This window comes from Pandoraea sp. E26 (assembly GCF_000681415.1).
In the GTDB taxonomy this organism is placed as follows: Bacteria; Pseudomonadota; Gammaproteobacteria; order Burkholderiales; family Burkholderiaceae; genus Pandoraea; species Pandoraea pnomenusa.
The window spans coordinates 1-57671 of the sequence record NZ_AYXJ01000007.1; the positions used below are offsets into that span (position 1 = coordinate 1).

At 66.5% G+C, this 57671-nt stretch carries 47 protein-coding genes, 1 other RNA gene and 1 riboswitch (1 of these 49 running past the window's edge); of the genes, 25 read left to right on the forward strand and 23 right to left on the reverse strand.

The annotated features are described in order from the left end of the window. Positions 1-209: 209 nt before the first annotated feature. Positions 210-1991, forward strand: a complete 1782-nt coding sequence (locus tag W930_RS0104020) for an acyl-CoA dehydrogenase (RefSeq protein ID WP_023873463.1) — start codon at positions 210-212, stop codon at positions 1989-1991. Between the two features lie 107 nt (positions 1992-2098). Here the strand turns inward: W930_RS0104020 and ssrS are convergent. The 3 genes from ssrS to W930_RS0104030 all read right to left on the reverse strand — a co-directional run bounded on the left by ssrS (position 2099) and on the right by W930_RS0104030 (position 2934). Then, positions 2099-2280, reverse strand: a non-coding RNA gene (gene ssrS, locus W930_RS29460) — 6S RNA. A 34-nt stretch (positions 2281-2314) separates the two neighbouring features. Then, positions 2315-2626 carry a cell division protein ZapA gene (locus W930_RS0104025; protein ID WP_023597133.1) on the reverse strand — a complete coding sequence of 104 codons (312 nt, stop codon included), beginning with the start codon at positions 2624-2626 and terminating at the stop codon, positions 2315-2317. After that, positions 2623-2934, reverse strand: a complete 312-nt coding sequence (locus W930_RS0104030; protein ID WP_023597132.1) for a hypothetical protein — start codon at positions 2932-2934, stop codon at positions 2623-2625. Before W930_RS0104030 ends, W930_RS0104025 begins: the two co-directional genes overlap by 4 nt. A gap of 89 nt (positions 2935-3023) precedes the next feature. After that, positions 3024-3276, forward strand: a riboswitch (cobalamin riboswitch). A gap of 150 nt (positions 3277-3426) precedes the next feature. Between W930_RS0104030 and W930_RS0104035 the strand changes: the two genes are divergently transcribed. From W930_RS0104035 to W930_RS0104065, 7 genes are all read left to right on the forward strand, one after another. After that, a complete protein-coding gene (locus W930_RS0104035) occupies positions 3427-5427 on the forward strand; it encodes a TonB-dependent siderophore receptor (protein ID WP_023873464.1) in 2001 nt (666 codons plus the stop codon). A 36-nt stretch (positions 5428-5463) separates the two neighbouring features. Beyond that, positions 5464-6459 (forward strand): iron ABC transporter permease, encoded by a 996-nt coding sequence (locus W930_RS0104040; RefSeq protein WP_023597131.1) that lies wholly within the window; start codon positions 5464-5466, stop codon positions 6457-6459. Next, positions 6456-7280, forward strand: coding sequence for an ABC transporter ATP-binding protein (locus W930_RS0104045; RefSeq protein ID WP_023597130.1), 825 nt, complete (start codon positions 6456-6458; stop codon positions 7278-7280). The genes W930_RS0104040 and W930_RS0104045 overlap by 4 nt, the downstream gene beginning before the upstream one ends. Positions 7281-7405: 125 nt before the next feature. Continuing rightward, positions 7406-8059, forward strand: a complete 654-nt coding sequence (gene cobO, locus W930_RS0104050; protein WP_024788730.1) for a cob(I)yrinic acid a,c-diamide adenosyltransferase — start codon at positions 7406-7408, stop codon at positions 8057-8059. A 33-nt stretch (positions 8060-8092) separates the two neighbouring features. After that, positions 8093-9175 carry a nicotinate-nucleotide--dimethylbenzimidazole phosphoribosyltransferase gene (gene cobT, locus W930_RS0104055; protein ID WP_023873467.1) on the forward strand — a complete coding sequence of 361 codons (1083 nt, stop codon included), beginning with the start codon at positions 8093-8095 and terminating at the stop codon, positions 9173-9175. Then, positions 9172-10086, forward strand: coding sequence for an adenosylcobinamide-GDP ribazoletransferase (locus tag W930_RS0104060; protein ID WP_023873468.1), 915 nt, complete (start codon positions 9172-9174; stop codon positions 10084-10086). The genes cobT and W930_RS0104060 overlap by 4 nt, the downstream gene beginning before the upstream one ends. Next, positions 10077-10676 carry a histidine phosphatase family protein gene (locus W930_RS0104065; protein ID WP_023873469.1) on the forward strand — a complete coding sequence of 200 codons (600 nt, stop codon included), beginning with the start codon at positions 10077-10079 and terminating at the stop codon, positions 10674-10676. The genes W930_RS0104060 and W930_RS0104065 overlap by 10 nt, the downstream gene beginning before the upstream one ends. A gap of 38 nt (positions 10677-10714) precedes the next feature. Here the strand turns inward: W930_RS0104065 and W930_RS0104070 are convergent, their stop codons facing one another. Next, a complete protein-coding gene (locus tag W930_RS0104070; RefSeq protein WP_023873470.1) occupies positions 10715-11626 on the reverse strand; it encodes a cobalamin-binding protein in 912 nt (303 codons plus the stop codon). Positions 11627-11993: 367 nt separating this feature from the next. Between W930_RS0104070 and W930_RS30380 the strand changes: the two genes are divergently transcribed. Further along, positions 11994-12167: a hypothetical protein gene (locus W930_RS30380; RefSeq protein ID WP_155252880.1), complete on the forward strand. Its 174-nt coding sequence runs from the start codon at positions 11994-11996 to the stop codon at positions 12165-12167. Between the two features lie 204 nt (positions 12168-12371). Here the strand turns inward: W930_RS30380 and W930_RS0104080 are convergent, their stop codons facing one another. The 4 genes from W930_RS0104080 to cobU form a co-directional block, all read right to left on the reverse strand. After that, positions 12372-12584 (reverse strand): hypothetical protein, encoded by a 213-nt coding sequence (locus W930_RS0104080; RefSeq protein WP_023597123.1) that lies wholly within the window; start codon positions 12582-12584, stop codon positions 12372-12374. Between the two features lie 241 nt (positions 12585-12825). Next, positions 12826-13884 (reverse strand): threonine-phosphate decarboxylase CobD, encoded by a 1059-nt coding sequence (gene cobD, locus W930_RS0104085; RefSeq protein WP_023873471.1) that lies wholly within the window; start codon positions 13882-13884, stop codon positions 12826-12828. 25 nt (positions 13885-13909) lie between these two features. Further along, positions 13910-14890, reverse strand: coding sequence for an adenosylcobinamide-phosphate synthase CbiB (gene cbiB / locus W930_RS0104090; protein WP_023873473.1), 981 nt, complete (start codon positions 14888-14890; stop codon positions 13910-13912). Between the two features lie 6 nt (positions 14891-14896). Then, positions 14897-15448: a bifunctional adenosylcobinamide kinase/adenosylcobinamide-phosphate guanylyltransferase gene (cobU, locus tag W930_RS0104095; protein WP_023873474.1), complete on the reverse strand. Its 552-nt coding sequence runs from the start codon at positions 15446-15448 to the stop codon at positions 14897-14899. Positions 15449-15488: 40 nt separating this feature from the next. Between cobU and W930_RS0104100 the strand changes: the two genes are divergently transcribed. After that, the gene (locus W930_RS0104100; protein WP_023873475.1) at positions 15489-17015 is read left to right on the forward strand and encodes a cobyric acid synthase; all 1527 of its coding nucleotides are present in this window, start codon (positions 15489-15491) and stop codon (positions 17013-17015) included. A 121-nt stretch (positions 17016-17136) separates the two neighbouring features. After that, positions 17137-17760, forward strand: coding sequence for a ParA family protein (locus tag W930_RS0104105; RefSeq protein ID WP_024788573.1), 624 nt, complete (start codon positions 17137-17139; stop codon positions 17758-17760). A gap of 68 nt (positions 17761-17828) precedes the next feature. Here the strand turns inward: W930_RS0104105 and panD are convergent, their stop codons facing one another. The 4 genes from panD to W930_RS0104125 form a co-directional block, all read right to left on the reverse strand. Further along, positions 17829-18257 carry an aspartate 1-decarboxylase gene (gene panD, locus W930_RS0104110; protein ID WP_023597118.1) on the reverse strand — a complete coding sequence of 143 codons (429 nt, stop codon included), beginning with the start codon at positions 18255-18257 and terminating at the stop codon, positions 17829-17831. A gap of 140 nt (positions 18258-18397) precedes the next feature. After that, a complete protein-coding gene (gene panC, locus W930_RS0104115) occupies positions 18398-19234 on the reverse strand; it encodes a pantoate--beta-alanine ligase (RefSeq protein WP_023597117.1) in 837 nt (278 codons plus the stop codon). Between the two features lie 28 nt (positions 19235-19262). After that, positions 19263-20123 (reverse strand): ScpA family protein, encoded by an 861-nt coding sequence (locus tag W930_RS0104120; RefSeq protein WP_028730802.1) that lies wholly within the window; start codon positions 20121-20123, stop codon positions 19263-19265. Between the two features lie 204 nt (positions 20124-20327). Next, positions 20328-20510, reverse strand: coding sequence for a DUF3460 family protein (locus W930_RS0104125; protein ID WP_023597115.1), 183 nt, complete (start codon positions 20508-20510; stop codon positions 20328-20330). Between the two features lie 375 nt (positions 20511-20885). Between W930_RS0104125 and W930_RS0104130 the strand changes: the two genes are divergently transcribed. From W930_RS0104130 to bamE, 3 genes are all read left to right on the forward strand, one after another. Next, positions 20886-22610 (forward strand): autotransporter assembly complex family protein, encoded by a 1725-nt coding sequence (locus tag W930_RS0104130; RefSeq protein WP_023873476.1) that lies wholly within the window; start codon positions 20886-20888, stop codon positions 22608-22610. Continuing rightward, positions 22610-26866, forward strand: a complete 4257-nt coding sequence (locus W930_RS0104135; protein WP_023873477.1) for a translocation/assembly module TamB domain-containing protein — start codon at positions 22610-22612, stop codon at positions 26864-26866. Before W930_RS0104130 ends, W930_RS0104135 begins: the two co-directional genes overlap by 1 nt. A gap of 92 nt (positions 26867-26958) precedes the next feature. Further along, positions 26959-27495, forward strand: coding sequence for an outer membrane protein assembly factor BamE (gene bamE / locus W930_RS0104140; protein ID WP_023597112.1), 537 nt, complete (start codon positions 26959-26961; stop codon positions 27493-27495). Between the two features lie 43 nt (positions 27496-27538). Here the strand turns inward: bamE and W930_RS0104145 are convergent, their stop codons facing one another. Beyond that, a complete protein-coding gene (locus W930_RS0104145) occupies positions 27539-27814 on the reverse strand; it encodes a DUF6356 family protein (RefSeq protein ID WP_023597111.1) in 276 nt (91 codons plus the stop codon). A gap of 117 nt (positions 27815-27931) precedes the next feature. On the opposite strand from W930_RS0104145, the gene W930_RS0104150 reads away from it, so the two are divergent. Then, positions 27932-28393: an Lrp/AsnC family transcriptional regulator gene (locus W930_RS0104150; RefSeq protein ID WP_023597110.1), complete on the forward strand. Its 462-nt coding sequence runs from the start codon at positions 27932-27934 to the stop codon at positions 28391-28393. Positions 28394-28521: 128 nt separating this feature from the next. On the opposite strand, the gene metG is transcribed toward W930_RS0104150, so the two are convergent. Continuing rightward, positions 28522-30624, reverse strand: coding sequence for a methionine--tRNA ligase (gene metG, locus W930_RS0104155; protein ID WP_023597109.1), 2103 nt, complete (start codon positions 30622-30624; stop codon positions 28522-28524). A gap of 425 nt (positions 30625-31049) precedes the next feature. Further along, positions 31050-31709 (reverse strand): OmpA family protein, encoded by a 660-nt coding sequence (locus tag W930_RS0104160; RefSeq protein WP_023597108.1) that lies wholly within the window; start codon positions 31707-31709, stop codon positions 31050-31052. A 230-nt stretch (positions 31710-31939) separates the two neighbouring features. Here W930_RS0104160 and apbC point away from each other — a divergent pair, with 230 nt between their 5' ends. The 4 genes from apbC (at position 31940) to gltS (ending at position 37791) form a co-directional block, all read left to right on the forward strand. Then, positions 31940-33067 (forward strand): iron-sulfur cluster carrier protein ApbC, encoded by a 1128-nt coding sequence (apbC, locus tag W930_RS0104165; protein WP_072619085.1) that lies wholly within the window; start codon positions 31940-31942, stop codon positions 33065-33067. A 133-nt stretch (positions 33068-33200) separates the two neighbouring features. Next, positions 33201-33770 carry a dCTP deaminase gene (dcd, locus tag W930_RS0104170; protein WP_023597106.1) on the forward strand — a complete coding sequence of 190 codons (570 nt, stop codon included), beginning with the start codon at positions 33201-33203 and terminating at the stop codon, positions 33768-33770. 101 nt (positions 33771-33871) lie between these two features. Further along, a complete protein-coding gene (locus W930_RS0104175; RefSeq protein WP_023597105.1) occupies positions 33872-36157 on the forward strand; it encodes an arginine/lysine/ornithine decarboxylase in 2286 nt (761 codons plus the stop codon). 407 nt (positions 36158-36564) lie between these two features. Beyond that, positions 36565-37791: a sodium/glutamate symporter gene (gene gltS / locus W930_RS0104180; protein ID WP_024788570.1), complete on the forward strand. Its 1227-nt coding sequence runs from the start codon at positions 36565-36567 to the stop codon at positions 37789-37791. A gap of 203 nt (positions 37792-37994) precedes the next feature. Here the strand turns inward: gltS and argH are convergent, their stop codons facing one another. From argH to ppc, 3 genes are all read right to left on the reverse strand, one after another. Continuing rightward, complete coding sequence (argH, locus tag W930_RS0104185; protein WP_023597104.1) at positions 37995-39392, reverse strand: argininosuccinate lyase; 1398 nt, start codon at positions 39390-39392, stop codon at positions 37995-37997. A 141-nt stretch (positions 39393-39533) separates the two neighbouring features. Further along, positions 39534-40301: a gamma subclass chorismate mutase AroQ gene (aroQ, locus tag W930_RS29015; protein WP_051399242.1), complete on the reverse strand. Its 768-nt coding sequence runs from the start codon at positions 40299-40301 to the stop codon at positions 39534-39536. Between the two features lie 278 nt (positions 40302-40579). Continuing rightward, positions 40580-43534, reverse strand: coding sequence for a phosphoenolpyruvate carboxylase (ppc, locus tag W930_RS0104195; protein ID WP_024788569.1), 2955 nt, complete (start codon positions 43532-43534; stop codon positions 40580-40582). 79 nt (positions 43535-43613) lie between these two features. Here ppc and hemC point away from each other — a divergent pair, with 79 nt between their 5' ends. The 4 genes from hemC to W930_RS0104210 are packed head-to-tail and all read left to right on the forward strand — an operon-like array spanning position 43614 to position 47877. Next, on the forward strand, positions 43614-44582 hold the full coding sequence (gene hemC, locus W930_RS0104200; protein WP_023597101.1) for a hydroxymethylbilane synthase: 969 nt from the start codon (positions 43614-43616) through the stop codon (positions 44580-44582). Positions 44583-44626: 44 nt separating this feature from the next. After that, the gene (locus W930_RS29020) at positions 44627-45544 is read left to right on the forward strand and encodes a uroporphyrinogen-III synthase (RefSeq protein ID WP_048806554.1); all 918 of its coding nucleotides are present in this window, start codon (positions 44627-44629) and stop codon (positions 45542-45544) included. Continuing rightward, positions 45531-46694, forward strand: coding sequence for a uroporphyrinogen-III C-methyltransferase (locus W930_RS29025; RefSeq protein ID WP_048806555.1), 1164 nt, complete (start codon positions 45531-45533; stop codon positions 46692-46694). Before W930_RS29020 ends, W930_RS29025 begins: the two co-directional genes overlap by 14 nt. A gap of 10 nt (positions 46695-46704) precedes the next feature. Next, complete coding sequence (locus W930_RS0104210; RefSeq protein ID WP_023597100.1) at positions 46705-47877, forward strand: heme biosynthesis protein HemY; 1173 nt, start codon at positions 46705-46707, stop codon at positions 47875-47877. A gap of 90 nt (positions 47878-47967) precedes the next feature. Here W930_RS0104210 and W930_RS0104215 read toward each other — a convergent pair whose 3' ends face one another. The 5 genes from W930_RS0104215 to W930_RS0104235 form a co-directional block, all read right to left on the reverse strand. Beyond that, the gene (locus W930_RS0104215) at positions 47968-49311 is read right to left on the reverse strand and encodes a hypothetical protein (protein ID WP_145929435.1); all 1344 of its coding nucleotides are present in this window, start codon (positions 49309-49311) and stop codon (positions 47968-47970) included. A 253-nt stretch (positions 49312-49564) separates the two neighbouring features. Next, positions 49565-51073, reverse strand: a complete 1509-nt coding sequence (locus tag W930_RS26000; RefSeq protein ID WP_023597098.1) for an MDR family MFS transporter — start codon at positions 51071-51073, stop codon at positions 49565-49567. A 145-nt stretch (positions 51074-51218) separates the two neighbouring features. After that, the gene (locus W930_RS0104225; protein WP_023597097.1) at positions 51219-52535 is read right to left on the reverse strand and encodes an MFS transporter; all 1317 of its coding nucleotides are present in this window, start codon (positions 52533-52535) and stop codon (positions 51219-51221) included. A 129-nt stretch (positions 52536-52664) separates the two neighbouring features. Next, positions 52665-53423: an SDR family oxidoreductase gene (locus W930_RS0104230; protein ID WP_023873483.1), complete on the reverse strand. Its 759-nt coding sequence runs from the start codon at positions 53421-53423 to the stop codon at positions 52665-52667. 150 nt (positions 53424-53573) lie between these two features. Then, positions 53574-55049: an aldehyde dehydrogenase family protein gene (locus tag W930_RS0104235; protein WP_023873484.1), complete on the reverse strand. Its 1476-nt coding sequence runs from the start codon at positions 55047-55049 to the stop codon at positions 53574-53576. A gap of 278 nt (positions 55050-55327) precedes the next feature. On the opposite strand from W930_RS0104235, the gene W930_RS0104240 reads away from it, so the two are divergent. Together W930_RS0104240 and W930_RS0104245 are read left to right on the forward strand one after the other, a co-directional pair. Then, the gene (locus W930_RS0104240; protein ID WP_024788568.1) at positions 55328-56764 is read left to right on the forward strand and encodes an FAD-binding oxidoreductase; all 1437 of its coding nucleotides are present in this window, start codon (positions 55328-55330) and stop codon (positions 56762-56764) included. A 217-nt stretch (positions 56765-56981) separates the two neighbouring features. After that, positions 56982-57671, forward strand: partial view of an ABC transporter substrate-binding protein gene (locus W930_RS0104245; protein WP_048806858.1) — the 5' portion only. Its footprint extends 354 nt past the window's final position; the window shows 690 of its 1044 coding nt (coding positions 1-690); its start codon is at positions 56982-56984; its stop codon lies beyond the right edge, outside the window.

Here is a 57671-nt window from a genome sequence, read left to right on the forward strand (position 1 = left end):
CTGTAAGCCGGTGAGGACAGTGAAGTCGTGACGTTGCGGGGCTGGCCTCGGCATGAGCAATCGAGCCGGAGCCGGCCCCGCAACCGATCCGCATGAGGAGGCGTGGCGGTCACGCCGGAGCGTCTTCATGCGAATCGGTCAAACAGAACAACAAGAATCCCGGCATTCGCCACCATCCGCAGGCAATCGGAATCCCTTGGAGGAACGACATGAGTTATCAGGCCCCGATCAAGGACATGCAGTTCGTCATGAACGAACTGGCGGACCTGACGAGCATCTCGCAGCTGCCCGGTTATGAAGACGCTTCGCCCGAACTCGCGCAAGCCGTGCTCGAAGAGGCGGCGCGCTTCAATCAGGAAGTGCTCGCGCCACTGAACGTCATCGGCGACCAGCAGCCGAGCACGTGGAAGGACGGCGTGGTCACGACCACGCCCGGCTTCAAGGACGCCTTCCGTCAGTTCTCCGAAGCGGGATGGCAAGGCGTGGCGCACCCGCAGGCGTTTGGCGGCCAGGGCTTGCCCAAGCTCGTGGCCACGCCATGCACCGAGATGCTCAACGCCGCGAACCTGTCGTTCGCGCTGTGCCCGCTCCTGACCGACGGCGCCGTCGAGGCGCTGCTCACCGCCGGCAGCGATGCGCAGCGCGCGCGCTACGTCCCGAAGCTGCTCTCGGGCGAGTGGACCGGTACGATGAACCTCACGGAGCCGCAGGCCGGGTCCGATCTCGCGCTGGTGCGCACGCGCGCCGAACGCGAAGCCGACGGCAGCTATCGCCTCTTCGGCACGAAGATCTTCATCACGTTCGGCGAGCATGACATGGCCGAGAACATCGTCCACCTCGTGCTGGCGCGCACGCCGGATGCGCCGCCGGGCGTGAAGGGCATTTCGCTGTTCATCGTGCCGAAGTTCCATGTCGACGCGGAGGGCAAGCTCGGTGCGCGTAACGACGTGTACTGCGTGTCCATCGAACACAAGCTCGGTATCAAGGCGAGTCCGACCGCCGTCCTGCAGTTCGGCGACAATGGTGGCGCGACCGGCTACCTCGTTGGCGAAGAGAATCGCGGCCTCGAATACATGTTCATCATGATGAACGCCGCGCGCTTCGCCGTCGGCATGCAGGGCGTGGCGGTTGCCGAGCGTGCATATCAACATGCCGTGGCCTACGCCCGTGATCGTCTGCAAAGCCGCCCGGTGGACGGCTCGTCGCGCGAGGCGGTAGCGATCATTCAGCACCCCGATGTCAAGCGCATGCTGATGACGATGCGCGCGCTCACCGAAGGCGCACGCGCGCTGGCCTACGTGGCGGCGGCGCAGGCCGATATCGGGCATCACGCGGCCGACGCGCAAGTGCGCCAACGCGCGCAGGCGGTCTACGAATTCCTCGTGCCGATCGTGAAGGGCTGGAGCACCGAGATGTCGCTGGAGGTCACGAGCCTCGGTGTGCAGGTGCATGGCGGCATGGGCTTCATCGAAGAGACCGGTGCGGCACAGTATTATCGCGACGCGCGCATTCTGCCGATCTACGAAGGCACGACGGCGATTCAGGCAAACGATCTCATTGGTCGCAAGACCTTGCGCGATCGTGGCGCGGTGGCGAATGCGTTGTGCGAGCAGATCATGGCGACCGAGAACGCGTTGCGTGCGGCGGGCGGTGTGGGAGAGGCGGTGGCCGAACGCCTGGCCAAGGGGCGCGAAGCGCTGTCGATGGTGGTGGACTACGTGCTTGCCAACACGCAGGACAACCCCAATGCGGTATTCGCCGGCAGCGTGCCGTATCTGAAGCTCGCAGGGATCGTGTTGGGCGGCTGGCAGATGGGCCGTGCGCTGCTCGCCGCGCAGAAGCTGCGCGATCAGGACCCGTCGTTCTACGACGCGAAGATCGGGACCGCGCGGTTCTTCGCGGACCACGTGCTTACGCAGGCACCGGGTCTGGCGCAGTCGATCACGCAAGGGGCGGATTCGGCACTGTCGCTCGACGAAGCGCAGTTCTGATGGATGGCAGGGCCGGCGCCTTGCCGGCCCGTATGCCCCCGACGCCACGAGGATGGCCGTTGCGACGTCGAAAAAAAAAACGGCACTGCGTACGCAGTGCCGTGTATTGGGTCCCCGCCTCAGCCGCTAAGCCGGCATCCTGAACCGTGAGGTTCAAGGTGGTCGCGGTTAGTAGCGCTTTGGGTTCATCAGACAGAGTGACGCTCACGCCAGCACTACAAACTTCCGCAACCTGCAACAGATCATTGGTTCAAGGAATCTATGACTTTCGCGAACCAGGCAGGGAAAACTAACCTTTCGAATCGAACGGTGGTGGGTGACTTTCAGCTTTGATACTGATCGATCACTGCACTCAGTCGTTCGTTCATGCGTTGCATTCTACTCTGAATTTCTTCGGCGGGGAATGCTTGTCCGGCAGCAATACTTTTCTCCAGCGCAAGCAATTCGGATGCCAGGCTCAACGCTGCCATGACGGCAATGCGGTCCGTGCCGCGCACGCTGCTTTGCGCACGAACCTTGCTCATTTCGGCATCCACGCGCGACACCGAGGCCAGCAGATCGGCTTCGTGTTCCGGCGGGCAGGCGAGCCGGTAGGACTGTTCCAGGATATTGACTTCGAGCTGCTTGATCGTCATGCGTTTTCTCCACCGGGGGTGCCGAGCAGATCCATCTGACCCTCAGCGGGGTTTTGCGTCGGGAGCTTTTCCAGGATGGCATTCAGGCGAACCTGTGCCTCGTCGATCTTCGCGGCGAGCTGATCGCGCTGCAACCGCAGGGCGTCACGCTCGGCGCGCAATTGCTCGAGGGCCGTGCGCGTGTCCTCGCATTCGACGCGCGCGCGATCGAGTTCGGCGAGCAGTGCCTGGTTGTGTTGATGGAAACGTTGGCTGATCACAACCAACTGTTCAATTTTGTCGGTGAGATTGTCGAGATCGGTGAGCATCGGGCTGCGTCCTCTTGATTGCCCTACATTCTAACGGAATCGGCGGCCAATGCCCGACGATCGAGCATTGACGCTCGTTCGAATGGCCCCTACACTTGCGGCACTTCGGTGCTCGCGCACGCCCCCCCGGCATGCGCAGTTAAACGGGAAACAGGGAGCCGCGTCCCCACACGGGCTGGCCAACCTGTGCTGCCCCCGCAACGGTAAGTCATTCTTTCGGCCCGAAAGGTTTCCGAAAACGCGCCTCGCCTATATCGCCACTGTGAGCTACCCGCTCGCGGGAAGGCCGGTCAGGCGCCATGATGACCAGCCCGGATACCGGCCGCAGTGAGTGGGGAAAAGCGCGCCGTCCGGCCTTGCCGTGGCGGCCTTCGTCGTTTTCATGTATCGATGCCCGGCATCCGTGACGTGTCACCGGCGCTCCCCTTGCGCCGGCGGCCCGCGGGGGAACGGGTCTAGGCAATAAGAAAACTACGGAAGTCACACCCGATCATGCGCACCCACGTTCGCGCGATGGCGCCGCACGCGCCTGCACTGGCGCGTCTCGCGCCGGCACCCGCCGTCCTCTCCATGCTTTCCCGACTGACCCCGCGATCAACCCTGCGCAAGCCCTCGCGGTTTCACGCCCCGAGTCGTTTCGCCCTTGCCGCCGCCCTGCTGGCGACCGGCGCGGCGGCGCAGGCGCAATCGTCCGCCTCGTCCGCCTCGTCCGCCTCGTCCGACGCCACACTCAACACCACCGTCGTGACCGCGTCGCGCAGCGAGCAGAAGCTCGCGGATACACTGGCCTCCACCTCGGTCATCACGCGCGCCCAGATCGAGGCCAGCCAGGCGCAGGACCTGCCTTCGTTGCTGCGCGGTCAGGCGGGCGTGGAAATCGTCCAGAACGGTGGCTTCGGCACGTCGGCAAGCCTCTTCATGCGTGGCGCGGCCTCGAACGCCTCGCTGGTGCTCATCGACGGCGTGCCGGTGAATTCGGCCACGACCGGCACGACCAACATCGCCCAGATTCCCGTGTCGCAAATCGATCATATCGAGATCGTGCGCGGCAATGTCTCGGCGCTGTACGGGTCGCAAGCGGTGGGCGGCGTGATCCAGATCTTCACGCGCCAGGGTGACGGCGGCCCGCCCAAGGCGCACGCCGAAGTCGGCTACGGCACGAACAACACCACGCAGGCCAACGCCGGCATCGCGGGGTCGTTCGAAGATGGCAAGACGCGCTTCTCGCTGGACGTCTCGCGCTTTCACACCAACGGCATCTCCGCGCAGGACCCGCGTTTCCTCCCGAAAGCCAACCCGAACCGCAACGGCGACGACAACACGAGCGTGAGTGCGTCGCTCTCGCGCAAGCTCGGCGACACGTGGGAGGTCGGCGCGCGCCTGTTCCAGAGCGACGGCAGCAGCAGCTACGACAACGCCTTCGGCAAGCCCACCGACCTGAACGACACCGATGCACGCGTGCGCCAGCTCTCCGCCTACGCGAAGGGCAACGTCACCGACAAGTGGAACACGCGCCTGAGCGTCACGCAGGGCGACGACTACAGCTACAACTACCTGAACGGCAAAGGCAACGGCAACTTCCACACGTCGACCAACCAGATCGACTGGGCCAACGAATATGTCTTCATGCCGGACCAGAAGCTGATCGGCGGCTACACGCGCCAGGAGCAGACGGTCGACGGCAGCACGGTCTACAACCGCAACAACCGCCACCTCGACTCCTTCTACGTGGGCTACGAAGGCGTCTTCGCGCGCAAGCACGAGGTGCAGGCCACCGTGCGTCGCGACATCTACTCCGATTTCGGCGGCGCGAACAGTTACTGGGTCGGCTACGGCTATCGCCTCACGCCGCAGTGGAAGCTGATGGCCAACGCATCGGACGGTTTCCGCGCACCGACTTTCAACGAACTGTTCTACCCCGGCTTCGGCAATCCGAACCTGCAACCCGAGCGCTCCATCTCGAAGGAACTCGCCGTGCAGTTCTACGACGAGCGTTTCGGTCTGGCCAAGCTGGCCCTGTTTCGCACCAACTACACGAACCTGATCCAGTCGCTCACCGTATCGCCCTACACGGCGGCGAACGTGGCGAACGCCCGTGTCGAGGGCCTGGAGCTGACCTATCAGGGCAAGATCCAGTGGACGGGCACGGACGTACGGGCCTCGTTCACCCGGCAGAACCCGACGGATCTCGATGCCAACAAGGTGCTCGCGCGCCGCGCGAAGCAATTCGCCTCGGTCGGTGTGACGCAGAAGTTCCTCGGCAAGTATTCGGTCGGTGGCGATGTGTTCTACAGCGGCGAGCGTTACGATACGGGCGGTCAGCATCTCGGCGCCTACACGCTCGTGAACTTGCAGGCACGCTACGATATCGACAAATCCTGGTACGTCTCGGCGCATCTGGACAACGTCTTCAACAAGAACTACCAGACGGTTTATGGCTACAACACCCTCGGGCGAGCAATCTACGTCTCGCTCGGCTGGAAGCAGTTCTGACGACGCCCTGACGGGCGTGGCGCGGCGCGGTACGGTATGACGCCGCGCCGCGCACTCGCCATCTGGACGGGACTGGCAGCGCTTGCGCTGACCATCCTGGTGGCGTCGCTCATGCTGGGGAGCGTGCCGGTCTCGCTGCGCGCGATCGGCACGCTCGCGCTCGGCCACGACGCCGGCCTCGCGGGCGACGTGGTGTGGCGCCTGCGCCTGCCGCGCGCGCTGGCGGCCTTCGCGTGCGGCGGCCTGCTCGCGGTGGCGGGCACGCTGATGCAAACCCTGTTGCGCAATCCGCTGGCCGATCCTTACGTGCTGGGCATCTCCGGCGGCGCGGGCGTTGCCGCGCTGGGCGCACTCGCGCTCATGCTGCCGTTCTTCTGGGTGCAGACGAGCGCCTTCCTCGGTGCGCTCGCCGCCATCGTCCTCGTGATGGCGCTTTCCCATCGCAGTTTTCTTCGTCCCGGCGATCAGGACACCAGCACCCGGTTGCTGCTCACCGGCGTGATGATGGCCGCCGGGTTCGGGGCACTCGCCACGCTTATCCTCACGCTCGCGCCGGATGCCAGCCTGCGCGGCATGCTGTTCTGGCTCACGGGCGATCTGAACGGTGTCGATCGTGCTGCTTTGCCGCTCGTCACGCTCGGCGCGACGCTGCTCATCGTGTGCCCGGTCGCTCATCGCCTGAACGTGCTGCTGCGCGGCGAGGACGTTGCGCAGGCCGTCGGTGTGGCGGTCGGCCCGCTGCGCGCGCGCGTGTACCTGGCGGCGTCGCTGGCCACGGCGGTTTCCGTGACCACGGGCGGCAGTATCGGCTTCGTTGGCCTGGTCGTGCCGCATATCCTGCGTCAGCGCTTCGGCAACGACCAGCGCATGCTGCTCCCGGCCGCGGCGCTCGCGGGCGGCGCGCTCCTCATGCTGGCGGACCTCATCGCCCGCACGGTACTCGCGCCGACGCAGTTGCCCGTGGGTGTCATCACCGCGATGATCGGCGTTCCGGTATTCCTCTGGTTGCTCTCGCGCCGGGTGATCCGATGAGTGCCCCGCTGCTGCAAACCCACGCCGTGACGTTGCGCGCCGGTCAACGCGTGCTCGTCGACTGGCTCGATCTCGTGGTCGCTCCCGGCGAGTGCTGGTGTCTGGCCGGCCCCAACGGCGCGGGCAAGACGACGTTGCTCGGCACGCTCGCTGGGCTGCGCGAACTCGACGACAGGGCGCAGCGCAACGCGTCGATCCACGCGGGCGGCCGCGTGGAGATCGGCGGCAGGCCGCTGGCGCAATGGCGTCCGGCGGCGCTGGCAAAGGTCCGGGCGCTCATGCCGCAGCTCACCCGGGACGCCTTCGGTGCGAGCGCATTGGAGGTGGTGCTCGCGGGGCGTCATCCGCACCTCGTACAGGGTCGCTGGGGGGCATGGGAGTCGGATGCCGACGTCGAAGCGGCCATGGCGGCGCTCGCCCAGGTCGGCATGGCGGGTTTCGCCGCGCGTGACGTGACCACGCTCTCCGGCGGAGAACGGCAGCGCGTGTCGCTCGCGGCGGTGTTGGCGCAGGCCACGCCGCTGCTGCTGCTCGACGAACCCGTCTCGCATCTCGATCTGCATCACCAGATCGATGCGCTGACGTGTCTGGCCCATCACGCCGCGCGAGACGACGCCGCGGTCGTCTTCTCGTGTCACGATCTGAACCTCGCGCGCCGCTTCGCCACGCATGCACTGCTGCTCGACGGCCGTGGCGGATGGCGGGCCGGCGCCGTGCGCGAAGTGCTCAGCGCCGAGCATTGCAGCGATGCGTTCGGGTACCCGCTGCGCCTCATTCGCGACGGCGACGACGAGGCGCTGATTCCCGTTCGCCGATCATGAACGTCCAGGTCCGCATTTTGATCCGTCCCTCGATGCGCGTGGCGACCGCTCTCGCCCGAGGCATACCTCCATCCCCGCACGCGCGCGATCCGCGCCGCGTGCCCACTTTTTGAAAGGTGCCGTCCATGACGCAAGAACCGATGTCTTCCGAACCGGATTCGACCGGCCCGGCCGACGAAGACGGACGCAATACCCGCCACCGAGATCGCATGGTGCGAAAGAAGGCGGTGATCGACGACAAGATTGCCAAGGCGCAGCGCGACTGCGGCGTGATTGTCGTCACCACCGGCAACGGCAAGGGCAAGTCGAGCTCGGGCTTCGGCATGGTGGTGCGCGCCATGGGGCACGGCATGAAGACGGGCGTCGTGCAGTTCATCAAGGGCGCGATCCCCACGGGTGAAGAAAAATTCCTTCGCCGCTTTCCCGAGGCCTGCGAGTTCCACGTGATGGGCGAGGGCTACACGTGGGACACGCAGGATCGCGAACGCGACATCGCCAAGGCGCAGGCCGCCTGGGCGCAGGCGCGACGCATGTTGCGCGACCCCGCGTTCGGGCTGGTGCTGTTCGACGAGCTGAACATCGCGCTCAAGCTCGGCTATCTCGACGTGGACGCCGTGATCGCCGATCTGAACGCGCGTCCCGAAATGCAGCACGTCGTGATCACTGGACGCGGCGCACCGCAGGCGCTCATCGACGCCGCGCACACGGTGACCGACATGACGCCGGTCAAGCATGCGTTTTCCGAAGGGATTCGCGCGCAGCCCGGCGTCGAAATGTAATCGTAGTCCTAACGTTTCAGGAAGTTTCTCCGTATGACTGCTTTCAGCCCGTTGCTCTCCGAACTGTTCGACATTGCCGCGCCTTCCGCGGCCATGGACGCTCGCCTGCGGCACGCCATCGACATCAAGACCAAACCGCCCGGCAGTCTCGGTGCCCTGGAGCGGGTGGCGCTGCAGGTCGGTCGCATTCAGCAGAGCGACACTCCCGCGCTCGCCCGCCCGGCCATGCTCGTGTTCGCGGGCGACCACGGCATCGTCGCGGCGGGCGTCAGTCCGTATCCGCAGGCGGTGACCGCGCAGATGGTGCTCAACTTCCTGCGCGGCGGGGCCGCCATCAACGTGTTCTGTCGGGCGCAGGGCATCGAACTGGAAGTGGTGAACGCCGGCGTGGCCGCCGATTTTCCGGCACACGCGTCGCTCGTCGACATTCCGGTGGCGCGTGGCACGCGGAACTTCCTCGACGCGCCGGCCATGACGCGCGAGCAACTGGAGACTGCGCTTGCCGCGGGGGCGGCCCGTGTTGTCGCGCACGCGTCGCGCGGCACGCGGATGATCGGCTTCGGCGAGATGGGGATCGGCAATACGTCGTCGGCGGCATGCCTGATGCAGCGGCTGACCGGTCTTCCACTCGCGGCGTGCGTTGGGCGCGGCACGGGCGTGGACGACGCGGGGCTCGTGCGTAAGACTTCCGTGCTCGAGCGCGCGCTCGCGGCGCATCCTTCGTCCGACCCGACCCCGGACCCGCTCGACACGCTCGCCACGTTCGGCGGTTTCGAGATCGCCATGATGACCGGCGCCTATCTCGCCGCGGCCAAGCTCGGGCTGGTGATCGTGGTCGACGGCTTCATCAGCACGTCGGCGTTGCTGGTCGCCGCACGCGTGTCGCCGGCCGTACTCGATTATTGCGTCTTCGCACACGCCTCGGACGAGACCGGCCACCGTGCCGTGCTCGACGCGCTCGGCGCGCAGCCCCTGTTGCAACTGGGCCTGCGCCTGGGCGAGGGGACGGGCGCGGCGCTGGCCATGCCGGTCATCCAGGCCGCCGCCGCATTCCTGCGCGAGATGGCCACGTTCGAGGGCGCGGGCGTCAGCGACCGGGAGGCCGGCGCGTCATGACGCCTTTGCCGTCCGATCCGCGGCACGACCACGAGCACGACCACGAGCACGGTCGGTGCAGCGACGACGGCGCCCCGCCGCCGGCCCTGACGGCTGCGGCGGCTTCGCCGCACGTGGACGTGCCTGGTAGCGGCGAAGTGTCGTTCGGCGGACTCAAGGGACAGTGCCGGCTGTTTCTCACCGCATTGGGTTTCTTCACCCGGTTGCCGATTCCACGGTGGGTCGGCTATTCGCCCGAGCAACTGAACGCCGCGACGCGCTATTTCCCGCTCGTGGGGGTGTTTGTCGGCGCGCTCGTCGCGGGGCTTACGGTGGCGATGGGCGCACTGTGGTCGCCGCATCTGGCGATCGCGCTGGGACTTGCCGTGAGCGTTCTGCTCACCGGCGCGTTTCATGAAGACGGCCTCGCGGATGCCGTCGACGCCTTCGGCGGCGCTTTCACGCGCGAGCGAGCGCTGGATATCATGCACGACTCGCGCATCGGCACCTATGGTGCGGTGGCGCTCTGGCTCGCGCTGGCGATCAAGTGGCAGGCGCTCGTCGACATTCAGGCCGCCACCGGATGGGGCGGCTTCGCCGTCGTATCGATCGGTGCGCATGCCGCAAGTCGCAGCATGGCGATCAGCTTGCTGCGTTCGCTCGACTATGTGCGTGCGCAGGGCAAGGCCAAGCCGATCGCGCAGCGCCTGAGTTTGGGCGCATTGACGTTCGGCGTGCTGTGCAGTGCACCGTGGTGGATCTGGCCGGATTGGCGTGCCGGTGTGAGCGGCGCTGCGGTACTGGTGGTGGTGCGTGCCGGCCTTGTCCGCTATTTGCGTCGCCGCCTCGGTGGCTACACCGGCGACACGCTCGGTTTCGCGCAACAGCTCGGCGAGCTGGCGTTGTACCTGACGGTGTGCGCATGGATCTGATCCTGATGCGGCATCCGCCGCCGGATGTCTCGCCGGCGTTGTGCTACGGCCGCACCGATCTTGCGCTCGATCGCACGCGCTTCGACACCACACTCGCCTCGATGCGCTCGCGGCTCGCGTCGCTGCTCGGCGTTCGCGCACCCGTGGCCTTGCACAGCAGTCCGCTGCAACGTGCGCGCCGCGCCGCCGATGCGCTTGCGCTGACGTTCGGACTGCCGGTGCGCGAAGACGCGCGTCTGGCCGAAATGGATTTCGGCGCCTGGGAGATGCAGCCCTGGGATGACATCGCGCGACACGATCTCGACGCATGGGCGCGCGACGTTGCCGGATTCAGGCCGCCCGGCGGCGAGTCGGCACGCGACGTCGTCTTGCGCATGGATGCCTGGATGCGCACGCTTGGCGACGCGGCGTGCGCGCCCGGCGATGTCCACGTGGTCGTGGCGCATGCCGGACCGATCCGGCTGCATACGGCCACGGCGCTGGGTTTGCCGATGACCGCATGTCTGTCATGGACGCTCGACTTCGGCGGCCTGTGCCATCTTCGACTGGCCGACGACGGCCAGGTGCGACTGGTGCGCTGGAACGGGTAACCCGGCGTATCCGTGTCGCCCACGCCCCTCGCCGTGGGCTACTTCGCCGACGGGGCGCGGCGTTCGCGGGCAATGTCGAGGTCTTCGCACATCGCGCGCGCGCCATCGAGAATGCGTGGGCCCGGGCGATTGATGAGGTCGCCGTCGATGCCGAACAGATTGTCGTGGGCGACGGCGGGCAACTGAGGCCATTTGCGCCAGCTGTCGAGCGTGGCGAGGGGCTTGTCCGACGCGGTGGCGCCCGGCGTGGCGGTGAACATGGCCTCGGGCTGCTTCGCGAGCACGGCCTCGACCGACACGCGAGGTACGAGCGGCGCCTCGTCGGCGAAGATGTTCACGCCACCGCACAGCCGGATGACGTCGCTCACCATGTGCGTGCCATTGAGCGTCATGAGCGGTTGCGTCCACACCTGATAGAACACCGACACCGGCGCGCGGGACGCGTACTGCTTGCGCAGTGCTTCGTAGCGCGTGCGGAACGCCTCCGCCGACGCCTGCGCTTTCGCGGGCGTTCCCATCAACGTGCCCAGCGTTTCGATGGCCGCGGGCAGATCGGTCAGATGCTTGGGTTCGGAATAGAACACCGGCAGCTTGAGTTGGCGCAGGGCTTCGACCTGGCGTTGCGAGTTGCCGTGCATCCACACCACGATCAGATCGGGCTTGAGCGCGAGGATGCGCTCGAGATCGAGCGCGCTGTTGTCGCCTACGCGCGGCAGGCGGCGGGCGGCCTCCGGAAAATCGGAATACTTCACGACGCCCACGACCTTGTCACCGGCCCCGGCCGCAAAGAGCAATTCGGTTGCGTGCGGCGAGAGACTCACCACGCGCCGGGCCGGCGCGGGCAGTGTGACCGTGGCGCCCGAGTCGTCCTTGACCGTTACGGCGGCGTGCGCGATGGAAGACGCGACAAGGAGGGCAAGACCGGTGGCCGCCACGGCGGCCCGCTTCAGGGGTGCCAACGTTGCGCGCCGAGGCGCGTGAGAGGCGAGCGGGGCAGAATGATCGAGTGACATCGGAGCAGGGGCGGACAACGGGGTGGCCGCCGCAGAGGGCAGGGAGTCCGCCGGCGCAAGGTCGCCGCGCCGACCGGTCCGCCATTTTCAATGCGTTCGGGCGTTCCGGCAAGGGCGGCGCGCACACGCGCGGCGATCTCCCGGCGAACCGATGCCGCGCCAATGCTGTCGAACTCCGCGTGACGTATTGGGCGGGGCCGCGTGCGCGAATGACGCGTTACCGGATTTGAGCGCGATGGCCCCGACAGGAACAGGAAATCGACCTCGTCGACGACGATGGACAATGCAATAAGGAGTGCAATTCGTGAAACGAAATTTCGGAAGGATGGGCTGGAAGAGCGCGTTGACGCTCGTATTGGCGACGATGCTCGGCGCGTGCGCCGCGCCTGGCGGCCCGGATGGCGCCAATGCATCCGCCGGATCGAGCAAGGTGAAGGCCTACGGTGTGATCGACGGCGGGGTGACGGTGGTCAAATGAGGCGCCGCTGATGCAGGCACAGGCGTGAGTGCAAACGCAAACGACCGCGCCCCCTGTCTCCGAAGAGGACAGGGGGCGCGGTCGTCAAACCGGTTTCGAAGGATGTCAGCGCGTTACTGGAGCCAAGCGTCGAAACCGGACGGCTCGGCGCACTGCATTACGGCTCGGCGGCCGTAACAGTGACGCACCGAGCCTTGCACGGCGTTAGTTCGACGCCGGTGCCGGTGCGGCCGCGCCTGCGTCGGACGCAGGTGCGCTCATGGCGCCGCCTGCATCGCTGGCCGGTGCGGCGGTGGCCGGTGCCGTTGCCGACGTGTCGGCGGCCGGTGCGGCCGATTGGTCTTCCTTCTTCGAGCAACCTGCCGTCACGACGGCCGCGGTCAGGAGCGTAGCAAGCAACAGAGGCAGTTTTTTCATTTGGTCGTCCTTTTATCTTGGGAAAGCCCTTGCGAAAGAACCTTCAGTCTAACGGCGCCCATGGGCGATGACTGTGTGCATTTGTTGCAGAAATGCTTCAATTTGTAACGAAACGGGCCGCAATTCCCTCCGGCACGCCGCTTGATCGACGGTTGCGCGGCGTGGCGCCCGACGCAAAGCATAACGAGAAAATTGGATGGCTGTGTCCCAAGGCAGTTCCCCAAACGTTCGCGGGAACGGATCAGGGGCGCGGGATCGAGGCAAGCGCCGTGCCCAATCGCTGCCACGCGGGCTCGCTGTCGGGAAGGCCAAGGCGCAGGCTCGGCAAGGTCCGCGTGCCGCCGTCGCCCAGCGTGACGGTGCGGGGGTCGAACAGGCGAGTCCAGACGCCTTGGCCGGCCAGTTCCGCATGCCACCGGGGCGCCAGCGCATGTGCGCTCCAGGCGAACAACGGCGTGCCGAGCGCCGGCCATCCCTGCGCCCGCAACAGGCTCAGCAACCGCTCGCCGTCGCGCAGCAACCGCTCTCGCGCCGCTGTCTGCCACGCCGTATCGCGCAGGGCGGTTCGCACAGCGAACCTTGCCGGTCCGCTGACCGTCCACGCGCCCAGCCGCTCGCCAAGCGGCTTCGCCAGAGATTCGGGACATAGCGCAAACCCGGCGCGAACACCCGCCAGCCCGAAGAACTTTCCCACCGAACGCAGCACCACCAGGCCGTCGCGCCCCACATGCGGCGCCATCGACATGGCCGGTGACACATCGGCGAAGGCCTCGTCCACGATGAGCAGGCCGCCGCGACGCGCCAACGCACCTTGCCATCGTGAGAGGGTCTCGGGTGCCACGCGGCGAGTGGTCGGATTATCGGGATTTACCCAAACCAGATAGTCGACGTCGGGCAATCCGGCTTCCGGGCCGAGCCACGGCACGCAGGTATGGCCGGCCATTGCAAAGGCAGGCGCGTACTCGCTGTAGGTCAGGGTGGCGACCGCCACCCGGCCCGGACGCAGCAGGGCGGGCAGCGCCCGGATCGCCGCTTGCGATCCGGCACAGGGCACGACGTTGCCGGCGGGCACCGCGTAATAGCGCGCCGCGACGTCGAGCAGATCGTCGAAGGCATCCGGCAGGTCGCGCCAGACGCTGGCCGGTGGCATCGGGACGGGATAGCCGACCGGGTTGATGCCGGTCGACAGATCGAGCCAGTCTTCACGAGGGCGTCGATACCGGGCTACGGCTTCGCCAAGATTCCCGCCATGGCGGGGGGCGTGTGAGGCAAGGCGTGTGTCGAATTCGTTGGCTGCCATGAATGCAAATGGAGTCGCCGCGCGCTCACACCAGGCTCACGGGCATGGTGTCGGCCTGCGATGCGGCGAAGAGGGCGAGTGCGCCGCTCACGAGCAGCCACATCCACATCGAGCGCGAGATGAGGCGCCAGGCGGCCTTGATATGTTGCGCGGAAGGCGCCATGCCGCAGCCCAGCGCCGGACGCGTTTCCCATTCGCCGTGATAGCGGGCCGGGCCGCCGAGTTGCACGCCCAGGCTCCCGGCGCCGGCGGCCATTACCGGTCCGGCGTTCGGGCTCGACCAGGCGCCGGCCTGCGTGCGCCAACAGGCGATGGCGCGCGACATGTCGCCGAAGATTGCGTAGCTTGCAGCCGTCAGACGGGCGGGAATCCAGTTCAGCACATCGTCGATGCGCGCGGCCGGGCGTCCGAAGTAGACGAACTGGTCGGTGCGATAGCCCCACATGGCGTCCAGCGTGTTCGCCAGCCGGAACAGCACTACGCCGGGGGCGCCTGCGATCGCGAACCAGAAAAGCGCACCGAAGATGGCGTCGTTGCCGTTCTCGAGCGTCGATTCAACAGCGGCGCGAGCGAGGTCGGACGCGCTGGCGTCTTCGGTGTCGCGCGAGACGATGCGCGCCGTGAGGGCGCGCGCCTGCGCGAGGTCGCCGTCGCGCAGCGCGCGGGCGATGGGCATCACGTGCTCGCGCAGGCTGCGCGCACCCAGCGCGGCGTACAGCGCCAGCGCTTGCCACAGCACGCCGCCCCAGCCGGGCAGGAACGTGAGCGCCCAGGCGATCAGCACGGGCAGCACGAGCATGAGCGACCAGGCCCACAGGCCGCGCGTCATGGCGCTCAGGGGTTTGTCACGGGTGGCGGGGTCGTTGAGCCATGCCTGCACGCCGTTAGCAACACGGCCAAAGCCCACGAGCGGATGCCACCGGCGCGGCTCGCCAAGCCAGGCATCGAGCAACACGCCGATCAGTGCGGCGAGCCAAAGCGATTCGGGAGCGAGGCCGGTGAGCATCGTCGATCATCCTTTGACGGCCATGGGCAGGCCGGCGACGATAAAACGCACTTGCGGGGCCAGCGCGGCCACGCGTTGGTTCAGACGTCCGAGTTCGTCGACATAGCGCCGCGTGAGCGATCCCATCGGGATCACGCCGAGTCCGATTTCGTTGCTCACGACGACGATCTTGCCCGGCAGTGACGCGAGCGTGTGCGCGAGCGAATCGAGTGTCTCGCGCCATTGCGCATCGCTGGCCGGACCGTCGGGATGATCGTCGGGCGGGCAGAGCCAGCCGGCAAGCCACAACGGCAGGCAATCGACGAGTACGCATTGTCCGTCTCGGGCCACGTCGCGCAGGGCGCCCGCCAGATCGCGGCCGACTTCGCGTGTGGGCCAATGCGAGGGGCGGCTGGCGCGGTGATGGGCGATACGCGCGCGCATCTCGGGCTCGTCGCTGTCGGCGGCGGTCGCGAGATAGATGACCGGCAGGCCGCTTTGTCCGGCCAGGCGCTCGGCGTACGCGCTCTTGCCGGAGCGCGCACCGCCCAGCACGAAAGTCAGGTCGAGGGCACTCATGGGCGATATTGTACGAGCGCCCGATGCGATAATTCGCGCCATGAGTGAAATCCCTGTCAATTTCCGCGCGCCTGCCGTCGGTCGCCGCGGCACCCTGATGATTCAGGGCACGTCGTCGGACGCGGGCAAGAGCACCCTGGTGGCCGGGCTGTGCCGCCTGCTGCATCGCGAGGGCGTGCGGGTCGCGCCGTTCAAGCCGCAGAACATGGCGCTCAACAGCGCGGTGACGGCCGACGGCGGCGAGATCGGACGCGCCCAGGCGCTTCAGGCGCAGGCTGCCGGCGTGGCGCCGCACACCGACTTCAATCCCGTGCTGCTCAAGCCGAGCAGCGATCGCGGTGCGCAGGTGATCATCGGCGGCAAGGTCGTGGCCGATCTCGATGCCCGCGCCTATCACGAGTACAAGCCACGGGCGATGGCGGCCGTGCTCGCCGCCTACGAGCGCCTGCGCCACGGCTACGACGCCGTGCTCGTCGAAGGCGCGGGAAGTCCGGCCGAAGTGAATCTGCGCGCCCGGGACATCGCCAACATGGGGTTCGCCGAAGCCGTCGACGCGCCAGTGCTGCTCGTGGCCGACATTGACCGCGGCGGCGTGTTCGCCCAACTGGTCGGCACGCTGGCCTGTCTGTCGGACAGCGAGCGCGCACGTATCCAGGGATTCGTCATCAATCGGTTTCGCGGCGATCCGTCATTGCTCGCCAGCGGTCTGGAATGGGTGGCGGCCCGCACGGGCATCCCGGTGCTCGGCGTGCTGCCGTATCTTCAGGGGCTGCATCTGGACGGGGAGGACATGCTGCCGGGCGAGCGTCACGCGGCCGCGAGCGGCGAGACGCGTCTGCGCGTGGCGGTGCCGGCGTTGCCCCGAATCAGCAATCACACGGATTTCGACGCCTTGCGGGCGCACCCGCAGGTCGACTTTCGCTATGTCGGCGCCGGAGAGCCGTGGCCGGCGAGCGATCTCGTGGTCCTGCCGGGCAGCAAGCACGTGCGCGCGGATCTCGCCTGGTTGCGTGCCCAGGGCTGGGCGCCGGCGATCGCGCGTCATCTGCGCTACGGCGGCAAGGTGCTCGGCATTTGCGGCGGACTGCAAATGCTGGGTACGTGGATTCACGACCCGCTCGGTGTCGAGGGCGAGGCGGGCTCCACGGCCGGTCTCGGCTGGCTGGAGATCGAGACGACGATGGCGGCGAGCAAGCAATTGCGCGTGGTGAGCGGGCGGCTGAGCGCAGGTCATGCCCCGGTGAGCGGCTATGAGATCCACATGGGCGTCACCCATGGGGCGGCGCTCGAGCGGCCCGCCCTCTGGCTCACGAGGGAAGGGGGCGACGGCACGGACGCCTCGGTGGTTGCCGACGGCGCGCGCTCGGCCGACGACCAGGTCATGGGCACGTACGTGTACGGCCTGTTCGACACCCCGCAGGCGCTCGCCGCGCTGCTGACGTGGGCGGGCGCCCGGGACGCGGCGACGCTGGATTACAACGCGCTGCGAGAGGCGTCGCTCGAGCGGCTGGCCGATTCGCTGGCGACGCATCTGGATCTGGCCCGCGTGTGGCGCTGCCTGCGCTGAGCGCGTCCCCGGCCGCTGGTTCGAGCTGTCACGGGGCGCCGCCGAACTGCCACCGAGCCGCCATCGAGTCGCCTTCGAGCCGATGTAAGATGTGCGGAAAATCGACCTCGGGGAGCGTGTGATGCCGGTGATCGTGGTGGCGAATCCAAAGGGGGGCGTGGGCAAGAGCACGCTCGCAACGAATCTGGCCGGGTATCTGGCGGCGCAGGGCCATGCCGTGATGCTCGGCGACACCGACCGGCAGCAATCTTCCCGGGCCTGGCTGGGGTTGCGTCCGAGCGTGGTGCGCCCCATCGCCACGTGGGAGGTCGATCACAACGAAGTTGCCCGTCCGCCCAAGGGCACGACGCACGCGGTGCTCGATACGCCGGCGGGTCTGCACGGCAAGCGCCTCGACGCAATCCTCAAGCTGGCCGATCACGTGCTGGTGCCGTTGCAGCCGTCGATCTTCGACATTCTGGCCACGCGTGACTTTCTGCAGAAGCTCGCGCAGGAGAAGCGCGTACGCGAGGGTGGCGTGCGCATCGGCGTGGTGGGCATGCGCGTCGACGCCCGCACGCGCGCGGCCGACCAACTGGCGCGCTATTGCGAGGAGGCCGGGTTGCCGGTGCTCGGCATGTTGCGCAACACGCAGAACTACGTGCAACTCGCCGCACACGGGCTCACGCTGTGGGACGTGGCGCCGGGGCGCGTGGAACGCGATCTGCCGCAGTGGGACGGCATCACGGCGTTCGTCGACCGATAACCCGCATGCCGGCATCAACGAAAAAGGGGCCCGAGGGCCCCTTTGGCATTTGGCGCGCGTCGCCAGGCTTACTTGGCGGCGGTCTGCGCGGCGGCCTCGAATGCGCGGGTGTCTTCCCACGCTTGCAGCGGCACGTGATCGCGCTCGCCCTTCTGCACGTTCTTCTCGTCGACGAACACCAGTTTCGGCTTGAAGCCGGCTAGCACTTCCTTCTCTTCGACCTGTGCGTACGACACGATGATCACGATGTCGCCCAGCTGCGCGCGACGCGCGGCCGCGCCATTCAGCGAGATCATGCCGCTCCCACGCTCGCCGCGAATGGCGTAGGTGGTGAAACGCTCGCCGTTATTGACGTTGAAGATGTCGATCTGCTCATTTTCGACGAGGCCCGAGGCTTCGAGCAAGTTTTCGTCGATCGCGCACGAGCCCTCGTAATGCAATTCGCAATGCGTCACGGTGGCGCGGTGGATCTTCGACTTGAGCATGGTGCGGTACATGGCTTGCCTCTTGTGTTGCGGTGTCGCGCACCTGGCGCGACGAATGTGATGCGCACGCGATCGCCTCCGGCGTCACGCGCGCGACTTGCGCCGGGGCGCGCGACACCGGCCGCAAGGCCGTGTGCCGCGTGCCCCGGCGCTCAGATCTCGAGATTGTCGATCAGGCGCGTCGAGCCGAGCTTGGCGGCCGCGAGCACGACCAGGCTTTCGGCCGGTGCCGCGCCCGGGGCCGGCGCCCGCAGGTTCGCGCGCTGACGGATCGACACGTAGTCCGGCTTCCAGCCGCGTGCGACGAGCGTTTGCATGGCGGCGGCCTCGAGGGCCGCATAGTGCGTGTTGCCGCCGTTCACGTCGTCGCGAATCTGGTTGAGCAGTCGGTAGAGTTCCGGGGCTTCGGCGCGCTCGGCGTCGGAGAGATAACGGTTGCGCGAGGACAGCGCCAGGCCGTCGTCGGCGCGCACGGTCTCGGCGGCGATGATCTCGATGGGCAGCGCGAACTGACGGCACATGCTGCGCACGATCATCAGTTGCTGGTAATCCTTCTTGCCGAACACGGCCACGCGCGGCTGCACGCAGGAAAAGAGCTTGGTCACGACCGTGCATACGCCCTTGAAGAAGCCGGGGCGGAATTCGCCTTCGAGAATGTCGCCAAGATCGTGCGGCGGCTCGACACGGTATTCCTGCGGCTCCGGGTACATCTCCTTCTCGTCCGGCGCGAACAGCACGTAGACGTTCTCGCGCGTGAGCTTCTCGACATCGTCGGCCATCGTGCGCGGATACTTGTCGAAATCCTCGTTCGGCCCGAACTGCAGGCGGTTCACGAAAATGCTGGCCACGACCGGATCGCCATGCTGGCGCGCGAGGCGCATCAGCGACAGGTGCCCTTCATGCAGATTGCCCATGGTGGGCACGAAGGCGACGCGATTCTGCCCGCGCATCTGGTCGCGCAGTTCCTGAATCGAGGGAATGACTTTCATTGGGGTTCCGTGCGTGGCGCAAGCGAACTTACGCGTTGGGAGAATAGGTCAGGCGCACATAGATCGGCGCGAACGGCTCGGCCTGCGTGATCTCGAGCAGCGATTCGCGCGAGAGTTCGAGCATGGCGATGAAGTTGACCACGACGACGGGCACGCCGCGCGTGACGTCGAAGAGTTCGGTGAACTCCATGAAGCGCGCCCCCTGCAACCGCCGCAGGATCTGACTCATGTGCTCGCGCACCGAGAGCTCCTCGCGCGAGATCTTGTGATGCTGCACGAGCTTGGCCCGGCGCAGCACCTCGGCCCAGGCCGCGCGCAGATCCTCGGCATCGACGTCGGGGAAGCGCGGCTGAAGGCTTTGTTCGATATAAACCTGCGAGCGCAGAAAGTCGCGCCCGAGCACCGGCAGCGTATCGAGTTTCTGCGCGGCAAGCTTCATCTGTTCGTATTCGAGCAGACGGCGCACGAGTTCGGCGCGCGGGTCCTCGGCTTCCTCGCCCGTGTCGGCCTTCTTGACCGGCAGCAACATGCGCGACTTGATCTCGATGAGCATCGCCGCCATGAGCAGATATTCCGAGGCCAACTCGAGGTTGGTGCGGCGAATCTGATCGACGTAGAGCAGATACTGCTTGGTGACCTGCGCCATCGGAATGTCGAGCACGTTGAAGTTCTGCTTGCGGATCAGATACAGCAACAGGTCGAGCGGACCTTCGAAGGCTTCGAGAAAGACTTCAAGGGCATCCGGTGGAATGTAGAGATCGTTCGGTAGCGCGAACAGCGGCTCGCCATACAGGCGCGCCCGTGCGACACCGTCCACGGTATCGGGCGTGGAGTCGTGGCCTTCCTGAGGCGCGGGCAGCTCGGTGGCCGCCGGGTCGGGCGGGCGCACCCGCGCGGGCGCGGCCTCGGCGCTGCCTTCGACCCCCTGCCGCGCCGGCGCATCCGCCGTCGAATCTCCGGGCCCGGCGTCGGCGTGCTCGGGCACCGGCGCGATCTCGGGGACCGGCTCGGGCGGATGCGACGGATCGTCGGGCGTACTCGGATTCAATGCGGGACTCGGCCGGAATTGACAGGATGTCGGGGCAGGGGTGATTTACTCGCTCTGGTAGACGTACGGCTGCTGTGCCACGCGCGACTGCTGGGCGCGGCTGCGCTCGTCCAGATCGATCGGTTGCTTGTCCCACAGCAGGGCGCGGCCTTGGCGCTGCTCCGCCTCCAGCGTCGGCTTCTCAGCCTTCAGTTGCTTGATGAATTGGGTGATGTCGGACTCGTACATGGTCGAATTGCTTAAAGAATAGGCAAAAACGACGCCGTCGCAACGGCGCCAATCGACGCAGATTCTACCGCAAACGCACTCCGATTCACCGTTTGGGCTGTTTTGGGACACAAGGTGAACCGGCGCTGGGGATATGTTCAAATACGACTCACATACGCATTGCCTGTTGCGATGCCGTGCCATACGGGGGCGGCATCCTGGCGCAGGGCGCCACGGCATCAGGGCATTGACTGGCATCATCGACCGCACGCCGGACCACCGGCGGCGGTATTTCACACTCCAAGGAAGGTTTTGACCGTCTCGCAGATCAAACCCGGTTACGGCGCTCGTCGTCGCTTCGGTGTGCGTCCTTTGCGCACCCGCCCCGCCACCTGGATGGCGATGGCCGCACTCGCATGCGGCCTGGTCGTGTCGGGCACCGCACAGGCCGACTATCGTGTGCGCATCGATGCGCCCAACGGCCTGGCCAAGCTCCTCAAGGACAACCTCGACCTGGTGCGTTTCGCCTCGCGCGACGACATCGGCGACGCCCAGTTCGAACACCTCGTGGCGACCGTGGGCGCGCAGGTGCAGGAACTGACTTCGACCGAGGGCTATTTTTCTCCCGTCACCCATGTGGACGTCACGACCGTCAATGGCAAGCGCGATGTACGGGTCACGGTGGCGTCGGGGCCGCGCACGCACATCAGGAACCTCGACGTGGAGTTCACGGGGCCGATCCTCGAGCAAGCGCCGCAACGCGTCACGCAGTTGCGCAATGCGTGGGAACTGCCTGTGGACGCACCGTTTCGTCAGGCGGACTGGGACCAGGCCAAGAACGACACGTTGTTCCAACTGGGGCAGAAGCGCTACCACGCGGCGAAGATGAGCTTCTCGCGCGCGGTGATCGACGCCGACAGCGACACGGCGTCGCTGGCCGCGACCTTCGACAGCGGCCCGGCGTTCACGCTGGGGCCGCTCGTCATCAGCGGCACGCGGCGCTATCCCGAGCAGATCATCCGCAACGTCAATCCGCTCGAGGAGGGCGAGCCGTTCGATGCCGACCGTCTGCAGGAGCTGCAACGTCAGATCCAGGCCACACCGTATTTTTCCAACGTCATCATCGAGGTGACGGAAGATCCGTCGAAGGCCGAACGGGCGCCGGTCGAGGTGAAGGTGCGCGAATTCCCCACGCAACGTGTGCAAAGCGGCGTGGGTTACACGACCGACACCGGCGCGAGCGTGAACGGCCGGTATTCGTACTACAACCTCTTCGGCCGGGCGTGGACGTTCGACACGCAGGCCCGCCTCGAGCAGTATCGCCAGGGCGGCTACGCCGAGATCGCGATGCCGCCGGACAGCACGGCATATACCAACAGTACCCGCGCGTCGTACGAGCGCACGTACCTGAATGGTCTCGATCAGCGCTCGGCGCAGATCGGCATCAAGCGCGCGCGCTCGCGCGAGCGCTACGACTGGGCCTACACGCTCGACTGGTATCACACCGACGAGCGTCCCGACGGCGGCACGCGCTTCGTGAACAAGGCGCTGGTGCCCGCGTTCGCATGGAACCGCCGCGACGTGGACGACCTGATCTTCCCGCGCAAGGGCAACATCATCAACACGCAGATCGGTTTTGCCGCCAAGCCGGTGCTCACCGACCAGAGCTTCGCGCGACTGTATGGCCGTATCCGCCAGTACTTCCCTGTAGGACAGCGCGACCTCGTGCTCGCGCGCCTGGAACTGGGGGCCGTGATCACGAACGGCAACAGCGATCGCATTCCGTCGTCGCTGCTGTTCTTCGCGGGCGGCACCTCGTCGATCCGGGGCTATAACTTCCAGAGCATCGGTCGCCAGCAGAACGGCACGACGTTCCCGACCAAATACCTTGGCACGGCCAGCCTCGAATACCAACGCTGGGTCACGCGCGACTGGGGCGGCGCGGTCTTCTGGGACGTCGGCACGGCCACCGACGACTACCGCCATCCCACGCCGCTCTACCACGGCGTGGGTTTCGGCGTGCGCTGGCGCAGTCCGGTCGGCCCGGTCAACGTCGACCTCGGTTACGGCGTGCGCGACCGGCGCTTGCGCCCGTCGATCTCGCTGGGGGTGGCGTTCTGATGACGACGATGCCCCTGAACCCGCGGACGCCCGCCGCCATGGCGAGCGAGATTCGCGACATCGGACACGAACCCACGCTCACGCGACCCGGTGCGCAAGGGCTGCCGGGCGGCGACCCATCGACGCCACCGCCGCCCGCACCGCCGCCGGGTGACACACCGCCGCCGGCGCACCGGCGACGCTGGGGCCGCGCGCTTCTGGCGACCCTGCTTGCCGTGCTGCTCATCGTGGTGCTTGCCATCGGCACCCTGCTGTGGGCGATGTCGAGCGAGCGCGGCAGTCGCTGGTTATGGCAGGCGGCCGTGTCGACGCTCGGCGGCAAGCTCTCGGGCGAGTGGCGCGGCGGCAGCTTCGCGAACGGCTTCACCGTGAACGACGTGCGCTATCTCGATGGCGCGACGCGCATCACCGTCAGCCGTCTGGACAGCCGCTGGGCACTGCGCGTGCGGCCGCTGCATTTCACCGTCGACAAACTGCACGTGGGCGATGTCGACCTGGCATTCGCGCCGTCGCCACCCTCGACCACTCCGGCGACCTTGCCGCAAAGCCTGCGTCTGCCACTGGGGCTGACGTTGAACGATGTGCGCGTGGCGAAGCTTACGTTGCATGCGCCGGAGCTCGTGCTGGAAGACATTCGCGTGGCGGCGCGCAGCGACGGCACGCAGCACACGATCCAGATCGAGCACCTGGGCACGCCCTATGGCGAAGCACAGGCCAGCCTGCAACTCAACGGGCGGCGTCCGTTCGCGCTTGGCGGCAACGTGGGGCTGCAGGCGAAGGCGGGCGACATTCCCGTCGCGTTGCAGGCGAACCTGACGGGATCGCTCGACGCGCTTGTCGTCGACCTGAGCGCGAGCGGCGAGAAGCTCAATGGCACGGCGCACATCGCGGCGTCGCCCTTCGGCGCCGTGCCGCTGTCGCGTGCGCAGATCGCACTCGATCACCTCAATCCGCACGATTTCGCGCCGGGGGCACCGCAGGCGGACCTCGCGGTACGCGCCGATCTGCGTCCCGAACCTGGCGCGAAGGTCTTTCGCGTGCTCGGACCGGTGTCGGTGATCAATGCGAAGCCGGGCGCCATCGACGCTGGCGCATTGCCGGTCGAAAGCCTGCGCACGCAGGTGCTGCTCGACGCTACGCGTCAGGCGCTCACCGGCATCGAACTGAAGCTTGCAGGGCGTGCCGTGCTGACAGGTAGCGGCGAACTGCGCCGCGAGAAGGTGGCCGCCGTCGTCTCGGATAGCGCCGCGACGCCGGCACCGCCGCAGGCAGCGAGCGCGTCGGGTGCATCGGGTGCATCGGGTGCATCGGCTACATCGGGTACCGGTGCGACAGCGGGAGCGGCGACCGAAGCCACGGTCGGCGGCTTCGCCTTCACCCTGCGCGATCTCGACCTGCGCGCCTTGTACGGCAAGTTGCCTGCGACGAAGCTTGGCGGTCCGCTCGATGTCAAACTCGATGCCACGGGCCAACGCATCGTGCTCGACTGGCGCGACGCCGCGCGCCGGGTGCTGGCCGATGTCGGCCTCGATGCGAAGGGCACCACGATCCACGCGCTGTCGCTGGACGCGGGCGCTGGCAAGGTCACCGCGACCGGTGTGCTCGAGAACGGAGACACCGGTGCCTATCGCGCACAGATCAAGCTCTCCCGTTTCGATCCGGCGGCCTGGTACGACCTTTACGGCCCGCCCAGGCGCGGGCAGAAAACGCCGACGGCCAGCGTCACCGGCCAGCTCGATGCGCAGGGCGCGCTGCGCCCGGCGTTCGGTCTGGCGCTGAAGTTCGCGTTGCAGGACAGCGTGTACGCCGATTTGCCGATGAGCGGCGCCGGCACGGTGCGACTCGAGGGCACGCGGCTCATGCCCAGCGATGCCAACCTGCTCGTGGCCGGCAACAAGGTGGCGTTGCGCGGCAGTTTCGGCGCGGCTGGCGACCGGATGTCGGTCAACGTCGACGCCCCGTCGCTCGACAAGCTCGGTTTCGGCCTCGCGGGGCGCCTGCAACTCGACGGGCAGGTCTCGGGCACGATCGAGCGTCCGGCGGTGGTGGCGACATTGTCGGCCGACAAGCTGGTTTTCGGTGCGCAAAAGCTCGAACATCTGTCGGGTAAGGTGGATGTGAGCGGCGGCTTGCCCGGCGCGGCGAGCGACCGGCTCAACGTCACACTCGACGGACGCGGATTCTCGAGCGAGATCGCGCGACTGGACCGCCTGTCGCTCGCGCTGGCCGGCACGCGGGGGGCCCACACGCTGCACCTCAAGGCGGCGGGCAAGCTGCGTCAGGCGCCGCTCGACATGAATGTCGATGCGGCGGGCGCGGTGACGAACACGGGCGGCAAGCCGGGGTGGCGCGGCACCATTCAGACGCTGGAGAACGCCGGCGTGCCGAAGCTCAGGCTTTCGGCCCCATGGCAGGTCGAAGCGAGCGCCGACCGAGTGCGTCTTGGCGCGGCCCGTCTGGTGACGGGAGCGGGCACGCTGGCGCTCACCCATCTGGACTACGGCGACGGTCAACTGAAGACCGCGGGTGCGCTCGATACGCTCGACATTGCCCAGGTGCTGAACGTGGTGAAGTCCTTTACCGGGGCGCCGATGCCGGTGGAGAGCAATCTCGTGCTCGATGGCAAGTGGGATGTGCGAGCCGGTCAGCGCGCCGACGGTTTCGTCGAGATCGTGCGCCGCAGCGGCGACGTGACCCTGCGCCGGGGCGGCATCAACGAGCATGTCAACGTGACGGTCACCGGCATCCCCGGCCTGACGGCGGAGAAGGGCGGTGTCGGGGCGCGCGTGCCGCTCGGTATCTCCGAACTGCGCACGCGCATCGACCTGTCCGGGCAATCGGCCAACGCCAGGGTCAGGGCAGTGTCCTCACTCGTGGGCACGCTCGACGCCGACGTGAAGTCCGGCCTGCACGTGCAAAACGGTATTCCCTCGCTACCGGACGACGCTCCGCTGTCCGGCCGTATCGCACTCGCCATTCCCGATCTGTCCCGATTCGAAGATTTGGCGGGGGCGCAGTTCGCGTTCAAGGGACGGGCCAACCTGCAAGTCGCGCTGGCGGGTACGGTCGCCAAGCCCCGTCCGACCGGCGAGCTGACGGCTGACGACCTGGCGGTGCAGATGTTCGATACGGGCGTGAGCGTCAAGGACGGGCGTGTGCGTGTCTCGCTCACGCCGAACGAGATCGTCCTGCGCGACGTGGTGGTCACGGGCGGTGGCGGCGGCACGGCGCGGGCAAGCGGCAACATTCGGCTCGACACGCCCGAGCCGACGCTGGGCATCGCGCTCGTGGCCGACAAGCTGCAACTGTTCGCCGCGCCCGACCGACAACTGTCGCTGAGCGGAGAGGCCCGGGCGACCGGCAGTGGCGATGCGGCGTCCGTGACCGGGAATTTCACCGTCGATCGCGCGCGTTTCGCATTGCCGCCGTCGAGTGCGCCGAAGCTGGGCGACGATGTCATTGTCGTGCGCGGCGGCGCGCAGGCGCGTACCAGGCCGCTCGATGCCCGCGACGAAGCCGCACGCATCGGCGACAAGCCGGCGAGTCGCTTCTCGCCGCACGTCGATCTGGCGCTGAACCTGGGCAGGGATTTCCGCTTTGTCGGCGCCGGTGCCGATCTGCTGCTGCGCGGCAGCGTGCGCCTGCAAAGCGACCCGCTCACACCGATGCGCGCGACCGGCACGATCACCGTGGCCGAGGGGACTTACGAGGCGTTCGACCGAAAGCTCGCGATCGAGCGCGGCCAGATCAACTTCGTCGGCCCGCTCGACAATCCCAACGTCTACATTCAGGCGATGCGCCGCAATCAGGAAGTTGCGGCGGGTGTGCTGGTGACCGGCACGGTGCGGCAGCTTCGCGTGTCACTGGTCTCGGAGCCGAACGTGTCGGACGAAGAAAAGCTGTCGTGGCTGATGTTCGGCCATGGCCCTGACGGTGCGGGACTCGGCCAGCGGCAGGCGATGGCGGGCGCCGCCTCGGCGCTGCTCGGCACGACTGGCGGCAAGCGCATCATCAAGGATCTCGGGATCGACGAGTTCAGCATCGGCACCAGTGATTCGGGATTGCCCGACGACCAGCAGGTCGTGAAGGTCGGCAAGGCGATCTCCGACAGCTTCGCGCTGGGCTATGAGCAAAGCCTGACGAGCGCCGCGAGTATCGTGAAGATCACGTGGCAGCTTTCGCGCCGCTGGCAACTGGTGCTGCGCACCGGCTCGCTGTCGGGTTTCGATGTGTTGTTCAACCGTCGTTTCGACTGACGGATGTGGGAGGAGGAATGCCGATGACAACGTCGCGTAGTTTGGACCACCCGGCGCAGGGTCTGCGCCGCGGCCTTCGTTGGGGAGTCGCCATGGGATTGTTCGCAAGTCTGCTGGGGCTGTTCGGGTGCGATCAGCAGCAGATCGACAAGGTGCGGGAAAAGGCGCGCGATACGTTCAATGCCGTCAAGCCCGACGACATGCTGCTGCGCAACCTCACGCCGGGGGTAACGACCGAGGCGCAGGTGCGCGAGCAGATGGGCAAGCCTGAAATCGTGTGGGAGAACGATGACGGCTCGCGTCGGCTTGAATACCCGCGCTCGCCGGGCGGGTTGCGGACCTACATGGTCGACATCGCGCCCGACGGCAAGCTGCGCGGCGTGATCCAGGCACTGACCGCCGAGAACCTCCAGCAGGTGCAGCCCGGCATGACGCAGGACGACGTGCGGCGGTTGCTCGGCAAGCCGACCAGCGTGGCGCAATACCCGCTGAAGAAGGAAACGGTATGGAGCTGGCGCTGGCTGGAGGATGGGGTGAACACGCCGGGCATGTTTAACGCCCACTTCGGTCCCGACGGCCGGGTGACGGTCACGTCGCGCTCACCCGATCCAGGCTCGGAGCGTCCGTGACCCGACGCCCTCGCAGTAACCGGCGTTACCGACGTTGCCGACGTTACCGGGTGGGCCGTGTGGTCCGCTCGCGCTGCGCCGGTTGCGCCCCGGATTGCGATGTGGATTGCGGCCCATGCCGATGACGATTCGTCACCATGCGCTCGTGCAGCCGCACGATCAGCCGGCTGCCTGTCTTCTCGAACAGGAACGGCAGCAGCGCGTGCACGAGACAGGCCAGGAAGGCGCCGAGCAGCGGTAGCGCGAACGACAGCGCGGAACCCATGTGCTGGAGGTAGTTTTCGCCGACAGAGGCTGGGTGCTGAGTGAAGATTTTCATGTTGTCCCCTGATTTCGGAATGTTTTCGAAGTCTACGTGCCATTGAGGGGTAAAGGCTTTCAAATTTCTCCCGTATTCGGGTAGGATTTGGAAAAGTTTTCCTGTCAAAGGGGCATCGTGGACAAAACCGATCTCGCAATCCTCGAAAATCTGCAAGCCGATGCCTCGCGCTCGCTGGGTGAGCTGGCCGAAGCCGTGCATCTGTCGCCCACGCCGTGTTGGCGCCGGGTGCAGCGTTTGCGCGAGAGCGGGGTGATCACCGGGCAGGTCACGCTGTGCGACCCGCAGCAACTGGATCTGCGCGTCACGGCGTTCGTGTTCATCAAGGCCGCCACGCACAGCGAGGACTGGATGGTGCGCTTCGTCGCCGGCGCGCGCGAGTTGCCGGAAATCGTGGAGATCCATCGCATGGCCGGCGACATCGACTATCTGCTCAAGGTTTATTTGCCGGATATCGCGGCCTACGACCGGTTCTACAAAAAACTCATCCGCGTCGCCGATCTGCAGGACATCAGCGCGAGCTTCTCGATGGAGACCGTGAAGTTCACGACGGCATTGCCGGTGGAGCACCTGCGATAGGCGACACGCGCACGGATCACTTCAATTTCCGCATGCGCCGGGCGTGAAACGAAACACCCCGAGGCCGGGAATCCGGCGCTCGGGGTGCTTTGTCCGGGAAAGCGTTCCCGGTCGCCGCATCGCGAGGCTTACTTCACGCGCATGCCCGGCTTCGCGCCTGCGTGCGGCTCCAGGATGTAGATGCCTGGTTCGGCCTTCTCGTCGGCCGCCGAGGCGGCCAGCACCATGCCTTCGGACAGGCCGAACTTCATCTTGCGCGGGGCAAGGTTCGCCACCATGACGGTGAGCTTGCCCACGAGCGCCTCCGGCTGCGGATAGGCCGACTTGATGCCGGAGAAAACGTTGCGCGTCTGCGCTTCGCCCACGTCGAGCGTGAGCTGCAGCAGTTTGTCGGAGCCCTCGACCGCCTTGCAGTCGACGATGCGAGCGATGCGCAGGTCGATCTTCGCGAAGTCGTCGATCGTGATGACGCCGTCGTCAGCGGATTTTTCCACTTTGTCCACCGCCTTGGTCGCCTTGCCCTTCGCAGCCGCGGCATTCGCCGTGTCCGCGGTGGGCGTGGCGGCTTGCAGCGAATCGCGATTGGCGGCGAGCAGGGCTTCGACCTGCTTGCCTTCGACGCGCGTCATCAGGTGCTTGTAGGCATTGATGGCGGACTCGGCGGTGAGCGGGCGGCTCACGTCCTGCCACGTTTGCGGCGCGATGTTCAGAAAGCGCTCCACGGCCTCGGCGGTCGTGGGCAGCACCGGCTTGAGGTAAAGCGTGAGCAGGCGGAAGGCTTCGAGGCAGACCGAGCAGGCTTCGTGCAGCGCACCGGCCTGTGCCGGGTCCTTGGCGAGATCCCACGGCTTGACCGTGTCGACGTAGCCGTTCACGGCGTCGGCCTGCTCCATCACCAGGCGCAGTGCCTTGCCGAATTCGCGCGCCTCGTAATGCGCGGCGATCTGCGGCGCGGCGGCGCGAATCTGGTCGAGCAGGGCCGTCTGCATGGCCCCGGGCGACACGCGCCCCTCGAAACGCTTGATGAGGAAACCCGCGGCGCGGCTCGCAATGTTCACGTACTTGCCGACCAGATCGCTGTTCACGCGCGCGATGAAGTCATCGAGGTTGAGATCGAGGTCTTCCATCGTGCTGCCCAGCTTGGCGCCGATGTAGTAACGCAGCCATTCCGGGTTGAGGCCCGTGTCGATGAAGCTCTGCGCCGTGATGAACGTGCCGCGCGACTTCGACATCTTCTGGCCGTCGACCGTCAGGAAACCGTGCGCGAACACGTTCGTCGGCGTGCGATGTCCCGAGAATTCGAGCATCGCCGGCCAGAACAGCGTGTGGAAGTACAGGATGTCCTTGCCGATGAAGTGGTACTGCTCGGTCGTGGTGCCGGGCTTGACCCACTCGTCGAAATTCAGCCCGCGCTGCTTGCACAGGTTCTTGAAGCTGGCGTAGTAGCCCACCGGCGCGTCGAGCCACACGTAGAAGTACTTGCCCGGGGCGCCGGGAATTTCGAACCCGAAATAGGGCGCGTCGCGCGAGATGTCCCAGTCGGCGAGCGTGGACTCGCCGTCCTCGCCGAGCCATTCCTTCATCTTGTTGGCGGCCTCGGGCTGTGCCAGGCCGGCGACCCACCGGCGCAGGAACTGCTCGCAGCGCTTGTCGGAGAGCTTGAAGAAGTAGTGCGTGGACGTCTTGCGCACGGGCGTGGCGCCCGAGACCACCGAATACGGGTTGAGCAGGTCGGTCGGCGCGTAGGTCGAGCCGCAGACCTCGCACGAGTCGCCGTACTGGTCCTTGGCGCCGCACTTCGGACATTCGCCCTTGATGAAGCGATCCGGCAGGAACATTTCCTTGACCGGGTCGTACGCCTGTTCGATATCGCGCGCTTCAATCAGACCCTGTTCCTTGAGCGCCAGATAGACGCTTTCGGACAATTCGCGATTTTCTTCGGAATCCGTCGAATAGTAGTTGTCGAACGAGATGCCGAAGCTGTCGAAGTCGCGCTTGTGCTCCTTCCAGACGCGCTCGATGAGCTGCCTGGGCGTGAGCCCCTCCTTCTCGGCGCGCAGCATGACCGGCGTGCCGTGCGTGTCGTCGGCGCCCACGTAGTACACCTCGTGACCCTGCATCCGCATGAACCGCACCCAGATGTCGGTCTGGATGTACTCCACCAGGTGGCCGATATGAATCTGGCCATTGGCGTACGGCAGGGCGGATGTGACGAGAATGCGACGGGACATGAGGATTGACTGTGCGTTGAGGGAACCGGGAAAGGACGATTCTAGCAGGCGGGGCGGGTTGCCGCCCAACGCGACGCCGTGGTGCGGGCCCGGGCGGTGGCGACCGACGCGGGCGCCGGCCTGTCGCCAGCAGGCGGCGAGCGGCCAAAAAAAAGCCGGAACGAGGTTCCGGCATAACTAGGCACACGTAACGTCAATAACAAAGAGGAGATGGAAGCGCCCACGGTAGGCACTTCCGAAGGGTCTGAGCCAAGGTATGGGGAATAGTTCAACGGAAGCCCGGACTTTCGATGCTGCGATGCACCATACGTCACTCCGTGCACATTGGGCGCCTGGTTGAGGGGGGCATTCGTGCCCCCGAAACGAAACATGCCCGGCGAACCGGGCATGTCTTACATCGGGACGGGCCCGATCGGTGCGGCCTATCAGCCGCGCGGCGCTTGCTGGTTCGGCGCGTGCAGCAGGATTTCCACGCGACGGTTCTGGGCGCGGCCCTGCGCCGTGGCGTCCGAAGCGATCGGCTGGCTCGAAGCGACGCCGGTGGCGCTCAGGCGATTGGGGGCAACGCCGCGGCTCGTGAGGTACTGGGCCACGTTGGCGGCACGCTGTTGCGACAGCGGCACGTTGATGCGGTCGCCACCGGTGCTGTCGGTGTGGCCGACGATGTTGGCGGTGATGCCCGGATTCTGGTTGAGGGACGTGGCGACGTCGTCGAGCACGCTACGGAAGTTCTGGTTGATGACCGCGCTGCCCGTGGCGAACGTCACGTCGCTGGGAACCGCGACCTTGAGCGAGCCGTCCGGCTGTTCGGAAATCGTGGTGCCCGTGCCGGCGGTGTGGCCGCCGAGGGTGTTCTTGATGGATTGCCAGTTGTAACCGGCGGCACCGCCCGCGGCCGCGCCCACCGCGGCGCCGATCAGCGTCCCGGTGGTGTTGCCGCCGATCAGGTTGCCGAGCCCCGCCCCGACGGCCGCACCGACGCCGGTGCCGACCGCCGTGTTGGTGCCCTGCGGCGTCTGGCAACCGGCCAGCAGTGCGGCAGAGACCAGGACGAGCGCGGAAGCGCGCAGAGTGTTCTTATTCATTTGAGGCTCCTTCTCGATTAGCTAGCAGTGATGAGACACGCGTGAGCACTTCGCCGAAGCACGTGCGCACCGCAGGGGTTTTGAACCTGAGGGCGCGCGGTCTTTTACAATAGCGCTGAGTGTCGACCGCGGGCAAGGACTGAATGCCGCGGCGGCAGGTTCCCCATGACACGCGCGCCTCGCATCCTAATCGAGAGCGTGCGCCACGGATGTTACAAGTTGTTAGCGCCATGCCGGGCGTCTCCCGGCGTGACTCGACAGAACGAGAGACCCACATGGAAGTCACCCAAATCAATGAAGTGCTGCGTGGCATCGTCGACCCCGACACGGGGCTCGACCTGATCGCCGGGAAGTATGTCAAGCAGGTGGCGGCCGAGCATGGCCACGTCGGCATTCAGATCGAGTTCGGCTATCCCGCGAAGAGCCAGTTCGACGCCATGCGCGCGCGAATTACCGAGGCCGTCGGCAAGTTGCCCGGAGTCGAGCGCGTGGCCGTCGAAATCAGCCAGAAAATCGTAGCCCATGCGGTGCAGCGCGGGGTGAAGCTCCTTCCCAATGTCAAGAACATCGTGGCCGTCGCTTCGGGCAAGGGCGGCGTGGGCAAAAGCACCACGGCCGTGAACCTGGCACTCGCGCTGGCCGCCGAGGGCGCCAATGTCGGCATTCTCGACGCCGACATCTATGGCCCGTCGCTGCCCACGTTGCTCGGTATTCACGGTAAGCCGGAATCCAAGGACGGCAAGACGCTCGAGCCGATGGTCGGCCATGGCCTGCAGGCGAGCTCCATCGGTTTTCTGATCGAGCCGGACAACCCGATGGTCTGGCGTGGTCCGATGGTTACGCAGGCGCTCGAGCAACTGCTCAACCAGACGAACTGGCACGATCTCGACTATCTGATCGTCGACATGCCGCCTGGCACGGGCGACATCCAGCTCACGCTCGCGCAAAAGGTCCCCGTCACCGGCGCGGTCATCGTGACGACGCCGCAGGACCTGGCGCTGCTCGACGCCCGCAAGGGGCTCAAGATGTTCGAGAAGGTCGGCGTGCCGATCCTCGGTCTGATCGAGAACATGAGCCTGCACATCTGCTCGAACTGCGGTCATGAGGAGCCGATTTTTGGCGTGGGCGGCGGTGAGCGCATGAGTCACGATTTCGACGTCGACCTGCTGGGCAAGCTGCCGCTGGAGATGAGCATCCGCGTGCACGCCGATGCCGGCATGCCGAGCGTGGTGGGCGACCCGGACGGGCGCGTGGCCGAGCTCTACAAGGCTATCGCGCGCAAGGTGGCCGTCAAGATCGCGTCGAAGCAGAAGGACATGACGAGCAAGTTCCCGTCGATCGTGGTGCAGAACACCTGAGGCGCCCGAAAAGGCCGCCCGCCGGGGCTCGGGCGCCCCGGGCGGCGCGGCGCGGGGGAAAATCTCACCGCACCGCAACAATCGCGTAAAATACGCCCACTTTTTCACGTACTCCCCGAATTCAGGCCCACACATGAGCATCAAGTCCGACAAGTGGATCCGGCGCATGGCCGAAGAGCACGGCATGATCGAGCCCTTCGAACCGTCGCAGATCCGGTATTCCCAGGACGGGCAAAAGATCGTCAGCTACGGTACGTCGAGCTACGGCTACGACATTCGTTGCGCGCCTGAATTCAAGATCTTCACGAACATCAACTCGACCATCGTCGACCCGAAGAATTTCGACGAGAAGTCGTTCGTCGACGTCTCGAGCGATGTCTGCATCATCCCGCCGAACTCGTTCGCGCTCGCACGCACCGTCGAATACTTCCGCATTCCGCGCAATGTGCTCACGGTGTGCCTGGGCAAGTCGACGTACGCCCGCTGCGGCATCATCGTGAACGTGACGCCGTTCGAACCCGAATGGGAGGGCTACGTGACGCTGGAATTCTCGAACACCACGCCGCTGCCGGCGAAGATCTACGCCAACGAAGGCGTGGCGCAGGTGCTGTTTTTCGAGTCCGACGAGGTCTGCGAGACGTCGTACAAGGATCGGGGCGGCAAGTACCAGGGACAGCGTGGCGTCACGCTGCCGAAGACCTAGCCTGACAAGATCTCGCCACCGGTGAGCCTCTCCCGAATCGCAATGCCCCAGAGCCACGGCCGTGTCGGACCGTGGCTCGTTCTTTTGTCGAAGGAACGCCAATGAAATTCCGTTTTCCGATCGTCATCATCGACGAGGACTTCCGCTCCGAGAACATTTCCGGATCCGGGATTCGCTCCTTGGCGGAAGCCATCGAAGCCGAGGGCATGGAAGTCAACGGCCTCACGAGCTACGGTGACCTGACCTCGTTCGCGCAGCAGGCAAGCCGCGCCTCGAGCTTCATCCTGTCCATCGACGACGACGAGTTCGGCACTTTCTCGAGTGAAGCGGGCGGCGAAGGCGAGGGCGAACTGGCGCTGGCCATCATCAACCTGCGTGCCTTCGTGCAGGAAGTGCGCCGCCGCAACCCGGATATTCCGATTTTCCTGTACGGCGAGACGCGCACCTCGCGCCACATTCCGAACGACATCCTGCGTGAGCTGCACGGCTTCATTCATATGTTCGAAGACACGCCGGAGTTCGTGGCGCGTCACATCATCCGTGAAGCCAGGTCGTACCTCGACTCGCTGCCGCCGCCGTTCTTCCGCTCGCTCACGCATTACGCCGCCGATGGTTCGTACTCGTGGCACTGCCCGGGGCACTCGGGCGGCGTGGCGTTCCTGAAGAGCCCGGTGGGCCAGATGTTCCACCAGTTCTTTGGCGAGAACATGCTCCGCGCGGACGTCTGCAACGCCGTGGAAGAACTCGGCCAACTGCTCGATCACAACGGCCCGGTGGGCGCGTCGGAGCGCAATGCGGCGCGGATTTTCAATGCCGACCATCTGTTCTTCGTCACGAACGGTACGTCGACCTCCAACAAGATCGTGTGGCATGCCACGGTGGCGCCCGGCGACATCGTCGTCGTCGACCGCAACTGCCACAAGTCGATCCTGCACGCGATCACCATGACGGGGGCCGTGCCGGTGTTCCTCACGCCCACGCGCAACCACCTCGGCATCATCGGACCGATTCCGAAGTCGGAGTTCGAGCCGGAAGTCATTCGCGCAAAGATCGAGGCGAACCCGTTCGCGCGCGAAGTGCTGGAGCGCGATCCGAACGCCAAGCCGCGTATTTTGACGATCACGCAGAGCACGTATGACGGCGTGATCTACAACGTCGAAATGATCAAGGAACTGCTCGGCAACAACATCGACACGCTGCATTTCGACGAGGCCTGGTTGCCGCACGCGGCGTTTCACGAGTTCTATCGCGACATGCATGCGATCGGCGAAGGCCGCCCACGCTCGTCGGAAGCGACCGTCTATGCCACGCACTCGACGCACAAGCTGCTCGCCGGCATTTCGCAGGCTTCGCAGATCGTGGTGCAGGACTCGGAGGCCCGCACGTTCGACACGTATCGCTTCAACGAGGCATACCTGATGCATACGTCGACCTCGCCGCAATACGCGATCATCGCGTCGTGCGACGTGGCCGCGGCCATGATGGAGCCGCCGGGCGGCACGGCGCTGGTCGAGGAATCGATCGTCGAGGCGCTCGACTTCCGCCGCGCCATGCGCAAGGTCGCCTCGGAGTATGGCGACTCGTGGTGGTTCTCGGTCTGGGGTCCGGAGAACCTGGGCGACGAGGGGACGATCCAGCGCGACGACTGGGTGCTGCGCGCGAACGACCGCTGGCACGGCTTCGGCGATCTGGCCGACGGTTTCAACATGCTCGACCCGATCAAGGCGACGATCATCACGCCGGGGCTGGACGTGGACGGCGAGTTCGGCGAGAGCGGCATTCCGGCGGCCATCGTCACCAAGTACCTGGCCGAGCACGGGATCATCGTTGAGAAGACCGGCTTGTATTCGTTCTTCATCATGTTCACCATCGGCATTACGAAGGGCCGCTGGAACTCGATGGTGACCGAACTCCAGCAGTTCAAGGACGACTATGATCACAACCGTCCGCTGTGGCGGGTGCTGCCGGAGTTCGTGGCGCAGTTCCCGCGTTACGAGCGTATCGGCCTGCGCGATCTGTGCGATCAGATCCATAGCGTGTACAAGGCCAACGACGTGGCCCGCGTGACCACCGAGATGTACCTCTCGGACATGCAGCCGGCAATGAAGCCGACCGACGCGTTCTCGAAGCTGGCGCATCGCCAGATCGACCGGGTGCCGATCGACGAACTCGAAGGGCGTGTGACGAGCGTGCTGCTCACGCCCTATCCGCCGGGGATTCCGCTGCTGATTCCGGGCGAGCGCTTCAACGCCGCCATCATCGAATATCTGCGATTCGCGCGCGACTTCAACGAGCGTTTCCCGGGGTTCCATACCGACATCCACGGGCTCGTCGTGGAGGAGGTGGACGGACGCCCCGAGTACTTCGTGGATTGCGTGCGCCAGTAAGCGGTAAGAAGCGCCAAGAAGCGCCAAGAAGCGCCAAGAAGCGCCAAGAAGCCGCAAGACCGCGGCGAATCGATTGAAGGCGACGCCGCCGTCGAGGCGGAAACGGCCCCGTGCGAAAAGCACGGGGCCGTTTTGCTTTGCGCGCGCCACGTTGCGCGTGCCATATACGCCGGTTTGCTCGCAATGGATTACATGTATCGCCCATGGGCCACGCCACGGTTCTATGGTAACGATGCAATCTTCGTCAACTCGCTGTGAATATGCGCGAAATCGTCGTAAGTTGTTGCGGAGCGGGGGATTGTCATCGATTGGTGGATTCGCTCGACTTGCTCCCATTTAAGATATTTCCCATCATTCCGAAACACTCGGATTGCTAAACTCGTCGCATTTTTCGCGCAGGAGAGGTCATGGACGTCACCGGGGAATGGGTGTTCAGCACGTACGGCACGTTGGTGTGTGCCACGCTGGTGCTGCTGCTGGGCCGCAAGCTGGTGGAGTGGATCGGGCCGTTGCGCACGTATAGCATTCCGGAGCCGGTGGCTGCAGGGTTGCTGGTGGCGCTCGGCACGCTTGGCTTGCGTGAGTTCGGGCATTTCGAGTTGAAGTTCGACACGACGCTGCAAGGGCCGCTGATGCTGGCGTTCTTCGCGACCATCGGCCTCTCGGCCAATCTGTCGAGCCTGAAGGCGGGGGGCAGGCGGCTGGTGCTGTTCCTCGGGATCGTGGCGGGCATGCTCGTGATGCAGAACGCCATCGGCGTGGGGCTTGCGATGGCGATGGGGCTGCCGCCGGGGGTTGGCCTGTTGGGCGGATCGATCACCCTGGCGGGCGGGCATGGCACCGGGGCGGCCTGGGGCGAGGCGCTCACGTCGCGATACGGTGTGCAGTCCGCGTTGGAGATCGCGATGGCCTGTGCCACGTTCGGCCTCGTGCTGGGCGGGCTGCTTGGCGGACCCGTGGCACGCTATCTGGTTGGGCGCCTGGGCAACCGGGTGCCCGGCGCGCAGGGGGGGCAGGGGGGACAGGGGGACGTGCCGGAGGGATTCGAGCAGCCTCATACCGTGCGGCTGATCACCGCGCAGGCGCTCATCGAGACCGTCGCCATGATTGCCATCTGCTTGCTGGGGGGCGAGGTGATCGCCCGCTGGCTATCGGGCACGGCGCTCGAGTTGCCCACGTTCGTATGCGTTCTGTTTACCGGGGTGGTCGTGCGCAATCTGCTGGCGCTGGTCGGCTACGAGGTGTTCGAGCGCTCGCTGTCGGTGTTGGGCAACGTGAGCCTGTCGCTGTTTCTGGCGATGGCCCTCATGGCCCTGCGGCTCTGGGATCTCTCGACGCTGGCGCTGCCGATGGTCGTGATTCTGGTGGTGCAGGCGATCGCGATGGCGAGTTATGCGATTTTCGTTACGTTCCGCGTAATGGGGCGCAATTACGACGCTGCGGTGCTCGCCGCGGGCCATTGCGGCTTCGGGCTCGGGGCGACGCCCACCGCGATCGCCAACATGCAGGCCGTCACGGAGCGCTTCGGGCCGTCGCATCTGGCATTTCTGATCGTGCCGATGGTCGGTGCGTTCTTTATCGACATTCTGAATGCGCTCATCATCAAGGGCTTCCTGTCACTGCCAATCTTCTGAGCGACGCGACCGTGCGTCTGCGTACGCGCACCGCCCGGAAGCCCATCTCCGGCGTATCGCGGGGGGGGGGGCCACATCGATTTCAAGCGTCAGCCCAAAAAAATGCCACCCGTCAGTTCACGGGGTGGCATTTTTGCTGATGACGCCGAGCTGACGTCGCGAGCTTACTTCGCGAGCTTACTTCGCGAGCTTACTTCGCGAGCTTACTTCGCGAGCTTCGCGCGGGCTGCCGCAATGGCGCGCTCCACTTGCGCGGGCGCCGTGCCGCCGATGTGATTGCGGCTGGCGACCGAGCCTTCGAGCGTGAGGTAGTCGAAAACATCGTCGCCGACCAGCGGCGAAAATTTCTGGAGCTCCGCGAGCGACAGGTCGGCCAGATCGATGTCGCGGTCCGAGCAGATCTTCACGGCATGCGCCACGATTTCGTGCGCGTCGCGGAAAGGCAGCCCCTTCTTCACGAGGTAGTCGGCGAGATCGGTGGCCGTCGAGAAGCCCTGCAACGCGGCGTTGCGCATGTTGGCTTCGCGCACCTTGATGCCCGGCACCATGTCCGCAAAGATGCGCAGCGTGTCGATCACGGTGTCGACCGTATCGAACAGCGGCTCCTTGTCTTCCTGATTGTCCTTGTTGTAGGCGAGCGGCTGACCCTTCATCAGGGTGAGCAGGCCGATCAGGTGGCCATTGACACGTCCGGTCTTGCCGCGTGCGAGTTCCGGCACGTCCGGGTTTTTCTTCTGGGGCATGATCGAGCTGCCCGTGCAGAAGCGGTCCGCCAGATCGATGAAGCCCACGCGCGGGCTCATCCACAGCACCAGTTCTTCCGAGAAGCGCGAGACGTGGGTCATCACGAGCGCGGCCGCGGCGGTGAATTCAATGGCGAAGTCGCGATCCGACACCGCGTCGAGCGAGTTCGTGCAAACCTCTTCGAAGCCCAGCGTGGCAGCGACCCGTTCGCGATCGATGGGGTAGCTCGTGCCGGCCAGCGCCGCGGCGCCCAGCGGCAGGCGGTTCACGCGGCGGCGCACGTCGAGCATGCGTTCGGCGTCGCGGCTGAACATCTCGAAGTAGGCCATGAGATGGTGGCCGAACGTCACGGGCTGGGCCACCTGCAGGTGGGTGAATCCCGGAAGGATGGTGGCGCTGTGCTGTTCAGCGAGATCGAGCAGGGCGCGGCGCAGGTCGCCGAGATGCTCGCCGATACGGTCGATTTCGCTGCGCAGCCACAGGCGGATGTCGGTCGCGACCTGGTCGTTGCGCGAACGTCCGGTGTGCAGACGCTTGCCGGCATCGCCGATGAGGGCGGTCAGGCGCGCCTCGATGTTCAGATGAACGTCTTCGAGGTCCAGTTGCCACTCGAACTCGCCGCGCTCGATCTCGCCGCGAATCTGCGCCATGCCGCGTTGAATGTCCGCCAGATCCTGCGCACTGATGATGCCTTGCGCGGCCAGCATGTCGGCATGGGCGAGCGACCCGTCGATGTCGAACAGCGCCATGCGCTTGTCGAAGAACACCGACGCGGTATAGCGCTTGACGAGTTCGGAAACGGGTTCGGAAAAGCGAGCCGACCAGGCTTCGCCTTTCTTGTGGAGTTGGGAGGTCATTGTCGTAGCGTGGCTGATCGAGGCCCACCAGGGCGGATTGAAGCGAACTGACGCGAACCGTGGCGATGCACGGAAAACCGCAATTATACAGCCCCGGCGGGCGCGCCACGACACGCCCGGCGCCGGGCCCCGTGTCGGGTGTTACTGCACGGACGACAGTGTCCAGACACGCGGCGGCGCCGACAGGCACAGTCCGGAGGTCGCTTCGTCGAATGCCGCGCGTTGCAGCGCTTCGAGCCTTGCCGCCTTTGCGATTCGCTCGCGCGCCTGATGAATGCGCGCCATGCGCGTCGCATCGTCAGGGAGCGAGCACAGTCGGCCGAGATCGTGCATCAGCGAAGTGCCCAGCCGGTCAAGCGCGGGGCGCAGTCGTGTGTTGAGGTCGACCGGCTCGCCCGGCGCCTGTCCGTCACGCTTCCAGCGCGCGAGCAGGGCCGTCTGCAACAGCTTGCCGGCTTCGATCTGCAGGCGGAAGAAGGTGCGCGCCTGTGCGGACGTCAGTCCGAACTGCGCGGCCCGTTCGCCCACGTTGTCGAGCAGCGCCTGCTCGCGCGGCGGGTCCTGCACCGGTTTGCCGGAGGCGAACTTGGTGCGCGCGACCGCCTCGCCGATCGCCAGGCGCTCGAGAATGCCGTTCATGAGTGGATCGAGTACCGGATCGATGATCTGACGCCGGCTGGCGGGGCCGTCCGACGACGACGTGGCGAGCGCTTGCGAAACCAGCCGCACGGCGAAACCGCGCACGCCATGCGGCGCGGCATGGGTGAAGGGGGACGCGGGCGTCGGATTCATCGGGGAGGACGCCGCCGTTGCCGACAGTGCCGAAGCGACGCGCGGGTTGCCTGCGTCGCGGCGCATCGTCGTCGCAGCCGTGTCGGCCGTCGCGCTGACGGCACGGGTTCCGGTCATGGCGGAGGCTGTCGCGCCGAACAGGCAAAGTGACAGGGCAACGGCCGCAGCCGTGCGCCGCGATCGCTGGGTCGGGATGTGGCGCGCCGCTGGCGCAGTCGAATCGGAGTGCATGATGGAGAGGTCCCCCGGGGCAGCCATCTGGTCGAATTCGTCGAAATATACCTTCCCAACGGTCGATTTGTCGTTGGGTGGATTCCCAAGAGGGCTCGGAGATGTCCGGGAATCGGCCGGGAGGCGACGTTTTTCGATCGTCGTCTCCCGGCGTCTGCGCTGCGTCAGCCGGTGTTGCGCAGACCGGCCGCGATCCCGTTGATGGACAGGTGGATGCCGCGCCGCGCGCGTTCGTCCGACTCACCCGCGCGGTGGCGCCGCAGCAACTCGACCTGCAAGTGATTGAGCGGATCGAGGTACGGGAAGCGATTCTTGATCGAGCGTGCGAGCAGCGGGTTGTCGGCCAGGCGCTCATCATGGCCGGTGATCAGCGCGAGCGCCTGCGTCGTGCCCTGCCATTCGGCCACGATGCGGCTGAACACGCGCTTGCGCAGTTTTTCGTCCGGTACCAGCTCGGCGTAACGCGAGGCCACGGCCAGGTCGGTCTTGGCGAGCACCATGTCCATGTTCGAGAGCAGATTCGCGAAGAACGGCCAGCGCTTGACCATCTGACGCAGCGTGTCGAGGCGCTTGTCCCGGCCGGCGGCGTCGCCGTCGTCCAGATACGCGCTCACCGCGCTGCCGAAACCGTACCAACCGGTGAGCAGCAAGCGGCATTGCCCCCACGAGAAGCCCCATGGAATGGCGCGAAGGTCCTCGATGCGGCGGTTCTTGGGGTCGGAGAACTTGCGCGAAGCGGGGCGCGACCCGATGTTGAGCTCGGCGATTTCCGCGATCGGCGTGGCCGAGAAGAAATAGTCGGTGAAGCCCGGCGTTTCATAGACGAGGTCGCGATACGCGGCAAATGCCGTGTCCGACAGTGCCTGCATGACCTGCTCGTATGCGGCCAGTCGCGGCGGCTGGTTGCGGCTCGGCAGCAGCGTGGCTTCAAGCGTGGCGGCCACGATCGTCTCGAGATTGCGCCGTCCGATTTCCGGATTGGCGAACTTGCTCGCGATGATCTCGCCCTGTTCGGTCAGGCGAATCTGTCCGTTCACGGTGCCCGGCGGTTGCGAGAGGATGGCCTGATAGGTCGGGCCGCCGCCGCGTCCGACGGTGCCGCCCCGGCCGTGGAACAGGCGCAGGCGGATGCCTTTCTCCTCGAACAGTCGCACCAGCGCGAGTTCGGCCTTGTACAACTCCCAGTTCGAGGTGAGGAAGCCGCCGTCCTTGTTGCTGTCGGAATAGCCGAGCATGACTTCCTGCTCGCCGCCTTGCTGCACCACGACCTCGGACATGCCGGGAATGTCGAAGAACTCGCGCATGATGACCGGCGCATTGCGCAGGTCGGCGATCGTCTCGAACAGCGGAATGACCATGGCGCCGACCTTCGGCTCGACGCCCTTCGCGCCCTTGCCGCCCAGCGCGCCCTGAAACAGGCCCGTCTCCTTTTGCAGCAGCATGACTTCGACCAGATCGCTCACGGTTTCCGTGTGCGAAATGATGTAGTTGCGCACCGCGCGCGCGCCGAAGCGGGCGCGAATCTCACGTGCGGCGGCGAATACGGCCAGCTCGTCGCGCGTGCGTTGCGAGTAGTCGAGATACGGCGAGAAGAGCGCACGCGGCTCGCGCAGTTCGCGCAACAGCAGCGCAAGCTTGGCCGCTTCGTCGAGTTTCGCGTAGTTCGCTTCGACGCCCGCCTTGGCGAATAGCTCGGCAATCACGGCTTCGTGCACGTCGGAGCTTTGGCGCAGGTCGATGCTCGCGAGATGGAAGCCGAACACCTCGGCGGCGCGCACCAGTGGGCCGAGGCGTTGCGAAATCAATGCGCTGCCGTGATGCGCCACGAGCGACGCGACGACCGTGTTCAGATCGGAGATGAATTCGCTGGCGTCGAGATATGGGCTTGCGTCGCCGACCGCGCCGCGATGCGGCACGTGGCCGACCCACTCGCGCGCGGTCGCGGCCAGGCGCGCATACACGCCGATCAGCGCACGGCGATAGGGCTCGTCGGTGCGGTGCGGCGAGTCGTCGGGCGAGCGGCGCGCCAGGGTGAGCAGCGCGTCGCTGGCGCCGGCGAGCAGCTGCGAGACGGAGAGTTCCGCGCCCAGCAAGTGCACTTCTTCGAGGTAGTGCGCGAAGATTTCCGTGGCCTGGCGCGTGATGGCCAGTTGCAGGGTCTGGGCGGTCACGTTCGGGTTGCCGTCGCGATCGCCGCCGATCCAGCTCCCCATTTGCAGGAAACGTCCGAGACCTTCGGCGCGCACGCTGGGCACGGCGTCGTGCAGCTCGGCGGCCACATCGTCGTACAGCGCGGGAATTTCGGACAGGAACGTGCTGCGGTAATACGACAGCGCGTTCTCGATTTCGTCGGCCACCGTCAGGCGCGAGCTGCGCAGCATGCGCGTCTGCCAGAGCGTGGTCACGTAGGCACGCATCGACTCGGTGTTGCGCGAGGATTCGCGCTCGGTGAGCGCGTCGTCGCGATGTTCGAGCAGGCGGGCGACCTCGCGCTCCGCGTCGAGAATGCTCTTGCGCTGGACTTCCGTCGGGTGGGCGGTCAGCACCGGCACGATGAGCGCGCTGGCGAAGAAGGCCTGGAGCGTGGCGGGATCGGCGCGACCGGCGTCCTTCAGGCTTTGCAGCGCGGCGCGAATCGTGCCCGGCTGGGCGCGGCTGCCCGCGAGCGCGTGCACGCGGCGGCGGCGGTTGTGATGCCGGTCCTCGGCGATGTTCGCCAGATGCGAAAAGTAGCTGAACGCACGCACCACCTGGATCGCCTGTTCATTGGTCAGGCCGTTGAGCAGCGTGTCGAGCGCCTTCGCGGCACCGCGATCGCCCTCGCGGTGAAAGCGCACGGCATTCTGGCGGATGGTTTCGACGAGATCGAACGCATCGCTGCCCTGCTGCTCGCGCAGGACGTCGCCGAGCAGGCGGCCGAGGAAGCGAATGTCCTCGCGCAGCGGGGCGTCCTTGTCTTCGCGCGAACGGCGGGTCTTCGGTGCCGCGGCGGCGTCCGGCACGCGTTTTGCCGGGCGGGGAGTGGATGGTGCCGCGGCTGCTGCCTTCGCGGGGGGAGTGTTGCCGACCGACTTGGCGAGGCCCTCTCGCGGGGCTTTTGCCTTTGCGCTGCTCTTCATGTCGCTCCTCTCGAGACCGGCCGTTGGGGCCGGTCAAGCGTGTTACCATTTTTTCTTTTGGTATTCACGCGGTTGCTGAATGAACTTCGCTGCTCCTGAAACCCTGGTGATCGCATCGCGCGAGAGTCGCCTCGCCATGTGGCAAGCCGAACACGTGCGTGACGCGCTGCACAAATTATATCCGCAGTGCCGCGTCAGTATTCTCGGAATGACGACCCGAGGCGATCAAATTCTCGACCGTTCGCTCGCGAAGGTCGGCGGCAAGGGGCTGTTCGTGAAGGAACTCGAACTCGCCCTGGCCGACGGCCGCGCCGATCTCGCGGTGCATTCGCTCAAGGACGTGCCGATGCAGTTGCCCGAAGGCTTCGCCCTTGCCGCGGTGCTCGATCGCGAAGATCCGTGCGATGCCTTCGTGAGCAACGACTACGACAGCCTCGACGCATTGCCCGCCGGGGCCGTGGTCGGCACCTCGAGCCTGCGCCGCGAAGTGAGTCTGCGCGCCCGCTATCCGCACCTCAAGGTCGCACCGTTGCGCGGCAACCTCGACACGCGCCTGGGCAAGCTCGACCGCGGCGATTTCGCCGCGATCATCCTTGCGGCGGCGGGCCTCAAGCGGCTCGGCCTCGGGGCGCGCATCCGCGCGGTCATTCCCACCACGGCGAGCCTGCCCGCGGCCGGTCAGGGTGCGCTCGGCATCGAAGTGCGGGCCGGACGCCCGGACATCCTGCAATGGCTTGCGCCGCTGCACCACGCCCGCACCACGCTGGCCGTGAGCGCGGAGCGCGCCGTGTCGCGGGCCTTGGGCGGCTCGTGCCAGGTGCCGCTTGGCGCGTTCGCCGAATTCACCGCGCAGGGCGACCTGGCGCTGCGCGCGTTCATCGCGTCGACCGACGGCGCCACGGTGCTGCGCGCGCAAGGCGCCGCGAACGTTGCCGAAGGCGACGTGGCCGCTGCCGAGGCGCTCGGCCGGCAAGTGGCGCAGGAACTGATCGATGCGGGTGGACTGGCGTTGGTGCCGCCGTCCGACCCGAAGGACTCCCCCGTTTGAGCTCGCGCGCACCGGCAATGCCTCCCGTCGCGGCCGGGACCCGCGTGTCCGGCGCGACAGGCGCGCTGTGCGCGATTCTCACGCGTCCCGACGGTCAGGCGGACGGCTTCGCCAGGGCGTTGAACATCGAAGGGATCGACACGCTGGCGTTTCCGCTGCTGCACATCGCTGCCCAGACGGACGCGGCCGCGCTCTCGGCGCTCGATCGCGCACTGCGGTCGCTGCCGTCCTACGCGCTCACCGTGTTTGTATCACCCAATGCCGTGGCGCACGCATTGGCGCGATTCGTCCATCTGCATTCTCGCGATAATCGAGACACGGCCGACGCCCGTGCCGGCGACCTGTGGCCGCGGGCGTTGCCGGTGGCGGTGGTGGGGCCGGGCAGTGCGCAGGCGCTTGCCGAGGCGGGCATCGCGCCGCCCCGGCACCGTGTGATCGTGCCGCCAGGCGGGCCCGCGGCGCGTTTCGATTCAGAGGCGTTGCTCGAACAGATCGACCTCGCGGCACTGGCCGGGCGTCGGGTGCTGCTGGTGCGTGGCGACGGCGGACGGGAATTGCTTGCCGAGACGTTGCGCGCGCACGGCGCGCAGGTCGATATCGTGAGCGCCTACACGCGGCGCGCGCCACAACCCGACGCGCTCGCCTGGGCGGCGCTCGAAGCCCGGATGGCGTTGCCGGGGCCGTGCGTATGGGTGCTCACGAGCTCCGAAGCGGTGCGGCATCTGGCCACGCTGCTCGCGGCGCGGTACGGTACGCGTGACGGCGTGCACACGCCGGGCACCCCGCAAGTGCTTGCCCAAATCCTTGCGACACCGTGTTTGACGTCGCATGCGCGCATCGCAGATGCCGCGCGGGCAGCGGGGTTTGATAGGATTACGCAGTGCGCGCCCGGCGACGAGAACTTGCTGGCGGCACTCAAAACATGGGCGGATCCCATTCAAGTCAAGCATGACGACAGATAATCGCGTTCCCGAGTCTTCCCAAAACCCGTCGGCGCCGAGCGGCGCGGCGGCGTCGAACAGCACCGCGAGCCCCGCGTCGGGCGGTGCGACCTACGGTACGGCGGGCGCCGCGCCGGCGTGGCAACCGCCCGAACCGCCGCACAAGCGTCGTGGCACGGGGGCGGCGCTACCGTGGCTGCTTTTCGTGCTCGTGTCGGCCGGGGCCGGCATTGGCGGCTGGTCGCTCAACCAGAAGCTCGACCGCGTGCAGCAGGAAATGGCGCGCCGGCAGCAGGCGGGCGACGCGCAGGTGATGCAGGCGCAGGTGCGCACGGCGCAGGCGCTCGACAACCAGCGTGACTTGCAGAACCGGCTCACGGCCCTCGAAGGGCGTGTGGCCGATTCGCGCAGCCAGCAGGCCGCGCTCGAGCAGCTCTACCAGGAGCTCGCGCACAACCGCGACGAATGGGTGCTCGCCGAGACCGAGCAAATCGTCACGAGCGCCAACCAACAGTTGCAGCTCACCGGCAACGTGCGTGGTGCGCTCATCGCGCTGGAAGGGGCGGATGCACGTCTGGCCCGCACCGGCGCGCCGCAGCTCGCCGGCGTGCGCGACGCGCTCAAGAAGGACATCGACCGCCTCAAGGCCGTGCCGGCCGCCGATCTGCCGCAACTGACCGGCAAACTCGATCAGGCCATCGCCATGATCGACACGCTGCCGTTGCAGGCCGAGGAGCAGCGCGTCGCACCGAAGGCGGACGCCAGCGGCCCCGCCGGGGCGGGGGAGACCGGCTGGGTCGCCACGTGGCACCGCCTGTCGTCCGAGATGCTCGGCAGCCTGAAGCAACTGGTGCAGGTGCGCCGCCTGGACGACCCGGATGTGATGCTCGTGGCGCCGGAGCAAGGCGCCTTCCTGCGGGCGAACCTCAAGCTGCGGCTGCTCAATGCGCGCCTGGCGCTGCTCGCGCGCAATGCGTCGGCCGTGCATGGCGACGTGGTGGTGGCGCAGGCCGCGCTCGACAAGTACTTCGACGGCAAGTCGCGGCGCATTGCCGCGGTCAAGACGCTGCTCGACCAGATCGATGCGGGCGCCCGCACGATCGAACTGCCGACCCTTGACGCCAGCCTGACCGCCATCGGTCAGGTCAAGGACGTCAAGGACAAGCCGTAAGGAGCCGGGCATGCGAGGACTGATCTGGTTGACGCTCCTGTTCGCGGTAGCGGCCGGTTTTGCCGTGCTGGCCACGTTCAATCATGGCCAGGTGGTGATGCTGGTGCCGCCGTACCGGGTGGACGTATCGCTGAACCTGTTCGTGCTGGCGATGCTGGCGTTGTTCGTGGCGCTGTACGTCATCATTCGCGTGCTGCGCAACATTTACAAGATGCCGGAGCGGGTGGCTGCGTACCGCAATCGCCAGCGCAGCCGCCGCGCCAACATCGCGTTGCGCGACGCCGTCGCAAACCTCTTCGCCGGACGCTACACACGTGCCGAGAAAGCCGCGCGCGAGGCTGCCGAGCAGGACGACAATCGCGGCGTGGCCGCGATCATCGGCGCCCGCGCGGCGCACCGCATGCGCGAGTTCGCGCGTCGCGATGCCTGGCTGGACGAGGCGCAGGGCGCCAATCTGGAAGAAGCGCGTCTGTTGCAGACGGCGGAACTGCGCGTGGACGCTCGCGATGCGCAAGGAGCCCTCGATGCGCTCACGGAAATGCGTGCGCAGGGCGCTCGCCGCATGCAGGCGCAACTGGTTGCGCTGCGTGCGCATCAGCATCTGAAGCACTGGCCCGAAGTGCTGGGCCTGCTCAAGATGCTGGAAAAGCGCGAGGCGCTGCATCCGGCGCTCGCCGCCAAGCTCAAGCAAACGGCCAGCGAAGGCATTCTGCGCGATCACCGTCACGACGCGGACGCGCTGCTCAAGTGCTGGCAGGAGCTGCCGGCCGATGCACGGACGTCGTCGCGCATCGCGGACGTGGCGGCGGAATTGCTCGTCGCGCTCGATCGCCCACGCGAGGCGCGCGACATCGTCGAGGCCGCGCTCGCCGAGCACTGGGATGCGCGACTGCTGCGACGCTACGCCGAGTGCGCGGGCGGCGACGCGTTGCCGCTGATCCAGAAGGCGGAAGCCTGGCAGCAACGTCATCCGAACGATCCCGACCTGCTCTATGCGCTGGGCAAGCTGTGTCAGCACCAGCGTCTGTGGGGCAAGGCGCAGACGTTCCTGGAGGGGGCGCTGCGTTACACCGACGATCGTCATTTGCAGCAACGTGTGCATCTGGCGCTGGCACAGCTCTTCGAAGGCCTGGGCCAAATGGAGCAGGCCAACCGCCACTATCGCGCGTGCGCGACCGCCTGAGCGAAACGTGTGGCGGCAAACGCGCCATCGCGATTGAAACACCCGCGCAATGCGGGTGTTTTCTTATGCGCGAGGCGGTCTTCCGTTGGATCAGCCGACGGCTGATGACGCGGACGACGCTGACGACGCGGGCAACACCGGCAGTGCGCCCGACGCGCCGCGGCCGAAGGTGAACTGGTAGTACATGGCGAAGGTGGCGGCGAGGAGGTCGTCGAGCGGCGGTCGCGCATAGACGCGAGGGTCGCCCTCACTGGCCCGGCGCAATCCGCTCAGCAATGCGATGCAATCGGCATAGGCGAGGTCCAGGTCGTCGTAGCTGTCCTGCAACGCCGCGATGTCCGCCATGCGCTGCATGAGCGCCGACGCATCGACGGCATGCAGCATTTGCAGGTTCTCGTAGATCGCCGTAAGCGCCGAGGTGAGGGTGCCGGCGTTGTCCGACTCGAGCGCACCGTCGATGACAGCGTTCGTCACCTCGTGGCGGGCGCTCGCGGGCGCGTGGCGCAGGAGCGCGCTCACCAGTTCGCGACTGTCGCAGAGCCCGGCGAGATGCGAGATATCGTTGGCGATCCTCAGGCAGGCATCGGCGCGGTCCTGCTCGGGCAGACTCTCGATCGCATGGGCGAGCGCGGTCACTGAGGCGGAGCCGACGAGTTCGCCACACCGCCCCACGCCATCGTGGATGTGTCGCCACTCGCGCGACCTTGCCGTGTGTGGCAGTTGCCGCAGGTGGGCAAGCCGTGTGGCCAGCAGTCCGAGAAACCGCTCGCTCACGCTCGCCATTGCCAGGTCGGTCGCCAGCGCGACGCTGTCGCCGCTTTGCCTGAGCAGGCCATGGCTGGCCGCGGTAATCATGCGCGGTTCGAAGTCCAGCGCCAGCGCATACAGGGATTCGAAGCCTTGCAGCCAGCCGTGCGTCGCCTGTTGCTCGGCATGCCTGCGGATCAGGCCTTCGAGCACGTCGCGCGCGGCCGGGTAGTCCGCGGTGCGCAGGAAGTGGGAGACGGCGGCGCGCGCCTCGGGGGCCGCCTCGGTGTCGGACAGCTTGGCGAGTGTGAGTTCGAGCGACGGGTTGCCGTGGAGCGAGGCGGTACCGGGCGTCATGTGTGTCCCGTGTGGCACATGGCGGGCGTGGGGCGCGTGGGGTGACGACAGTCCTCGCTTCAATGCCGGCGCGAACCCGGGCGCGCCGTCGCCCAGGTCGATGGCGTTGCGACGTTTGATGACGCGCACCGCCTTCGGCGGGAGCATCAGTCCCGGCGCTGCACTCCCGGGTGCCGTCATGGGCCCGTCGTTCGCGCACGCGCCGTGCGCGAGCGCATGGAAGTCCTTCACGAACGGCGACCGGGGCGTGGTGCACGCGCGGCTGCCGGCTTCGGACGGGGCCGAAGCGGGGCTGGCCGCAGCGGGGCCGGACGTGCTGGAAGGGGACATGGAGGCGGGCGACAAGAACATCGTGAGCGTCTCTTCCTGTGGGCTGAGGGAGCGCTTACTGTGCAACGCAACCGAGTCGAGCGACTTTCACATTGCGTCCGACCGATCCGCGGACAAATCACATTCGCGCGGGCGGGCTCGCCATGACCGCCGCGCGGCCGTTCGCCGCCGCCAAGTCGCGCTCGTGCCCGTCGCCAGATCCCGGAGGCGGGTGCCGTGTGCCGGGTGCGAGAAACGATTTGTGCCGGTGGCGCTACTCGATCGCAGTGGCTTCGTTGCCCGAGCTCTGTCGCAGCGGCAATTCGGGCAGGCGGCTCAACGCGACGATGGCCAGTGCCGCGATGAACGCGCTGCCGGCGAAGAACGCGCCGAATGCGAGGCGCAGGTGACTTTCCATGCCCGCCGGCGCGCCGCCGGGGCGCAGGAAGTCGGTCAGCTCGCGTGGCGCGCCGCCGTCCCCCGAAACCAGCAAGCCGACGATGAGGGCGCCGAACATGGCGACGCCGATCATGCCGCCCAGCGCGCGGAAGAACGCATGCGCGGCCGTGGCGATGCCGATATCGCGCGGGGCGACGGCGTTCTGGGTCGCCACCGTCATGACCGGCATGGCCGAACCGAAGCCGATGCCCACGAGCGCGAGACAGAGCGCAATGACCACCAGCGGCAGCGACTGCACGCCCAGCGCGATGACGGCCAGACCCAGGAACGCCACCGGCAGTCCGATCTGGGGCGGACGCTTGTAGTGCCCCGTGGCCCGCATGTATTGCCCGGCACTGAGCGCGCCGACCACGATGCCCAGCAGCGGCAGCATCAGCATCAGCCCGGAGCGGCTGGCCGACTCGCCGCGTTGCAGCTGGAGGTAGAGCGGCACGTAAATGCCGATGCTGATGTTGACCATCATCACGAGCACCGCCATGGTCGAGGTCATGCGGAACACCGGGTTGGCGAGCAGTGCCACGGGCAGCAACGGCTCGCGCACGGCGCGTTGATGGCGCAGGAACACGCCGGCCACGACCACCGACGCGGCGACCAGGCCGCCGATCTCCAGCGACAGCCAGGCGTAGCGATGCCCGCCCCATGTGAGCGCCAGCAACAGGCACACGGTGGCGACGATCAGCAACACGGAGCCGAGATAGTCGATGCTCGGACGGCCTTCGCGTCGCGGCAGGCGGCGCAGTGCGCGATCGCTCAGGTAGATGGCGAGCAATCCGAGCGGGAGATTGATCCAGAAGATAAGGGTCCAGTTCAGGTACTGCGCGAACACCCCGCCCGTGACCGGACCGGCAACGCCGGAGACGGCGAACATGCCCGAGATATAACCCTGATAGCGTCCCCGCTCGCGAGGCGAGACGATATCCGCGATCACCGTGTTCGACAACGCGATGAGTCCGCCGCCACCGAGCCCCTGCACGCCGCGCGCGACGATCAGTGCGAGCATGTTCGGCGCCAGCGCGCACAGCACCGATCCCACGAGAAAGACCGCCACGCTCACGGCGATGACGACGCGTCGTCCGAACAGATCCGAGAGTTTGCCAACGATGGGCGTGATCGCGGTCGACGAGAGCAGATAGGCGGTCACCACCCACGATACCGCGTCGAAGCTCCCCAGATCCCGCGCGATGGTGGGCAGCGCGGGCGCGACGATGGTCTGGTCGAGCGAGCCGAGGAACATGATGAGCAGCAGTCCCGAGAGGATCTGCTTGACCTCGGCGGGCGTGAGCGAGACGCCGGCCGGCGTCGTCTGGGAATCGTTGGCGGGCATGCGGATTCGGGGGCAAAAAAACAGGCCGTCCCGGGGAGGACGGCCTCAGGCATGTTACTCCGATGGCGGCAACCCGGCCAGCCGCCCCGTGGCGCCTCGGTCTCGGCGTTCGAGACGAGGTTTCGTCAGGCGATCCGGTGCGGCCTCACCTGTTGACGAGGCGCGCCGGGACCGAGAGCGTGAGCAGTCCGCCGAGAATCATGAAGGCGGTGAGCAGGAACATGCCGCTGTTGGTACTTTGCGTGGCGTCCTTGAGAAAGCCGATCAGATATGGGCCGACGAAGCCTGCGAGATTTCCCAGCGAGTTGATCATCGCGATGCCGGCTGCCGCGGCAGTGCCGCCGAGAAACGCGGTGGGCAGGCTCCAGAACAGGGGCAGCACGACCATGATGCCCATCGTGGCGAGCGTGAGCGCCACCATGGCGAGCTGTGTGTTGTGGCTCCAGGTGGTCGACAGGAACAGGCCGACGGCGCCGAGGAACGCGGGAATCGCGATGTGCCAGCGGCGTTCGCCGCGAAGGTCCGAGCGACGCCCGACCACCACCATGGCGATAACCGCGAAGAAGTAGGGAATCGCGGTGAGCAGGCCGATCTTGAGCGGGTCCGTCACGCCCGTGCCCTTGATGATCGTCGGCAGCCAGAAGCCCACACCGTACAGGCCGATCACGAACGAGAAATAGATCAGGCTCATCATCCACACGCGGGCGCTGGAGAACACCTGGCTGAGCGGCAGGTCTTCCTTGGTCAGCACGTCGCTGGCAATGTTGCGCTCGAGCATGGTCTTCTCGGCGTCGTTGAGCCACTTCGCATCGCGGATGCGGTCGTCGAGCACGAACAGCACGGCAATGCCGATCACCACCGACGGAATGGCCTCTAGCAGGAACATCCATTGCCAGCCGGCCAGCCCGTTCACGCCGCTCATGTCCTTGAGAATCCAGCCCGAGAGCGGGCCGCCCACGAGTCCCGAGATCGCCACGGCCGTCATGAACCACGCGGTCATGCGCCCGCGGCGCGACGCGGGGTACCAGTACGTGATGTACAGGATGATGCCGGGGAAGAAGCCCGCTTCGGCCACGCCGAGCAGGAATCGCATGACGTAGAACATCGACGGGGTGGTGACGAACATCGTCGCGCCCGAGATGATCCCCCACGAAATCATGATGCGTGCAATCCACACGCGCGCGCCCACGCGGTGCAGGATGACGTTGCTCGGTACCTCGAAGATGAAGTAACCGATGAAGAAGATGCCCGCGCCGAGACCGAACACGGTCTCGGAGAACTGCAGGTCGCCGACCATTTGCAACTTGGCGAAGCCCACGTTCACACGGTCCAGGTAAGCAACCACATAGCAAAGCAGCAGAAACGGAATCAGCCGCCAGCCGACCTTGCGGTAGGTGGCCGCCTCGAAATCCGCCGATGGCGCATCGGTCATCGGTGACGGGGGCGTCGGAACGCTGTTCATACGAATCTCCTCCGGTTTGACGTTGTGTGTCTCTCTTTATGGTTTGAATCCGGTAACGAGTACTACGACTGCGGGTACGACGACTGCGGGGTGACAGTCAGGCTAGGGGATGCGAAAACGGGCGGCGGCTCAGATGCAGCGTCCGCCGTCGACTTCCAGGCACACGCCGGTGATGAAGGCGGCGTCATCGCTCGCGAGGTAGAGGCAAGCGTTGGCAATGTCCTGCGGGGTGGAGAAGCGCCCGAGCGGAATGCCGGCGAGGAATTTGGCGCGATTCTCGGGGGTGTTGGGCACGCCCATGAACTCGGCGGTCAGGCCGGTATCGCCGATGACGGGATTGACGCAGTTCACCCGGATATTGCGCGGGCCGAACTCGGCCGCCATGGCCTTGCTGGCGGTAATGACGGCGCCCTTGCTGCCGTTGTACCAGACGAGTCCGGGGCGCGGACGCACGCCGGCCGTCGACGCGATGTTGATCATCACCCCGCCCCCGCGCTGCTGGAAGTAGGGCATGACGGCGCGCGCGCTCCAGAAAATGCTTTTGACGTTGACCGCATAGACCCGGTCGAATTCGGCCTCGGTCACTTCGAGCATCGGTTTGTTGCGATGCGTGGTGCCCGCGTTGTTGACCACGACGTCGAGCTGGCCGAAGCGGGTGACGGCCTCGCCGAGCAGGGTGACGTGATCCTCCTCGCGCGACACGTCGCCGTACACGAAGGCGGCGCGCCCCCCGGCGCCGGCGATCTCGGCCGCGACACGTTCTCCGGCCTCGCGGTTCAGGTCGTTGACGATGACGGCCGCGCCTTCGCGCGCGAAGGTTCTGGCGATGCCTTCGCCGAAGCCGGAGCCCGCGCCGGTGACGATGGCGACTTTGTCTTGCAAACGCATGCCTGGTCTCCTGAGTTGCCTGTGACGAACGCGGCGCCGGCGCGCATGCCTTGTATTACCCCCGCCGGATCGGCCCAGACAGGGGAGGCACGGGGCGCCGGATGTCGAGCCGCGCGCTTTTTAGGGGTTTCGAGGGGCGCGAGCCGCGAATCACCCGTGCCGGATGGCGACCGTCTTGAGCGTGGTGAAGCCGTACAGCGCTTCAAAGCCCTTTTCGCGCCCGTGCCCGGAGTGTTTCATGCCGCCGAACGGCAGCTCCACACCGCCGCCCGCGCCGTAGTTGTTGATGAAGACCTGCCCCGCGCGGATCGCCCGGGCGAGTCGCAACTGGCGGCCGCCGTCGCGCGTCCAGACACCTGCCGCCAGCCCGTACGGGGTGCCGTTGGCGAGTCGCACGGCGTCGGCTTCGTCGGTAAACGGCATGGCCGCGAGCACCGGACCGAACACTTCCTCATGCGCCAGGCGATGCGTGGGCGGCACGTCGCGCAACAGCATCGGCGCCTGATAGAACCCGGCCTGCGGCGCACTCGCGATCACTTCTCCCTGCGACATGACGGCAATGCCATCGTGCTGCGCTTCGGACAGGAAGTCCCACACGCGCTGCTGTTGTCGTGCGTTGATGAGCGGACCCAGATCGAGATCGTCCCGCGATGGCCCGACGCGCAGATGGGCGAACGCCTCGGCCAGATGCGCGAGCACGGTTTCGTAGGCATCGCGCTCGACCAGCAGGCGGCTGCCGGCCGAGCAGGTCTGGCCCGCGTTCTGCACGATGGCGTTCACGACCACCGGCAGTACGGCGTCCATGTCGGCGTCGGCGAAGACGATCTGCGGCGACTTGCCGCCGAGCTCCAGCGTGACCGGCGTGTGGTGCTCGGCCGCCATCTGCGATATGAGCGTGCCGGTCGCGGGCGAGCCGGTAAACGAGATGTGGTCGATGCCGGGATGCCGGGCAAGGGCGGCACCCGCTTCCGCGCCGTACCCCGTGACGATGTTGAGCGCCCCCGGCGGCAGGCCGGCCTCGAGCGAGAGCTCCGCCACGCGCAGCAGCGACAGGCAGGCGTCCTCGGCCGGCTTGACCACGCACGCGTTGCCGGTCGCGAGCGCGGCGGCCACGCTGCGCCCGAAGATCTGCAGCGGGTAGTTCCACGGAATGATGTGGCCCGTCACACCATGCGGCTCGCGCAGGGTGAAGACGGTGAAGCCCTGCTGGTACGGAATTGTCTCGCCGTGCAGTTTGTCGGCGGCGCCGGCGTAGAACTCGAAGTAGCGAACGATCGCCGCCGCATCGGCACGCGCCTGCTTCAGCGGCTTGCCGGTGTCGCGCGCTTCGCGCTGTGCAAGGTCTTCCTGATGCCTGGCAAGCAGGCTGGCGAAGCCATGGAGCACGCGCCCCCGCTCGGCGGCGGACGTTCGCCCCCAATCGCCCTCGAACGCGGCGCGCGCGGCTTGCACGGCGCGGTCGATGTCTTCGGCGTCGCCCCGGGCGATGTCGGTGAAGGGCTGGCCGTCGGAAGGATCGATGACGGGGATGACGGCATTGACTGCACTGGCGGACGTGGCAGAACCGGCGGCCCGTCTTGCAGGCGCGACCCATTGATTGCCGATGAAGTGTGTAGCTTCGGGCATGTCGACGGCACCTCGTGTAAAGGGTGGAGCCATTATCACTTAACTCGCGACGGCGTTGACGGTCGTATCGGGCGCATCCGCATAAACACCTAAAACGATTGCATTGCAATTAAAGCTATTTTATTGCAATTTTTTCTCGCCTATCCTTGATCACATCGAATCGCCAGACGGGCGCTCGGTTGAGTGCGGTACGTCGCGGGCGAGGCTTGTGCATACCGTGGCGACCCCCGTCGGGCAAGGCGCTTCAGGGCAATCGTGTTCCTCCGGAGTAGGCAGCAATGAACAATGCAGTAACGCGCGGCACGTTGGTCTCACGTTTGCAGGACGCGCTCGGCGCCACCGCCGTGCTCGGCGACGCTTCCGACACGGCCGGATACACCGAAGACTGGCGTGGGCGTTATCGCGGCGAGGCATTGTGCGTGGTGCTGCCGTCGTCGACCGCGCAGGTGAGCGAAGTCGTGAAGCTGTGCGCGGCGGCGGGGGTGCCGATCCTGCCGCAGGGCGGGAATACGAGTCTGTGCGGCGGTGCGGTGCCGCCTGCGGTCGGCGCGGCGCCGGTCATTCTCAATCTCGCACGCATGCGCCGGATTCGCGACGTCGATGCCGCCAACGGCTCGATGGTCGTCGAAGCCGGGTGCATCCTGAAAACGGTGCAGGACACTGCTGCCGAGGCGGGACGTCTGTACCCGGTCAGTCTCGGCGCCGAGGGCTCGTGTCAGATCGGCGGCACGCTCTCGACGAACGCGGGCGGCACGAGCGTGCTGCGTTACGGCAACACCCGCGAGAACGTGCTCGGCCTTGAAGTCGTGCTGGCCGACGGCACGGTCTGGAATGGCCTGCGTGCGTTGCGCAAGGACAATACCGGCATCGATCTCAAGCAACTGTTCATCGGTGCGGAAGGCACGCTGGGCATCATCACGGCGGCTGCCCTCAAACTGCACCCGTTGCCCACGCATCACGCGCTCGCCTGGTTCGCGCCGCGCGATCCTGCCGCCGCCGGACAGATTCTGGGCATGTTCCAGAACGCCTGTGGCTCGCGCCTGTCGGCGTTCGAGATCATGAATCGGCATCAGCTCGACCTGGTGCTGGCCAACGTGCCGAACCGCCGCAATCCGCTCGGCGGGGCGCACGACTGGCATGTGCTCGTGGAACTGGGCGACACGCGCGACGCCGAAGGGCTCGCGGCCGTGCTGACCGAAACGCTGGGCGAGGCCATCGAGCGGGGACTGGTGGAAGACGCGGTCATTGCCGCGAGCGAGACGCAGCGCGCCGACCTGTGGGAAGTGCGCCACAGCGTGAGCGAAGCCAACAAGAAGGCCGCGGTCGGCCTGACGACCGATTGCGCCGTGCCGGTATCGAGTGTCCCGGCGTTCATCGACGCGGCAACGCGCGCCGTGCACGCCATTGTGCCGGGGCTCGACATTGCCGTGGTCGGCCACATGGGCGACGGCAACGTGCACTTCATTCCGATGTTCTCGTTCGCCGAATGGGATGCGCTGGCCGACAGTGCCGCGATGGGCGACGCGATGCGCGCCTGCGTGAACGACGTGGCGGCGCGCCTGTCGGGCACGTTCAGCGCGGAGCACGGTGTGGGCCAGACGGGCCTGCCGCTCATGGCGCGCTACAAGGCGCCCGCCGAACTCGCGCTCATGCGTCGCGTGAAGGCGGCGCTCGATCCGAACCAGTTGCTCAACCCGGGGCGCCTCGTTCCCTGAACCCCGGGGCCCGCGAGGGCCTCGGGACCACGTCAACGTTTTGCTGTTTGTTTTGCCATAACTGCGCGCGCGGCGGCTGTGCCTCTGCGCTCCGCTGCCGCGCCCACCCTCCCAGCCAAGACCGGAGACCATGATGAAACGCAAGACCTCCGCAAGCCCGCTCGATACCACCGTCGACAACGCAGCGACGCTCGCACAACCGGGCCGCCGCACGGCCATGAAGACCGCGCTGCTCGGCGCCACGGCCGTGGCGTTCCCGTTCGTGTGGACGCCTTCGCGCGCCGCCTCCAAGCGCATCGTGGTGCGCGATGACGGTGGGATTTACACCAAGGCGTACGACGCCGTGTTCTACAAGCCGTTCGCCAAGGCGACCGGCATCGAGGTCGTGGGTGTGCAGGCCAACGCCGAGCCCACCGCGCAGATCAAGAGCATGGTCGAGGCCGGCAGCTACACGTGGGACATGGCCAAGATCAGCCAGCCCGCGATCCTGTTGCTGACCGGGGGCGGCAAGGAATATCTGGAGCGCCACGGCCTCGAGGCGGATCCGACCATCGCCAAGATTCCCAAGCAGTACATGTCGCCCTTCGGTGTGGGCACCAACATCTATTCGACCGTGCTTGCGTATCGCACCGACGCGTTCAAGGGCCGCAAGGCGCCGTCGTCGTGGGCGGATCTGTGGAACGTGAAGGACTTCCCGGGCCGCCGCTCGCTGCGCAAGTATCCGTTCGACACGATCGAGGAGGCGCTGCTCGCCGACGGCGTGGCCCCGGGCTCGGTGTACCCGTGCGACTTCGACCGGGCGTTCAAGAGCCTGGACAAGGTCGCCAAGCAGGTGGCGGTGTGGTGGACCACGGGCGCGCAGGTCGAGCAGATGCTCGGCTCCGGCGAAGTGGACATGGTGGCCACG

Coding starts and splice junctions, on each gene's coding strand:
- W930_RS0104035 (WP_023873464.1), top strand. CDS start 3,427: ATGCGCACCCACGTTCGCGCGATGGCGCCGCACGCGCCTGCACTGGCG.
- W930_RS0104020 (WP_023873463.1), top strand. CDS start 210: ATGAGTTATCAGGCCCCGATCAAGGACATGCAGTTCGTCATGAACGAA.
- W930_RS0104215 (WP_145929435.1), bottom strand. CDS start 49,311: ATGTCCCCTTCCAGCACGTCCGGCCCCGCTGCGGCCAGCCCCGCTTCG.
- W930_RS0104025 (WP_023597133.1), bottom strand. CDS start 2,626: ATGACGATCAAGCAGCTCGAAGTCAATATCCTGGAACAGTCCTACCGG.
- W930_RS0104030 (WP_023597132.1), bottom strand. CDS start 2,934: ATGCTCACCGATCTCGACAATCTCACCGACAAAATTGAACAGTTGGTT.
- W930_RS0104065 (WP_023873469.1), top strand. CDS start 10,077: ATGGATCTGATCCTGATGCGGCATCCGCCGCCGGATGTCTCGCCGGCG.
- cobT (WP_023873467.1), top strand. CDS start 8,093: ATGACTGCTTTCAGCCCGTTGCTCTCCGAACTGTTCGACATTGCCGCG.
- W930_RS0104135 (WP_023873477.1), top strand. CDS start 22,610: ATGACGACGATGCCCCTGAACCCGCGGACGCCCGCCGCCATGGCGAGC.
- apbC (WP_072619085.1), top strand. CDS start 31,940: ATGCCGGGCGTCTCCCGGCGTGACTCGACAGAACGAGAGACCCACATG.
- W930_RS0104130 (WP_023873476.1), top strand. CDS start 20,886: ATGGCGATGGCCGCACTCGCATGCGGCCTGGTCGTGTCGGGCACCGCA.
- hemC (WP_023597101.1), top strand. CDS start 43,614: ATGAACTTCGCTGCTCCTGAAACCCTGGTGATCGCATCGCGCGAGAGT.
- argH (WP_023597104.1), bottom strand. CDS start 39,392: ATGACCTCCCAACTCCACAAGAAAGGCGAAGCCTGGTCGGCTCGCTTT.
- ppc (WP_024788569.1), bottom strand. CDS start 43,534: ATGAAGAGCAGCGCAAAGGCAAAAGCCCCGCGAGAGGGCCTCGCCAAG.
- W930_RS0104145 (WP_023597111.1), bottom strand. CDS start 27,814: ATGAAAATCTTCACTCAGCACCCAGCCTCTGTCGGCGAAAACTACCTC.
- aroQ (WP_051399242.1), bottom strand. CDS start 40,301: ATGACCGGAACCCGTGCCGTCAGCGCGACGGCCGACACGGCTGCGACG.
- cbiB (WP_023873473.1), bottom strand. CDS start 14,890: ATGCTCACCGGCCTCGCTCCCGAATCGCTTTGGCTCGCCGCACTGATC.
- W930_RS0104060 (WP_023873468.1), top strand. CDS start 9,172: ATGACGCCTTTGCCGTCCGATCCGCGGCACGACCACGAGCACGACCAC.
- W930_RS0104235 (WP_023873484.1), bottom strand. CDS start 55,049: ATGCCCGAAGCTACACACTTCATCGGCAATCAATGGGTCGCGCCTGCA.
- dcd (WP_023597106.1), top strand. CDS start 33,201: ATGAGCATCAAGTCCGACAAGTGGATCCGGCGCATGGCCGAAGAGCAC.
- W930_RS0104160 (WP_023597108.1), bottom strand. CDS start 31,709: ATGAATAAGAACACTCTGCGCGCTTCCGCGCTCGTCCTGGTCTCTGCC.
- W930_RS0104105 (WP_024788573.1), top strand. CDS start 17,137: ATGCCGGTGATCGTGGTGGCGAATCCAAAGGGGGGCGTGGGCAAGAGC.
- W930_RS0104125 (WP_023597115.1), bottom strand. CDS start 20,510: ATGTACGAGTCCGACATCACCCAATTCATCAAGCAACTGAAGGCTGAG.
- W930_RS0104080 (WP_023597123.1), bottom strand. CDS start 12,584: ATGAAAAAACTGCCTCTGTTGCTTGCTACGCTCCTGACCGCGGCCGTC.
- W930_RS0104175 (WP_023597105.1), top strand. CDS start 33,872: ATGAAATTCCGTTTTCCGATCGTCATCATCGACGAGGACTTCCGCTCC.
- W930_RS29025 (WP_048806555.1), top strand. CDS start 45,531: ATGACGACAGATAATCGCGTTCCCGAGTCTTCCCAAAACCCGTCGGCG.
- W930_RS26000 (WP_023597098.1), bottom strand. CDS start 51,073: ATGCCCGCCAACGATTCCCAGACGACGCCGGCCGGCGTCTCGCTCACG.
- panC (WP_023597117.1), bottom strand. CDS start 19,234: ATGAAAGTCATTCCCTCGATTCAGGAACTGCGCGACCAGATGCGCGGG.
- cobU (WP_023873474.1), bottom strand. CDS start 15,448: ATGAGTGCCCTCGACCTGACTTTCGTGCTGGGCGGTGCGCGCTCCGGC.
- cobD (WP_023873471.1), bottom strand. CDS start 13,884: ATGGCAGCCAACGAATTCGACACACGCCTTGCCTCACACGCCCCCCGC.
- metG (WP_023597109.1), bottom strand. CDS start 30,624: ATGTCCCGTCGCATTCTCGTCACATCCGCCCTGCCGTACGCCAATGGC.
- W930_RS0104210 (WP_023597100.1), top strand. CDS start 46,705: ATGCGAGGACTGATCTGGTTGACGCTCCTGTTCGCGGTAGCGGCCGGT.
- panD (WP_023597118.1), bottom strand. CDS start 18,257: ATGTACCGCACCATGCTCAAGTCGAAGATCCACCGCGCCACCGTGACG.
- cobO (WP_024788730.1), top strand. CDS start 7,406: ATGACGCAAGAACCGATGTCTTCCGAACCGGATTCGACCGGCCCGGCC.
- gltS (WP_024788570.1), top strand. CDS start 36,565: ATGGACGTCACCGGGGAATGGGTGTTCAGCACGTACGGCACGTTGGTG.
- W930_RS0104100 (WP_023873475.1), top strand. CDS start 15,489: ATGAGTGAAATCCCTGTCAATTTCCGCGCGCCTGCCGTCGGTCGCCGC.
- W930_RS0104040 (WP_023597131.1), top strand. CDS start 5,464: ATGACGCCGCGCCGCGCACTCGCCATCTGGACGGGACTGGCAGCGCTT.
- W930_RS0104225 (WP_023597097.1), bottom strand. CDS start 52,535: ATGAACAGCGTTCCGACGCCCCCGTCACCGATGACCGATGCGCCATCG.
- W930_RS0104045 (WP_023597130.1), top strand. CDS start 6,456: ATGAGTGCCCCGCTGCTGCAAACCCACGCCGTGACGTTGCGCGCCGGT.
- bamE (WP_023597112.1), top strand. CDS start 26,959: ATGGGATTGTTCGCAAGTCTGCTGGGGCTGTTCGGGTGCGATCAGCAG.
- W930_RS0104240 (WP_024788568.1), top strand. CDS start 55,328: ATGAACAATGCAGTAACGCGCGGCACGTTGGTCTCACGTTTGCAGGAC.
- W930_RS0104230 (WP_023873483.1), bottom strand. CDS start 53,423: ATGCGTTTGCAAGACAAAGTCGCCATCGTCACCGGCGCGGGCTCCGGC.